Below are 57,671 nucleotides of genomic sequence, written 5' to 3'. Positions count from 1 at the left end.
CTGTCATATTGAATGACAGCGCTACCTGATTTCTGAATGGGTTGCCCCTGCGGCGCGGTTAAAAGCCATAATGATGGGCTGTGGGTCCAGCACCATCATGAGCTACAATATCGGCCTTCACCTGTGCTGACAGAAGGAAGAAGGGTGATTTTCGTTATCAGCTCAGGGTGAATGGTTCAACATCAGACATGGCTTATCTCAGACGATTTTCACCGGCACCTTTTCCCCTTCCGGCAGGGTGACAAGCAGTGCACTCGTTGTTTCACCATTACCTGCAACCGCCGAGTAATCACTGTAAACCTTGCCGCCTCTGTCGAGGAAGTCTCCCAGCTTCATCTTAGTGGTCACGTGATCCGGGCCGGCATAACGTTTCACGGAGCCAAGTGCACCAGAGCCAACCATGACATTTAAAGAAGGAACACCTAAATTGCGTGCACTTTCTCTTCGTGGCAGATATGCGGATGCCTGACCCGGTCGGGCACCAATATCTTCGGCGTATGGATTGGGGGTCAGTTCCTCGTGCATATGAATTAATGCGCCGGAATCAGGGTTACCCGCCATCATTCCGTCCTCATCCACATAGCAACTGTGCGTCGTTCTGTAAACCGACGTATTTGCATTCAGGCCAAATCGCTGCATTGGATCATGGTTTTTAAGGAATTTTTTTCTTTCTTTACTGGAAAGCTGATAAACGGAGGTCAGCCTTTCCCCGCCACCGCTGCCGGAAGCCCTCGACGGCGAGGGGCTATGTCGGACAGGCGTTGACTGAGCGGAACGGCTATAGGCAGGGGTTAAGTGACCTGAACCCGAGCGCGGACTGTAAACATGATGGGAGCCGGAAGAACCACATACATTACCCATTATTTATTCCTTATGGTAAAAGTTAAACTGTTTTTTTATACCGCTGGCGGTAGAGATGGTGTTTTCGAAAATCCTCCTCATTTCAATATTATCAACTTCAACTAATGGCACTCTGGTATGAAGTACCCCAATATTTTCATCATCAATGCCCAGCGTCAGAAACGGTTTTCTGAAGCTGAACTGATTAAGGGAGAGTAATTCAAGCAATGTTTCTTTTTTTAAATCAGGGCAGCTGCCAAGTTCAGCCTGGAAATAGACCCATCGGGTATTGTCCTGATAAACTTTAATCGCAATGTTGTTTTCGAAGGTGAAACAATACACCTCATCATCGTGATTTTTCTCATTAAACGGCGCGACACCATAATCATTAATCAGTCCTTCGATCAGGCGATCAAATGCATTCTTCATCTCATTTCTCCATTCTCATCTTTAATGTAAGTAACGTTATTCGCGTATGGGTTCCAGGAAAATAGGATTTGAACCTCATAATGACCAACACAGAAATCAGCGCTGCTCAGTGCCAGGCGGATCGATTCTTATTTACATTTATCCTGGCCGGATGAAAAAAATAACCGCATTGTTGAGGCAAATTCAGATAACAGGAAGATTCACAACGGTGACATTTGCATAAACTGTGCAAACCGCAGAAGGAGAACAGATGATGAAATGGTTACTTGTTTTTGTCGCACTGATGCCTTTAAGCAGCATCGCCAATATGTTGAATAACGGTAACGATGCCAGCCAGCCGGGCTACAATCCCAGCACCCAACGGGTGCAACAGCATATGCTTATCCAGCAGTCACAGCAGCAGCTGAAATTGCAGCAGGATCAGCAACGCCAGAGCCAGGATCTACAGCGAAAAGTTCAGGAGCAGCGCGACAGTGCCGCTCAGAACGTGCTCAAATCGCAGCCGGGCAGCACTTACCAGCCGCCCGTGAAACCAGGCAATAATCAGCAACCGACGGAGTGACGGGATAACGTAGCGGGTTACCCCGTTTGCCCGCCACGGTAACACGTAAAGACGATGGCCCAGGAAGGGCCATCAGCCCGTACAGCGTGCTGTCACAGCGTCTGCGTCGGGAAGTCCGGTCCCAGCAGGTCAATGCGGTCGGTACAGATTGCGTCAACCCCCCAGTCCAGCAGCTCACGCGCCCGTTGCGGAGTGTTAACCGTATAGACCAGCATCCGCAGCCCGGCGGCCTTCACTTCTGCCACCCGCGCCTGCGTCAGGATTTTATGGTTAAAGTGAATTGACACGCATCCCAGCCTTGCGGTGATTTCCCGCCAGTCGTCGTACCATTCGTGTAGTAACATGCCACGCGGCAGCTCAGGAGCCACCTGCATCGCCGCTTCCAGCGCGCTGAAGGAAAATGAGGAGAGCAGCGGTGCCGTTTCACCCTGCCACAGATGACGTGCCGCCACCGCCACCGCACGGCCGGTTTCCGCCTCCAGTCCGGTGGTAGGCTTGATCTCAATGTTAGACATTATCCGGTAGACAGCACAGCGTTCAGCGACCTGAGAGAGCAGCGGCAGACGCTCACTGGCAAACGCCTTGCTATACCAACCACCCGCGTCCAGCTGCACCAGTTTTTCCCACGGCAGCTGACCGGCGATCCCCCAGCCATTGCTGGTTCTTTCCAGCGTGTCATCATGCAGCAGGAAAATCTCACCATCCAGAGACAGCTTGACGTCAAACTCAATCATTTTATGTCCCAGTTTCGCCGCCGTATCAATGCCGGAGAGCGTATTTTCCGGGGCCAGCTTTCCGCCGCCACGATGGGCGACAATCGTCGGATAGGGCCAGGTTTGCTCAGTCATTCAAGACGTTGTCCATTTTGGGTATCAAAAAAGTGAAGCGCGTCGGCTGGCAGATGCAGCCAGAGCGTACTGCCGGCCGCCGGACGCTCAGCGTGCGGCAGGCGCACCGCCACGCGGTTGCGGCCCCATGTACCATGTGCCAGATTATCTGCACCAAGCAGCTCCAACGTTTCCACCACCAGCGGCAACCCGCCCGCCTGTTGGCTGGACAGCTTAATATGCTCCGGGCGTATCCCCAAGGTCAACGTCCGTCCGGCCCAGTCGGTTTTGGCCACCGGCAGCGGAAGCTGAAAATCACCGGGCAGCACCAGCCGCGTCCCCTGATGATTGAGTACCCCGTCCAGCAGGTTCATCGACGGCGCACCGATAAAGCTGGCGACAAAGCGGGTGGCCGGACGCTCATAGATTTCAACCGGCGTACCCAATTGCTCCAGTACTCCCTTATGCATTACCATGACCCGCTGTGCCAGGGTCATCGCTTCTACCTGATCGTGAGTGACATAGAGGCTGGTGGTGTTCAGACGGCGATGCAGCTGCTGTAGCTCTAAGCGCATCTGGACGCGCAGGCGGGCATCCAGATTGGAGAGCGGCTCATCAAACAGAAACACCCTCGGTTCCCGCACAATAGCGCGGCCCATCGCCACACGCTGACGCTGCCCACCAGAAAGCTCACGCGGACGGCGATGCAATAACGCCTCCAGCTCCAGGCTTTTCGCCGTTTCCAGTACGCGCTGGCGAATATGCGCCTTACCCATACCGCGTATTTTCAGTCCCCAGCCCATATTCTGTTCCACGCTCATATGCGGATAGAGCGCGTAATTCTGAAATACCATAGCGATACCGCGGTCTTTGGGTTCCAGGGTAGTCACCCGCTGGCTGTCAATCCAGATATCGCCGCCGCTGACCTGCTCCAGCCCGGCCACCATACGCAGTAAGGTCGATTTACCACAGCCGGAAGGCCCGACGATGACCATAAATTCACCATCGCGCACGTCAACGTGAAGCGGATGAATAATTTTGTTTTTTCCGTCATATGATTTGGTAACGGCCTGAAATTTCACACCAGCCATAGCTTATTTCTCGCTCTCTACAAGCCCGCGAACAAAGGCGCGCTGCATGATTAAAACAATGGCTACCGGTGGCAACATGGTCAACAACATTGCCGCCATCACCAGATTCCATTGGGTGGAGCCATCGCCGCTGCCTATCATGCTGCGTATCCCGGCAACCGCCGTGCCCAGACTGGCATCACTGACAATCAGTAGCGGCCAGATGTACTGGTTCCAGCCATAGATAAAGGTGATGACAAACAGTGCCGCCAGATTGGTTTTTGACAGTGGCAGAACAATGCCGAAAAAAAAGCGCATCGGGCTGGCACCATCAATGCGTGCGGCCTCGGTCAGTTCATCAGGCAGCGTCATAAAAAACTGGCGAAACAGGAAGGTTGCCGTCGCAGAGGCCATCAGTGGCAGGGTTAAACCGCTGTAGCTGTCCAGCATATTGAGATGAGAAATCACCTCCACCGTAGGGAAAATGCGCACCTCAACCGGCAGCATCAGCGTGATAAAGATCATCCAGAAAAACAGCCCACGCAGCGGGAAACGAAACCACACCAGCGCAAAGGCGGAAAAAATGGACAGCACAATTTTCCCCACGGCAATGCAGAGCGCCATCACCGCACTGTTAAACAGCATCATGCCAAAGGGGGCGCTGTTCTGTGCCACGCCGTGCTGCCAGATGGTGGTGAGGTTGTGCCATAAAAAGCGGCCGGGGATCAGGGTCATCGGCACCTGAAACACGGCGGCGTCGCTCAGTGTCGCAGCGACAAAAGCGATCCACAGCGGGAACAGTACCGCCAGCATCCCCAGCCCCAGCATGATATGGCTGAAAATATCCAGCCCGCGTCGGTTTTCAATCATTGGTAACGTACCCTTTTTTCAACATAGCGGAACTGGATAACGGTCAGGATGACAACCAGCACCATCAGTACCACCGACTGGGCAGAGGATGAGGAGAGATCCAGGCCAGCGAAGCCCTCCCGATAGATCTTATAAATCAGGGTGGTGGTGGATTGCACCGGCCCGCCGCCCGTCGCCGCATCAATCACCGGAAAGGTGTCGAAGAAGGCATAGACCACGTTGACCACCATCAGGAAGAAGCCCACTGGCGTAATCAGCGGTAGTGAAAGCCGGAAAAAGCGACGTACAGGGCCAGCGCCATCAATAGCAGCAGCTTCGATCAGCGATGTTGGGATCGACTGAAGCGCCGCGAAGAAAAACAGAAAGTTGTAACTCATCTGTTGCCAGACCGAGGCCAGCACCACCAGTAACATCGCCTGGCCGCTGTTCTGTGCGTGGTTCCAGCTATAACCAACCTGTGCCAGTAACCAGGTGACCAGTCCCTGTCCGGGGCTGAACAGAAACATCCACAGCACGGCGGCAACGGCAGGTGCCACCGCATAAGGCAACAAAAACAGCGTCTGCCAGAACCGCTTCAAACACAGGACATAATCGACCAGCGCCGCAAAAAACAGCGAAATGACCAGGCCAGTCACTGTCACCAGGCCACTGAACACCAGCGTGGTTTGGAAGGCGTCGGCATAATATTTATCGTCGGTGAGCCGCCGGAAGTTTTCCAGACCAACAAAGGTGTTGGAAAGACCGAAAGGATCAACATTTTGCACCGAATACCACAGCGCCTCGCCCGCAGGCCAGAGGAAAAAAATAATGGTCACCAGCAACTGCGGCAACATCAGCAGGTATGGCAACCAGCGTGAACGAAAAACGGGACGGGAAGAAGACATAAAAAACTCATCAGGTTCAAAACAGTGACAATTAAAGCGTTAACGGCCCCCGTACTCCGGGCGCGGGGGCCACAGCATCCCGGCAGCTTACTGTTTTACCGTTTGTTCAAAACGACGTAACAGCAGGTTGCCCCGCGCCACCGCATTATCCAGCGCGGTCTGAGGTGCGGTTTTGCCGGTCCAGACGCCTTCCAGCTCCTCATCAATCACCGAACGGATCTGCGGCATATTGCCCAGCCGCATTCCTTTGGTGAACGGTAACGGCGGCTTATTCAACATCTGGCGGGTTGCAGTATCAGCACCTGGATTCTTCTCATAGAAGCCCTGCTTCCGGGTCAGCTCATAAGCCGCGGTAGTGATGGGCAGATAGCCGGTCTTCTGGTGCCATTCTGCGGCGATCTCCGGTTGGGCAAGGAACTGCATAAATTCAGCCACCCCTTTGTAGGTCGTGGCATCTTTGCCTTGCAAAACCCACAGGCTTGCGCCGCCAATCAGGGCATTCTGCGGGGCATTCGGCACGGTTGCGTCATAAGGCATCATTCCCACGCCAAAATTGAATCTGGCGTAGTGACGAATATCCGCCAGCGAGCCAGACGAAGCCGTGGTGATACCGCAATCGCCGTTGTAGAATTTGGCGGTGGATTCGTCTTTACGGCCAAAATAGGTGAAATCACCTTTTTTGCGCATTGCGTCCAGCATCTGGATATGGCGAACCTGTGCCGGTCTGTTAAATTCCAGCACCGCATCAGCACCGTCAAAACCATTGTTTTTCGTCGCCACCGGCAACCCATGCCAGGCACTGAAGTTTTCGATTTGTATCCAGCCCTGCCAGCCACTGGCGTAACCGCATTTCATGCCCGCCTTGCGCAACGCCGCAGCATCACTCTCAAGTGCCTGCCAGGTTTTGGGCGGCTGGTCGGGGTTCAGTCCGGCTTTTCTGAAGGCATCTTTGTTGTAATACAGCACCGGCGTAGAGCTGTTAAACGGCTGCGAGATCAGATGACCGCGGGCGTCGCTGTAATAGCCTGCCACGGTGGGGACAAACTGGGATTCATCCATGTTGATACCCGCGTTTTTGAATACCTCGTGTACAGGCACAATGGCTTTCGAGGCCATCATGGTCGCCGTGCCAACTTCATAAACCTGAAGGATCGCAGGGGCTTTTCCGGCGCGCACGGCGGCAATCCCACCGGCAAGGCTCTGCTCGTAGTTGCCTTTATAGGTGGGGATAATTTTGTAGTCCGGGTGAGCGTCGTTAAAGCGTTTTGCCAGAGCGTCCACTTCCACACCCAGTTCACCTTCCATGGAGTGCCAGAAAGGGATCTCAGTGACCGCCAGCGCGTGGTTGCTGAATGTCAGACCCAGCAGGGCTGCAAGCGTGGTTTTGCGAAGAGAGAACGATGTCATGTCTGTTTCCTGTCCCGGAGTGATTCACGCAAAGAGTGCGATATTGTTCGGCAAGCAACATGACATGTGTAAATGACGGAAAAATAGCAGGTCTGTGACAGTAAGGTGACACGCAGATCGCCGAACGGCTCCCCGTCAGCCCACAACCATTTTAACCCAGGATGACCAATTTCCCGGTCAGTGATTCTTAGCCGGCATCCCGGCATATTATTTCCCGGCGCTCATAAGGGTAACCACGCTTTTCTGGGCTTTTTCTGTCGGTTCCCTGTTATCGTATGCCCGCCATTGGCAACGCGGTGGAAATGACCTACTGCGGAATATGGCGTATTTGCCGCCAGTCACTGTGGCGGTTCAGATTAACGCTGATGGATGCTACCCGCGTAATGTCGACACGACGCTGGATAGCAGACAGGCAGTGAGTATTTTGTTGCTTCTCACCACGACGATGCCAGCCTTGATATCAGAGGCTTTTTGGGTGAAAAACGGTGCCGTAAGGTATGGCGATCCTGGGCACGTTTATTCAGGCGAGATTCTGCTTTTCACATTTGTCCAGGCTTATCCCACCACAGGAACGGTGACGTCACCTTTTCAGGTCAACATTCTTCGGACTTCTGTTTAAAAGGCGTTAATATCGTTTTTATAAACCAGACCTGTCTCACCGGTAACCATCCATTATTTATAAAGGTATAAAAATACACAGCTACTCTTTCTGGAGTAATACCGGGCGATTACTCTGTTGCGATATACTTTTCCCGGTAGCGGCAACCCGCTGCAACGGCATCATTATATTTTTTAATTTTTTGTTTATGCCTGGCCGTGTTTGATAAAATACACAATATAAATCTCCGCGCCCGATCGCCTTACGCAAATACCATCCGGCACATTATTTTATTACTACCGCTTGCATCGGTGAACTGATATGCAGAGGCAACAGACTGATTAGAATAATAAAATATGCCTGATTATTTTATCTTATCCACAGCAGGTATATTCCCGCCTGCGCGTCTCATCACTTTTAAATAAAAATACCCGATTTTGGTAGCCTTTCAGGTACCGTGTTACCCGACCTTCAGCTGATCCACCTGGCATACTTTTGGCGTAAATTTTCCCCAGAAAATCAAACGAACCTCTTTATTTTGATTTATCCCGCTGAGTGCATCGGTCCGGGGCCGGTAAATCCGGCCCCGGACGAGAAAGGTTATCCGCCCAGATAAGCACTGCGCACCGCTTCATTAGCCAGCAGCGCCGCACCGCTATCCTCCAGCACCACATGCCCGTTTTCCAGCACATAACCCCGGTCAGCCAGCTTCAGCGCCTGATTGGCATTTTGCTCAACGAGGAAAATGGTCATACCCTCCTGTCGCAGCTGCTCTATGGTGTCAAAAATCTGTTGGATAATAATCGGCGCAAGCCCCAGCGATGGCTCATCCAACAGCAACAGACGCGGCTGACTCATCAGCGCCCGGCCAATGGCCAGCATCTGCTGCTCGCCGCCGGACATGGTGCCGGCACGCTGCACCCGACGCTCATAAAGGCGCGGGAACAGCTCGTACACCCGTTTGATGCGGTGCTGATATTGCTGGCGATCGGCAAAGAAACCGCCCATCGCCAGATTTTCATCCACCGTCATGCGGGAAAATACCCGCCGCCCTTCCGGCACGATAGCAATCGCCTCGCGCATAATGCGCGCCGTTTGCCAGTCGGTAATGTCCTTGCCGTCAAAGCTGATACTGCCTTCGGTGGCGCGGGGTTCACCGCACAGCGTACCAAGGATAGTGGTTTTTCCGGCGCCGTTGGCACCAATTAATGTAACGATTTCACCCTGATTAATATGCAGGCTGACGTTATGTAACGCCTGAATTTTGCCGTAGTGGGCGCTGACGTTTTGCAAAGAGAGCATGGCATTCATCTTATGCTTCTCCTAAGTATGCACGGATCACATCCGGGTTGTTGCGGACAGCCTCCGGCGTACCATGCGCCAGCGGCGTACCCTGATTAACCACATAGATGCGGTCTGAAATGCCCATCACCAGTTTCATATCGTGCTCAATCAGCAATACCGAGACGTTGTGCTCGCCCCGCAGTTCAGCAATCAACTCATCCAACTCATGAGTCTCTTTCGGGTTGAGTCCCGCAGCCGGTTCATCCAGCATCAGGATTTCCGGGCGGGTCACCATGCAACGGGCGATTTCCAGCCGCCGTTGCTGGCCATAGGCCAGATTGCCCGCCTGCCGGTTGGCAAGCTCCAGCAGGCCAACCCGCTGCAACCAGCCGGAGGCACGGTCCAGCGCTTCACTTTCAGCTTTACGGAAGCCCGGCGTTTTCAACAATCCGGCAAACACACCGCTTTTCAGGTGCTGATGCTGTGCCACCAGCAGGTTTTCAATGACCGTCATTTCACGAAACAGTCGAACATGCTGGAAAGTGCGCACAATACCCATCCGGGCAATTTTCTGACCAGATAGTCCAGCCAGCTGCCGATCGCGCAGGGTGATACTGCCGCCGGTCGGACGGTAGAAGCCGGTCAGGCAGTTGAATACCGTGGTTTTACCCGCACCGTTCGGACCAATCAGCGAAACAATTTCCCGCTCCCTTAATTCCAGCGCAACGTTGTTCACGGCAAGCAGGCCGCCAAAGCGCATCATCAGGCCACTTACGGCCAGTAAAGGCTGGGTCATGGCTGCTCTCCTTTTTCCACATTTTTCAGCTTCAGATGCGGACGTTTCATCGGCAACAGCCCCTGTGGCCGCCAGATCATCATCAGCACCATCAGCGCACCCAGCACCAGCATGCTGTACTCGTTCAGGTCACGCATCAGCTCGCGGGACACCACTAACAGGATCGCGGCAAGGATCACCGCAAACTGCGATCCCATGCCCCCCAGCACCACAATCGCCAGAACAAAGGCTGACTCGGCAAAGGTAAAGGATTCCGGGCTGACAAAGCCCTGGCGCGCTGCAAACAGACAGCCGGCAAAACCCGCAAAGGACGCGCTGATAGTAAATGCCGTCAGCTTGATACGGGTTGGGCTGAGACCGAGAGAACGGCAGGCAATCTCATCCTCACGCAGTGCTTCCCAGGCGCGGCCCAGCGGCATCCGCAGCAAACGGTTGATGACAAACAGCGTGAGCACCACCAGCAGTAACGCCACCATGTAGAGGAAAATAATGCGATCGCTGGGGTTATAGGCCAGGCCAAAGAAATTACTGAAGGTATCCCAGCCACCGTCGCGCACGCTGCGGTTGAACTCCAGACCAAACAACGAGGGTTTTGGGATCTGGCTGATACCATTTGGCCCACCGGTGATATCGGTGTTGTTGAGCAGCAGGATACGGACGATTTCACCAAAGCCCAGCGTCACAATCGCCAGATAGTCACCCCGCAGACGCAACACAGGGAAGCCCAGTAGCAGACCAAACATCGCCGTCACCAGACCGGCCAGCGGCAGACATTCCCAGAAGCCAAGGCCGTAATAGTGGTTCAGTAGCGCAAAGGTATAGGCACCAATAGCGTAGAATCCGCCATAGCCCAGCACCAGCAGGCCAGAAAGCCCCACCACCACGTTCAGCCCCAGGCCCAACATCACGTAGATAAGCGTCAGCGTGGCAATATCCACCGTGCCGCGTGAAACCAAAAAAGGCCAGGCGGCGGCGGCAATAATCAGCGCCAGAAGCAGCAGCTTTTGTTTCGCCGTGGAACCATCAATGCCCGGTAAAATCATTGCCGGGCCAGAGACATTCTTCAGACCGCGCTGTAACACAGGGCGTAGCAACTGGAAGACAAATACCACCGCACAGCCGCCAGCAATCCAGTTCCAACGCACGCTGTCAGCGCTGTGAACCACCAGCTGCGTTCCATCGAGACTAAGGCGCATTCCCATAAAGAACGCCGCCAGCACCAGCAGCATCAGCGCGGAAGCAACAGCATTAAGCAGGTTGAGGGGTTTCATACTTTTTCAACCTCCGGGCGACCAAGAATGCCGGTTGGCATCACCAACAGCACTACAATCAACAGTGCAAAAGAAACCACATCTTTATATTCAGTGCTTAAATATGCCGAGGTCAGCGCTTCAGCAATACCGAGGATCAAACCGCCAAGCATCGCGCCAGGGATGCTACCGATGCCGCCCAGTACCGCGGCGGTAAAGGCTTTCATCCCGGCCATAAAGCCAATATAGGGGTTAATCACACCGTAGAACTGGCCCAGCAACACCCCCGCAACCGCTGCCATTGCAGCACCAATCACAAAGGTTAACGAGATAACGCGGTCAGTGTTAATCCCCAGCAGGCTGGCCATTTTCAGATCTTCAGCACAGGCGCGGCAGGCGCGGCCCATGCGGGAATAGCGGATAAATAACGTCAGCGCCAGCATGGCAATGAAGGTCACCACCCAGATAACAATCTGCATGGTGGAAATAGTGGCGGCAAAACCATTAGCGACAGCAAGAGTCCACCGACCGGTGATCAAACTGGGCAGCGCCAGATCGCGTGAGCCCTGAGTGAGGCTGACGTAATTTTGCAGAAAAATTGACATCCCGATGGCGGAAATTAACGCTATCAGGCGTTTGGACGAACGGACAGGCTTATAAGCCACGCGTTCAATACTCCAGCCATATGCGCTGGCAATGACGATCGCGGCGATAAAACCAGCGCCTATCAGCATCCAACTGACGTCAATACCCATCATCATTAAGGCGGCGATGACAATAAAGGAGACATAGCTGCCGATCATATATACCTCGCCGTGGGCGAAGTTGATCATGCCAATAATGCCGTACACCATGGTGTAACCAATGGCGATCAGCGCGTAAGTGCTGCCCAACGTAACGCCGTTGAACATTTGTTGCAGAAAGTAGAGAAACTGCTCGGACATACCTGATACCTTACTTCTTGCCACCCTGGCGGCCAGTAACATGTTGATTATCATTGGTATTACATCACCCAATGCATCATCACATGAGAAACGATTAAGACATTATAAATGCGGACGGCGTTAACGCCGTCCGCTCTGATTTTATTATTTCACTACGGATGAAGAACCATCGGCATGCCATTTGAAGATACCAAATTCGAAACCTTTCAGGTCACCTTTGGCATCCCAGCTCAGGTCACCCATCACCGTCGGCACTGGCGCACCCTCTTTCAGATTTTTAGCAATATCTTCTGGCTCGGCGCTTTTGCTACGCTCCATACCGGTAGTCAGCGCCTGCAATGCAGCATAGGTCGTCCAGACAAACGGGCCGGTAGAATCCAGCTTCTTCGCCTTTAATGCCTCAACCACCGGCTTGTTCGCCGGGACCTGATCGTAACGTTTCGGCAACGTTACCAACATACCTTCAGAAGCGGCACCTGCGATGTTAGACAATGACGAGTTGCCCACGCCCTCCGGTCCCATAAACTGGGTTTTTAAACCGGCAGCACGGGACTGACGCAGGATCTGGCCCATCTCCGGGTAGTAACCGCCGTAGTAAACGAAGTCGATATTTTCTTTCTTCAGACGCGCCACAAGGGTGGAAAAATCTTTATCGCCCGCGGTGATACCTTCAAACATCACCACATTGCCACCGGATTTTTTCAGGCTATCCTGCACGGAACGCGCCAGGCCTTCGCCATATTGCTGTTTGTCGTGAATCACCGCGATACGCTGCGGTTTGATCTCACTGAGGATATATTTCGCTGCAGTTGGCCCCTGATCGGAATCCAGACCGGTGGTGCGCATAATAAGCTTGTAACCCCGCGTCGTCAGATTGGCGTTAGTCGCCGCTGGTGTGATCATCAGCACGCCTTCATCTTCATAAATATCAGAAGCAGGCTGGGTTGAAGAGGAGCAAAGATGACCAATAACGTAGCGAATACCATCGTTGATCACTTTATTGGCGACGGCGACCGCCTGCTTTGGATCGCAGGCGTCGTCGTATTCCACACCGACCAATTTGTCACCATTAATTCCGCCTTTCGCGTTGATATCCGCGATAGCTTGCTTCGCACCGGTAAATTCCATATCACCATATTGCGCAACCGGGCCGGACATCGCGCCCACGATAGCAACTTTAATGTCTTTAGCGATGGCAGCATGGCCGAGAGCCATTGCCACGCAGCCTGCCAGGAACGCGCTACCTTTACTGATTTTCATCCTGAGTACCCCATCTGTTATGTTTGTACTTATGTTCAACTGTATTCCGCAGAAAATGCTTTCGCCAGAAAGAGTTAGCGGAATTTATACGGCATTTAAGCAATAAGGCTTTAAAATTCAGGTTATTAAACAGGAGTTTTCTTCTGTAAATCAACTGACATATTGAGAAATAACCGTTTATCGCAGGATAATCCTCTGACATTAACGCTGGTTTTTTCCGCGCATTTGCAGTTAATTGTGCTGGAAAAAAGACACTGGATTAGTTTTTACATTTAATTTTAAGCACGCATCACACAGATTGCTTTGTTTTCGTACAAAAAAGTTACGCGTCTGCCTTGAGGAAAATCCGCTACAATATGCCTCCCGAATTCGTCCGGTACCACAGATGAAACTCACTATCATCAGATTGCAACATTTTTCCGCTCAGGATTGTCTCGATCTGGCAAAAATCTGGCCAGATGTCGTTCCTGCCATGCTTGAAGAAACACTCGATCGGCAGCATCAGCTTTACGCCGCAAAATTTAATGACCGGCTGCTGGCGGCGGTGAGAATAATCCTGCAAGGCGAAACGGGTGAGTTGCATCATTTTATGGTACGTGAAGTAACCCGGCGTCGGGGAGTGGGAAAGTATTTGCTGGAAGAGGTGCTGGCACAGAACGAAACCATCAGCAGATGGTGGATTGCTGATACCGGCCTGCATGACGCAAACGTTACTGCGGCTTTTGCAAAGGCGGCGGGATTTAGAGCCCTGCCGGGCGGTTGGGAATGGCAAAGAAATTAAACCGTATTGCCAGACAGACGCCATCATTCATCGTCAAATGGCGAGTTCCCGCCTTCACGCAATAGCATAAAGGGCAGCCTCTGCCCCCTTTTTTACTGCCCCAATAACCACTTCCCGACCGCCTGATTAAAAGAATGTTCACGGACTTGCTCTACGGCATCGCTCTTAACCATCTTATTAAGGAAATCAACTCAGCGTGACTTGCCACTGGTTCCTGAGCTTAAGTCTGTGGAGAAAGCCCCCGGATGCGTCGACGCTCAGCCAGAACCACATCCGCCGCATTAACGACAGCCATCGCTTCCGGCAAGATTGATGATCTATATCGCTCTTACCGCAACCTGAGCAACACATGCAGAACCGGAACCTGCATCAGACAGTGATGCGTGGGAAAAAGCCGGAGAGCAGGCAAACGCATTACGGCTGACAAAACGAACGTGTACGCACGGCGTAAGGCAACAGGAAGCCTTTCTTCGCGAATGCAACAACATCACTATCACCAGCATGTGCATTTGCTGGCGAGAATGGCGTGCCCGCTGGCGTCGACGGCGCTGAAACAAGGTAGTGACAGGCGTGGGGCAACGAGGATATGTCGTCAGGCGCGGCTGTCCCGTGAAAAATATCGCATGGTTTCGCTACAAAAGAAGAACCCCACATAAAAATGTGGGGTTCGGCAGTGGCGCGGAGGACGGCCTCTGGCCGCCCTTTTCTTCACAACGGTTGGTTATGCTTCAATAGCCACGCGCAGTTTCTTCATTGCGTTCTTTTCAAGCTGGCGAACACGTTCAGCGGAGACGCCATATTTATCGGCCAGCTCCTGCAAGGTGGTTTTATTGTCGTCGTCCAGCCAGCGGGCGCGGATAATATCCTGACTGCGTTCATCCAGACCCTGCATGGCGTCGCTGAGCTTGTCTGCCGCATGGCTTTCCCAGTTATCTTCCTCAATGCCACCGGCAAAATCAGAGGATTTATCCTGCAAATAGAGCATGGGAGCCATTGAACGGCCTTCGCCTTCATCATCCGGCGTCGGATCAAACGTCATGTCCTGAGCCGCCATACGCGACTCCATCTCCAGCACATCCTTGCTGGTCACGCCCAGCTCACGGGCCACCATTTCCACTTCATCCTGATTAAACCAGCCCAGACGCTGCTTGGCCTTACGCAGGTTAAAGAACAGCTTGCGCTGGGCTTTCGTGGTCGCCACTTTAACAATACGCCAGTTGCGAAGCACGTATTCGTGGATTTCGGCTTTGATCCAGTGAACGGCGAAGGAAACCAGACGCACACCCACTTCAGGGTTAAACCGACGCACGGCCTTCATCAGGCCAATGTTGCCTTCCTGGATCAGGTCTGCCTGTGGCAGACCGTAGCCGGAATAATTACGGGCGACATGAACAACAAAGCGCAGGTGAGAAAGGATCAGCGTCTTGGCTGCTTCCAGATCGCCCTGGTAATGCAGCCGTTCAGCCAGCGCTTTTTCCTCTTCTGCCGTCAGCATAGGCCAGGCATTGGCCGCCCGGATGTAAGAATCCAGGTTGCCTAAAGGAGCAATAGCTAAAGTTTGCATTTCTTTGGTGGTCATTCAAACCCTCTCTGTATTAAGCAATATTGCCACAACTTCCCTTATACAACCCGTAAGAATACGCGAACGATACGGAGAAGTGAAAGCAATCTGTGCTGATTTCGACGACAAAATTATTCACAAGTTCATTATCGACGGTGAATATTTTATGCACAGCATGAGACGACAAAACATGTCGGGGGAAGTAACCACAAGAGGCATTCCTCTGCGGCACAGCAGCTGTGCAACAGAGGATGAGTATAACAAAAACTATTAAAAAAGGATTACTGGGGCGTAAATCGACGTAAATGTTGTATCGTTGCCAGCCAGGCGGCAACCCAGCCAATCATTGCAGAGATTAACAGTAACAACAGGCTTTCATCCCACGCCAGCCCCTGCAGACTGAAGGTGGTGCCAAACACGGCAGCCACCTGGGTCACCACGGATTCCAGTCGCAATACCAATATTTCAGACAGGATGAGCGACAGCAGTGCTCCGGCAACGCCGAGCAATGCTCCCCCGTACAGAAAAGGTCTCAGAATAAAACCATCCGTCGCACCAATCAGCTTTTGCACATTAATGGTGTCACGGCGGGCAAAAATGCTCAGACGCACACTGTTACCAATCACCAAAAACACCGCGATAATCATCAGCACGCCAATCATTGCGGCGACCTGTCCCACCAGTCCGGTTAGTGCCGCCAGACGGGCGAACCAGCTGTCATCCATCTTCACTTCATCCACCCCCTGCGTTTTGGCCACGCGTTCACGCAGATTGCTCATGGTGTCAGAATTCTGAAAATTTAGCTTCGGGGTAATAATCGCCACAGCTGGCAGAGGATTCTGCTCAAGCATATCCATGGCGCCTCCGAAGCCAGACCAGTTGCGAAACTCGCCCATTGCTTCCTCGCGGGAGAGGTAGTTCACTTTATCCACGCCGTCTTCTTTCTTAATCTGCGCCACGACATTTTCTGCCGCATCATCGTCCAGCGTTTTGCTCAGATAAACGGTTAACTGCGGTGCCGGATACCATTGCTCCGCCGCCTGGCTGACGTTTTTCCAGACCATAAAACAGACGCTGGGCAGGGTAAGTGAAATGGCAATCACCATTACCGTTAACAGCGTGGCCAGCGGCTGACGCCACATGTCGGACAGTGCTCCGCGAAGGGCATAACGCCACTGCTCCTGCAAGCCCCCCTTCAGTGCTTTGCGTTTGGAAGGCTGTTTTTGTCTGACCGCTTTCGGGGCCGACGGTCGTTTGTTACGTTTATTTGCCACCCTGGCCTCCGTGCAGATGTCCCTGATTGAGTGTCATCAGGCGATAATTGCGCCGGGCGATCAGGGCCCGATCGTGTGTCGCCATCAACACCGTCACGCCGACGCGGTTAAACTCTTCGAACAGACGCAAAATTTCTTCTGACAGCGCATCATCCAGGTTGCCGGTAGGTTCGTCAGCCAGCAATACCGCCGGTTTATTCACCACCGCACGGGCGATACCCACACGCTGCTGTTCCCCGCCGGAAAGCTGAATGGGGAAGCTTTTCGCTTTATCCAACAGCCCGACCTTATCCAGCGCGGCCGATACGCGACGGCGGATATCTTCACCGCTGGCCCCAGCGATAATCAGTGGGATCGCGACATTATCGTAAACGGATCGATCCATCAGCAGGTGATGGTCCTGGAAAATCATCCCTATCTGGCGACGCAGGAAGGGAACTTCGCTGTTTTTCAGGCGGCTTATGTCATGCCCACCAAACCAGATACGCCCGGCGCTGGGGCGTTCAATACCGCAAATAAGCTTCAGCAGCGTACTTTTACCGGCCCCGGAATGTCCGGTCAGAAACGCCATTTCTCCGGGTTGCAGATGAAACTCCACCCCCTGAAGCGCTTGCCGACCGCCGAGATAAGCCTTACTGACTTGTTCAAAGCGAATCATCCGCATTATCCTCTCGGGCAAAAAGTGCCTCTATAAAATCGTCAGCTTTAAATGGACGCAGATCTTCAATGCCTTCACCTACGCCAATGTAACGAATGGGAATACCAAACCGATCGGCGATTGAAAAGATAACGCCTCCTTTGGCAGTGCCATCCAGCTTGGTCAGGGTGATCCCGGTCAGTCCCACAGCTTCATGGAACAGGCCAGTCTGGCTGATGGCATTTTGTCCGGTACTGGCATCAATCGTCAGCATCACCTCATGAGGCGCCTGCTCATCCAGCTTTTTCATCACGCGGGTGATTTTTTTCAACTCTTCCATCAGATGCGATTTGTTTTGCAGGCGGCCAGCCGTATCGGCGATCAGCACATCAACATGACGCGCTTTTGCGGCCTGAATGGCATCGAAAATCACCGAGGCGGAATCCGCACCGGTATGCTGAGCCACCACCGGAATGTTGTTGCGCTGCCCCCACACCTGCAACTGTTCCACGGCGGCGGCACGGAAGGTATCACCCGCCGCCAGCATGACGGATTTACCTTCCGCCTGGTACTGGCGGGCCAGCTTGCCAATCGTGGTGGTTTTTCCCACGCCATTGACCCCCACCATCAGGATCACAAACGGCGTTTTAGCTGCCATCTCCAGCGGAGACTCAACCTTCGCCAGAATATCTGACATTTCCTGCTTCAGCAGGCCGTACAGCGCTTCTGCATCACGTAACTGTTTACGGTCCGCTTGCTGGGTAAGGCTTGAGATGATGCGCCGGGTGGTTTCAACCCCAACGTCGGCTATCAGCAGTTGTTCTTCCAGTTCGTCAAACAGATCGTCGTCGATTTTCTTACCACGAAACAGGCTAATAAAGCCGGACCCCAGATTCTGCCGGGTTTTAAACAGACTCCGCTTAAGACGTGCGAAAAAGCCCTCTTTAGTCGGACGTTGCTGCTCTGCCGTTTCATTAACCTGTGCAGTAACAGACTGTTCAATATCAATCTGTTCACCGCTGGTCCGGGCGATGGTTTCAGGCGCATTCGTCAGCGTGTCGTCAGCCTGCTCAGCTTCACTTACCGTGCACGATTGCGGCGAAAATTGTTCCGCCTCAGGCTGGCATTCAGCTGCGGGGCAAGGCGGTGGTGCTGTGGGTTGTTTTTCCTTTTCTGCCGTGGGAACAGGCAGTACGGCTTTGGCGGTGTCGGCGGCCAAAAGCCGATGTTCTGCTACGGTTTCCGTCTCGCCGGGCGCGGAGTCACTTTTCTCACAGGTTGCAGAGTCATCAGCAACCGTTGCTGGTGTATCCTCGCGCGAACTGGCTTCAGGACTGGGAGGCGTGGTGGCATCCGTCACTTCATCAACGGCAGGCTGTTTGTCTTCTGGCGTCTCTTTTGTTACTTCCTGGGAAGGTGCTTCATCACGCCCTAATCCCAGCCAGGAAAAAAAGCCACGTTTTTTATTTTTTGCCATGGTGCAACCACACTCCTCGCGGGGAAAAAACGGTCAGGTCTCTGAAAATCATCTTAATCCCCTAGTCTAACACTTTACTACTGACGCATCACAGCACCCTTTTTACGTTTCCTGCATCCTGAACGCGCGTTAAACTATGCAACAAATTATGAAGAGTTCAGCACCATGACAAAGAAAAACCCTAATGGCGGTAGCGGCCAAATCCGTATTATTGGCGGTCTGTGGCGCGGCAGAAAACTCCCGGTGCCTGACAGTGCAGGACTAAGACCCACCACCGATCGCGTCCGTGAAACGCTGTTTAACTGGCTGGCCCCGGATATTCAGGGCGCGCGCTGCCTCGACTGTTTCGCCGGCAGCGGTGCGCTGGGGCTGGAAGCGCTGTCGCGCCATGCCGCCTCCGCCACCTTGCTGGAGCTGGAACGGCCGGTGGCTCAACAACTGGAGAGAAACCTGGCAACCCTGGGGGCCACGACAGGGCGAGTGATTAACGCCAACACCCTGCAATATCTGGCACAGACGGGTGTACCCCATGACCTGGTATTTATCGATCCGCCATTCCGTAAAGGCCTGCTGGAGCAGACTATCAATCAGCTTGAAGACGGTGGATGGCTGGAGGATGGCGCCCTGATTTACGTTGAAAGTGAAGTGGAAAACGGCATACCGTCGGTCCCACGCAGCTGGCAGCTGCATCGGGAAAAGGTCGCAGGTCAGGTCGCTTATCGTCTCTATATTCGTCATGTTTCAGAAAAGGGGGAAAACCATGCTGATTAATCTGGGCAGGTTATTGATGTTGTTCGTGTGGGGGTTTTTGTTGCTCAATCTGGTTCATCCGTTTCCTAAACCACTGAAATATTTTGTCGATATTGCATTATTTTTTATGGTGGTTATGCACGGTCTGCAGCTGGTTTTGCTGCGTGCCACACAGCCCAAAACGGAGCCAAAGCTGAGCGGCCTGACCCAGGCAAAAATTTTCTTTTTTGGCGTATTCGAACTGCTGGTCTGGCAGAAAAAAAACACGCCAAAACAGTGATAATGTTGAAAAAGCTGCTGAAAAAAACGTGAAATATAGCGCACTTTTTCGGCAGCCTTTGTTATTGATTTATCGGGCTGAATGAGATAAATCGTGTCCCCTGCACTTCCAGTTTCCCCCTGGCACCCTCATTGATTTGTTCATAGTCACGTTGCGTTAAAACCAGTTTGAAGTCTCCCGCACCATTCAGTGGATGAAACCAGGCTTCATAACGCACCTCTTCCACCGGGATCACCTCACGTTGCCGGGAGCGGCGACCCGACGCGGGTGTTTCCCGTCTGGCTTTGACTTCCACCGGCAATGAACGCACTGGCGAAGCGTCATTGACCGCGACTTCCTGACGCTGCCTGATGAACTGACGCGTGGCCAGTACGGCGATAACCGCCAGAATGGTAAGAAACAGAAATGATGGTTTCATACAGCCCCTCTTTCGTCTGCTCAGATAAAGCCCGTTGATTGTACTCACGCAAAAGCGACCAGCTTACCGGGAAAAACGCGGTTTTTCAGCCCGGGATAACCAAAGCCACTCTGTCACGACGGGAAGATTATCTGCTTTCAGAGGCGCCCCGATTGTCACTTCGTCGCCGCGTGACCTAAACTAGTCAGGGAATTTTGCATCGAAAACAAAGGGACAGATTATGATTTGGTCGTTTCTGGCTGTACTTTTTTCCGGCTGGCTGTATGTGGATGCTACCTACCGTGGGCCACAGTGGCAACGCTGGGTTTTTAAACCCGTTACCTTACTCCTGTTGGTCGCCTGGGCCTGGCAGGCACCGGTGCTTAACACCACAGACTACCTGATCCTGTTCGGCCTGCTGGCAACACTGGTTGGCGATGCCCTGACGCTGTTGCCAAACCGCCGTATGCTGTACGCCGTGGGTGCTTTTTTCCTCTCACACCTGCTGTATACCCTCTATTTCGCCAGCCATATGACGCTGACGTTCTTCTGGCCGATTCCGCTGGCCCTGCTGGTCATTGGCATACTGCTCATTGTCACTATCTGGAGCAGACTCGACGAATTACGCTGGCCGGTGTGCACCTTTATTGGTATGACGCTGTTGATGACCTGGCTGGCTGCCGAGCAATATTTCTTCCGGCCAACGGCTTACAGCTTCTCGCTGATGATGGGTACATCACTGCTACTGCTGGCCAATGTTATCTGGTATATCACCCACTATCGCCGCCGCTTTACCTCAGACAGTGCCATTGTTGCCGCCTGCTACTTTGCCGGCCACTTTATGATTGTGCGTGCGCTTTATCTCTGATCGCCGATGGGGCCTTGACTTTGGAGTTGACTCCAGAGTGTAAGATAACGCCGTGGTGGGAATGTTTCCCGCCTGGTTTTATCAGGAGGTGCCATGAACCCACATTCTTCCTCATCTCACGGCGGTGACCACCCTAACGCCCGCCACCCGGATCACCGCCATACATTCCGCCCGGTTATCAGCAAAGTGAGCCCCATCACCGCGCCAGCCATCGGCAACCACGGTTGTAATGATGCGGGTTGCTGCTCCACAGAAAATCCCGCAGAGGAAAACGGCCAGTCGGATATGCTGCCCACCTGGCGCTGGCAGATTGCTGGCATGGACTGTCCGGCCTGCGCGCGAAAAATAGAAAATGCGTTAAGTAAACTGCCCTCGGTGACCCACGCAAAAGTGCTGTTTGCTACCGAAAAACTGGTGGTCAATGCCACCCACGATGTTCGCCAGCAGGTCGAATTTGCCGTGCAGGAAGCCGGGTTTACCCTGACACGCAGCGGCACAGCCCCACTCGCCCAGCCCCGGAACACTTTCTGGCAAGACAATGGTTTTCTGCTGATGCTCATGGTACTGCTCTCAGCCAGCTGGCTGCTCCGTCAGTTCAATCCGCAGGCAGGGCAGGCGGCCTTTACGCTGGCTACCTTTATTGGCGTCTGGCCTGTCGCCCGCCGCGCTGGCGGACTGATAAAAAGCGGGATGCCTTTTGCTATCGAAACGCTGATGAGCGTCGCGGCCATCGGTGCTCTGTTTATCGGTGCCACTACAGAGGCGGCCATGGTGCTGCTGCTGTTTATGCTGGGAGAACGGCTGGAGTCCTTTGCCGCGAGACGTGCACGCCACGGCGTTACTGCTCTGATGGCATTGCAACCGGAGGAAGCCGTTCGCATCGATGGGAAGACGCGCCAGGTCATCGCCCTGAGCGCACTTCGTCCCGGCGATATTATCGAGGTGGCAGCCGGTGCCCGCCTGCCTGCCGACGCCAGCCTGCTTAACGCGCCGGCCAGTTTTGATGAAAGCGCGCTGACCGGCGAATCGCTTCCGGTTGAGCGGCAGCCAGGAGAGGTGGTCGCCGCAGGCAGTCTGAGCATTGACCGGTTAGTCAGGCTTAAAGTGGTTTCCCAACCGGGAGAAAGCGCTATCGATCGTATTCTGCATCTGATTGAAGAAGCGGAAACACATCGCGCCCCGGTTGAGCGATTTATTGACCGTTTCAGCCGTATTTACACGCCGCTCGTCATGGCGGTAGCACTGCTGGTCGCCGTGCTGCCGCCGTTGCTGTTCGCAGGCGAGTGGCAACCGTGGATCTACAAGGGGTTGACCCTGCTGTTAATTGGCTGTCCATGCGCGCTGGTGATCTCCACACCCGCAGCAATTACTTCTGGCCTGGCGGCCGCCTCACGCCGGGGGGTGCTTATTAAAGGCGGAGCCGCGCTGGAGCGTCTGAATGCGGTCAGAACGCTGGCTTTTGATAAAACCGGCACGCTGACTGAAGGGAAACCACAGGTCACTGAGATTATCAGCCTGAATGGAGAAACAGAGGCTGAACTACTGACGAAGGCGGCTGCGGTAGAGCGCGGTGCTTCCCACCCTCTGGCAAACGCCATTGTGAGGCTGGCAGAGCGTCGCAACCTGCCTGTTTTACCCGCAAGCGCTCAGATGACGCTCGCAGGTAAAGGAATTGAAGCGGTAGTGAGTGGTCGCACACTTTTAATTAGCAGCCCGGCAAGGGTGCCGGAAAACTGCCTGAGCGAAACGCATCTGGCGCAGAAAGAACAGCTGGAAGCCACCGGGCACACCGTTGTTGTGATGCTGGAGGATATGCGCCCGGCCGCCCTGATTGCTCTGCGCGATACCCTGAGAAAAGAAGCGGTTACCACCCTGCAGGCGCTACGTAACCTTGGCGTAGGTGCGGTGATGTTGACCGGGGATAATCCCCTCGCGGCAGCGGCTGTCGCAGAAGAACTGAAGATTGCGTTTCGTGCGGGTTTGTTACCTGCGGATAAAGTGGCGGCAATTCGCACACTTAACCAACGCGCTCCGGTGGCGATGGTAGGTGATGGCATCAACGACGCGCCGGCTATGAAGGCTGCCAGTGTTGGCATTGCCATGGGCAGCGGTAGCGACGTGGCGCTGGAGACGGCAGATGCAGCCCTGACGAGGGATCGTCTGACCGGGCTGGCGACGATGATCGGTCTGGCTCGTGCGACCCATGCTATTATACGGCAGAATGTCGCGCTGGCGCTGACGCTGAAAGGCATGTTGCTGATCACTACGCTGCTTGGGATCACCGGTCTGTGGCTGGCGGTACTGGCCGACTCAGGTGCAACAGTGTTAGTGACCGCTAACGCATTGCGCTTATTAGGTAAGCATCAAGGATAAGAACAGGAGAAGCAGAGAAAATGGAAAAGCATGGTACGGATGAAAATAAAGCGTTGAAGCAAACACAACGCCTGCAACGCTGGCTGTATATTGGCGGTGCCGTCGTTGGCGCACAGGCAATAATGCACGCCTTATCACCGTCCCCCACCTGGGGATATCTGGCCTTTGAGGTTTTACTGGCTGTTGGCTGCACCAGCTATGCGCTGTGGCTGTCGTCAAAAACTAATGCATTACGGAAAGATAATGCCGGTAACCGCTAAATACTGACTGCCTGAGACCAGAGTGGCAGTTTCCGCTCTGGCTGATTGACTCCACCCGGAGAAATTGCTCAAAGCCCCTTCCTGAGCAGGTATTTATACGGTGTGGTTTCTGTCGCCTGCGCCACCAAGGTATGCTCCATAAAACGGCAAAAACCCGGAATATCACGCGTGGTGGCGGGATCATCAGCAATAATTAACAGCGTATCCCCATCCTGCATATGGCGAACTGCCTTACGCACCATCATTACCGGCTCCGGGCAACGCAGACCAAGTGCGTCAAGAGTGTGATCGGGATTAGCGAACAAATCAGACATAGCATTCTCTGGTTAGGGAAAATCCCGGATTATTTTACTGACCGCGCAAGCATCTGCAAGCAATGCAGGCACCGGGTTTAATGTGGTTGCTCGCCGGGCCTGAATTAGCTGTAAATCGTCATCCCCGACCGTCAGCATATTGTCGCGCACGCCAGCGAAGCGATCCGGTGTCGGCTGATTATTAAACGATACCCTGATGTCTTATCTTACCCGGCAATGGTAAACATTGATCTTAGTGAGTACATACTTACTTTAGATTACGCATCACTAATGCCAAAAATGCCCGATAGTGTTAATCATTTATCCCAATCTCTGTTCAAGAATGGCAAAGCAGCTTTTAGAAGTGAGAGAGCGCATTTGACTGTACTGCGGCGCTCTCACCGAGCGTGACAGCACATATCCCTTAAACCTTCCCTCTGGAGCTGGCGGTCAGGGATAACGTAAACCCACCATCCCGGACTGTAACGGCGCGCTGAATCTGTGCCACCGCGTTGTATACAGGTGACGTCTTTAGATAAAAAACGCCATGATGGTGAAAAAGACAGAGACGGTGCCTTACTGCATGGCGCGTTTTGGGTACAGATACTCAATGTGAGTGCGGGAATAAATTCATTATCACTCAGCGCGACAACAGGCGAGCCGTTACCACTGAGTTTCAGCCGCCAGCCTCTCAGCCAGCGAGGTTTCCGGCGATAACGTTTGCGCTAAAATTAACCATTGCATTGGCAGGTTGTTTCGGTAATATGCCGCGCAATCGCTGCGGCGAGATAATGATTGTTTGGGTTCCCTCACCCCATTATTCAAAAAGGTCACATGATGATTTCCTTCTCTTCACGACAGCGCACCCATGCGTTGATCTGGCTGTCGCTGTTCCACGTACTGGTGATCACCTCCAGTAACTATCTGGTACAACTGCCGGTTGCCATTTTTGGCCTGCATACCACCTGGGGCGCGTTCAGCTTTCCCTTTATTTTTCTCGCCACTGATTTAACCGTACGCATTTTCGGTGCGCCACTGGCCCGCCGCATCATACTGCTGGTAATGATCCCGGCGCTGATTATCTCTTATGTCATTTCCGCGCTGTTTTATCAGGGCGAATGGCAGGGTTTTGCCGCGCTGAAAGCGGCTAACCTGTTTGTCGCCCGTATTGCCTGCGCCAGTTTTATGGCTTATGCACTTGGGCAGATTCTGGATGTGCATGTGTTCAACCGGCTGCGCAAGCTGTCACAATGGTGGATCGCACCGGCGTCAGCGATGTTCCTTGGCAATATCAGTGATACCCTGGCCTTTTTCTTTATCGCTTTCTATAAAAGCACCGACCCTTTTATGGCACAGAACTGGGTGGAAATTGCGCTGGTGGATTACAGTTTTAAAGTGATTATCTGCCTGTTATTTTTCCTGCCCGCTTATGGCGTACTGTTAAATGCCACCCTGAGACGTCTGGCGGAAAAGGACACCCACGTCAGACTGAACTTCGGCTAAGCAACGGTGCGGGAAACTATCCCGCATTGGCTTTTAGCAGGCCTGATATGTCAGGCCGTCAGGTTATTTTCCCACCCACCGTTTTTCCCTCTTATTGTTTATTTTCAGGCAGGCCGTTGGGCACACCATCAAAAACCGGTGTCTGAAAAGATATTAAGCACCTACACTACATGCTGCCACTGAGTGTCAGTTGCTTTTATCAACGGATTACTATTTTATGAGTGGCAGTAACAGGCACACGACTAACGTAAAGAGATTATGATGCGTAACTTACTCAAATATGCCGGCATTGGTTTACTGGTGGTTGGACTGACCGCCTGCGACGGCAAAAAAGATGACGCTGCCGCCGATAACAGTGGCAGCAGCCAAAGCAGTCAGAAAGTGACGCTGATGGATGGCAAGATGAGCTTTTCACTGCCTTCCGGTATGTCGGATCAAAGCGGCAAGCTGGGTACCCAGGCCAACAATATGCATGTGTATGCCGATGCATCCGGGCAAAAAGCGATTATCGTGATTGAGGGAGAGGCTTCTGACCAGGGGCTGGACGCCCTCTCCAAACGTCTGGAGCAGCAGCAACGCAGCCGCGATCCACAGTTGCAAGTGGTTACTAACAAATCTGTTGAACTGCAAGGCCAGCCAGCCCAACAGCTGGACTCGGTGATCTCGGCTAAAAACCAGTCAGTCTGGTCTTCGGTGGTGTTGGCGAAAGTTGACAATAAGCTGATGACCCTGCAAATCACCCTGCCTGCGGATAATCAGCAACAGTCGCAGACAGAAGCGGCCAACATCATTAAGAGCATCACGCTGAAATAACTGACCGCCCCTGTCCGCACGGCAGGGGTATCATCCTCATCCCTTAAATGCCCTTACCAGCGATGCCTCTGCGGGTATCCGCTAACCACCTCTGAGCCAGGCATCGCACGACAGTAAAAACCGCCTTGGTTTAACGCGCTCAGGACGGACCCGGTAACCGGGCCTGGTAAGAGCCATTACGCCTGCCTGCGTTGTGCCCTCAGCGTCAGTAGCATCGCAAGGCAGACCAGCAGGCCGCTCAGCAGATAGATAACCGGCACGCCAAAGTAGCTCATTATCATCCCGGCAAGCGGGCCAGTAATGCCCAGCGACAAATCCATAAACGCAGTGTAGGTCGCCAGCGCGCTTCCCTGGTTTTGTGACGGCACGGCTTTTACCGCCACTACGCCCACCGCCGGGAAGACCAGAGAGAAACCGGCTCCGGTAAGGAAAGCGCCCAGTTTAGCCACCCATGGTTCTGCCGATCCCCATACCAGAAACAGGCCAACGGCCTCGATCGCAAAGCAGACGACAGCCACAATCAACCCGCCATGGCGATTAATAGCACCTGGAAAAAGCAAACGGGTGCCCACAAATGCACTACTGAACAAGGTCAACGCCCAGGCCGCGCCTTCCCATCCCTTAGCCTGATAAAACAGCGTGATAAAAGTAGCTATTACCCCAAAACCAGCCGATCCCATCGCAAGGATCAGGCCAAAATGCCATATTTTGCCCAGCACCGCGCGAAACGGTAATGGCTGCCCTTTGCTGTTTTTTACCGATGGCCGGGGTAGTGCAAACAGAATCGCCACCAGCGCGATGGCAATAATAATGCAGGAAAGCAATGACAAGCCGCCCCAACGATAAATTGCCACCCCCAGAGGCGCACCAACAGCCATTGCACCGTAGGTGAAAATCCCGTTCCAGGAGATAACCCGGCCAATATGCAACGAACCGACGACGCCGACGCCCCAGAGTGTTGCTCCCGTACCGGCAAAACTCTGCCCGAAGCCCAGAATAACCCGACCCAGGCAGAGCAGCACCAGACAGAGTATCGGCCATCCTGCACAGAGGGCGGCCAGCGCATAGCACAGCCCGCTAAGCAGACAACCACAGAGGCCAAAGATCACCACCTTTTTTGGCCCCAGGCGATCGGTAAAACGTCCGGCGTGCGGCCGACTGATAAGGGTCGCGAAGTATTGCAGGCTGACCACCAGCCCGGCCCAGAACGCGCTGTATCCCATTACCTCATGGACATAGCCAGGCAGCACCGCCAGCGGCAGTCCGATGGTGAGATAGCTGGCGAAATTGAAGATAACCACAGAAATAATGCGCAGATTTAAACGTAAACCGCTCGGCGCGGGTACAGGTTGATCGGGCATGAAAATCAACACCTTCAGGGGAGGACATGAGTTTTTACTATAACCTTATTTTTTCAAAATGGTTGTTCCACCACGGGCCAACGACTTAATTACGCGGGTCTTCAGCCAGCAATGGCTGGCTTATGGCGTGCTGAGACGGCGGGCCACGCATGGCAGGTGCTTAATCAACAATAAACAGTTGCGCACCACTGTTCGTCCAGGAGCGATGCGCCTCAGCATCATCCGCTACCTGATAACTCATCCCTGCGGTAAGCGTGAAAACGCGCCCATCATCCAGTTCAGTGTGCAGTTCACCGGAAAGGCATAGCAGAATATGGCCTTTACTACACCAATGATCTGCCAGGTATCCTGCGGTATATTCAACCATTCTGACGCGAACTCCGCCAAAATGTTGCGTCTTCCACAGTGCAAGGCCTGTTTCACCTGGATGTTCTGTCGCGGGAAGCATTGACCATGCGGTGGTACCAAAAGGAATATCACTCATTTTCATAACATTACCGCCTTGATTTGAGATGCACTTGCAGAATGACCGCCGAAAACCAGCCTGCCCTGTTTTCACCGCCCGTGCAGGTTAGCAGGGCTGCCTGACTCAATGGGTTTATCCTCTAACGTATTATTTATATAGTTATTTTGTAATGCAAATAGCCAGAAAGTGAACAGAATTTAAGCGCCGCTTAAATAAGCTATCCAATATGATTTAGGGTATGAATTATGTTACATCCCGAAGAGACGATATACTTAGCATGGTTGGACATAGTTTCAGGCAGCGCAAGCGCCCGATCTATGCCACTGTCAGTAGGGTCAAATCACCCTACGCAATTCGTACCATTTCGTCAGACACACTATTTTTTTTCTGACAAATGGCAGAATTATGCTAGGAAAAACAGTTAATTACAGGGTGTTTTATATGAAGCTACGTAGGAAGCGTGTTAAGCCAATGGGCTTGAAAGACGTAACAATCATTGATGATGCCAGATTACGTAAAGCGATTACCGCCGCATCACTTGGCAACGCGATGGAATGGTTTGACTTTGGGGTTTACGGGTTTGTTGCCTATGCGCTGGGCCAGGTATTCTTTCCGGGGGCCGATCCTGGCGTGCAAATGATTGCCGCACTGGCGACTTTCTCTGTTCCGTTTCTGATCCGCCCGCTGGGGGGTTTATTCTTTGGTACGCTGGGTGATAAGTATGGTCGCCAGAAAATTCTCGCCATCACCATTATTATTATGTCGGTGAGTACCTTCTGTATTGGCCTGATCCCGTCACATGCCTCAATAGGTATCTGGGCTCCGATTCTGCTATTGATCTGTAAAATGGCGCAAGGCTTTTCGGTTGGTGGCGAATACACCGGCGCATCGATTTTTGTTGCAGAATATTCGCCAGACCGTAAACGTGGTTTTATGGGCAGCTGGCTGGATTTTGGTTCAATCGCCGGATTTGTGCTGGGTGCCGGTCTGGTGGTACTGATTTCAACCCTGGTTGGCGAGGCAAAATTCCTCGAATGGGGCTGGCGTATCCCGTTTTTCGTCGCGTTACCGCTGGGTATTATTGGTCTCTATCTGCGACACGCCCTGGAAGAAACACCGGCTTTCCAGCAGCACGTGGATAAGCTGGAACAGGGCGACCGCGAAGGCCTGAGCGACGGCCCGAAAGTTTCCTTCAAAGCGATTGCGAGCAAACACTGGAAAAGCCTGCTGGCCTGTATTGGCCTGGTGATTTCCACTAACGTCACCTACTACATGTTGCTGACGTACATGCCAAGCTACCTTTCACATAACCTCCACTATTCCGAAGACCACGGCGTACTGATTATTATCGCGATTATGATTGGGATGCTGTTTGTGCAACCCATTATGGGATTGATGAGCGATAAATATGGCCGCCGCCCGTTTGTGATCGTCGGCAGTATCGCCCTGCTGGTGCTGCCAATACCCTGCTTTATGCTGATAAACAGCAATGTGATGGGGCTGATCTTTGCCGGATTGCTGGCTCTGGCGGTGGTGCTGAACTGTTTTACCGGCGTGATGGCCTCTTCACTCCCGGCCATGTTCCCCACCCATATTCGCTACAGTGCACTGGCAAGCGCCTTTAACATCTCCATCCTGGTGGCTGGTTTAACGCCTACCCTGGCGGCATGGCTGGTGGAAACCACCGCCAACCTGTATATGCCAGCGTACTATCTGATGGTGGTGGCGGTCATTGGACTGGCTACCGGAATTATGATGAAAGAAACGGCCAATAAGCCGCTGCGTGGTGCCACTCCTGCCGCATCCGATATCGCGGAAGCGAAAGAGCTATTACAGGAACATCACGATAATATTGAGAACAGGATTGAAGAGATAGGCACACAGATTGCTGAGCTGGAAGAGAAGCGTAATCACCTGATTAGTCAGCATCCTCATATCGACAACTAATCTTCGCCATGTAAAAAAAGCCCGCGAGCAACACGCGGGCTTTTATTTCTGTACGACGCTAATCGAAACCGACTGAACAGAAGTTTATCTGGCGCTGTTCAGGCCCGTCCAGTACGTTCCCGTTTCCGGGATTGTCAGAAATTCCCGGTTCATCTGCTCCAGCGTTTTTCGCGGATCGACATCGTTGAACAGCTCCGGGTGGAAAGCTTTGGCAAAAATCTCCACGTCCAGCAGATGCCACGGGCTCATGTAGAAATTATGCCAGACCCCCAGCACCTTGCCATTGCGAATAGCCGGCAAGGTTGCAAGGAGCGTTTCACGTTGCAGTGCCTGAGCAAAGCTGTGCTGTGCCTGCGCGGCACTGACCTGCGGACCTAATTGTAATTGCTCTGTCTGCTGCGGTCCGGCCATACCGGTGACGATATAAACCTGAGGGTCTGCCGCAATCACCGCTTCCGGTGAGATCTGCCCGAACACGCTGGCAAAGCGGCCTGCTGCGATATTGTCTCCACCAGCGAAGGCCAGCAAATCAGCCATATTACCGTGTCCAACGGTAGTACAGCACACTTCACGCCTGCCGATGTGTAACTGCAACATCACGCTGGGACGCGCCGGTTTCGCCTGCTGCAAACGATCGCGGATCAGATTCATATGCTGTTGATAAAACGCAATAAATCGCTGTGCTTTTGCCTGGTCGTTCAGCGCCGCGCCGAGGATTTGCAGGCTGGGCACCGTATTCTTTAACTGCTCAACGCGCGTGTCGATGTAGATGACCGGAATGCCCGCGTCGGTCAGCTGCTGCTGAAAGCTGTCATGGTTGCTCGCCTGTTTGGCATAGACTGGCAGGATCACCAGATCCGGGCGAAGCGCGATCACCTTTTCCACGCTAATCTGCGCATAGTTGCCCGTCCCGATAACCGGGATCGTTTTGATCTGCGGGAATGCCGCACTGTAACGATCCCAGCTCTGACGATCGAGTCGTTGCAGATCTCCCGGCCAGCCCACGACACGTTTGACCGGATTGCCCTCTTCCACCAGCGCCAGGGTGTAAATCATTCTTCCCTCCCCCACCACAATCCTTTGCGGGTTATCGGGGATCTCTACCGTGCGTTGCAGAATATCGGTAACAGTTTTGCCCTGTACCACGCTGCTTGCCAACAGCAGCGCAAAGATCAGTATTTTTTTCATTGGTTCTCGGGTCAGAAATCGACAGCGGCCTGTAGGTAGAGTACACGGGGTTCACCTTCGCTGACGCGTAGATTGCCGGCACTGGATGAGTAATACTCTTTATTAAACAGGTTGTTGATATTCAGCTTAATCTGGGTGTGTTTGCCCACCAACTGGCTGTCCCAGGCGACAAAAGCGTCCGCCACCGTGTAATCCGGCATGGTGAAGCTGTTTTCAGGATCGCCCGCCCGGTTACCAACATAGCGACCACCGCCGCCGATCCGCCATTCACCCGGTAGCCAGGAGAAACGCATGGTATGGGTCAGATAGAGACTGCCCATGTTGGTTGGCGCATTCACCAGACGATTGCCGACGTTTTCAGGATTGGTATCGTCTTCTACGATGCTGGTTTTGTCATAGCTATAAGTGGCGATCAGATTCCAGTCTTTGGTTATTTCACCATTAACCTCAACTTCTGCTCCGCTGGAACGCGCTTTTGGAATATTACGTGTTACACCGTTTATATAGACAGACATGTCTTTTTCATCAATGCGATAAAGCGCCAGCGTTGCAGAAAGTGCCGGTACAATCTGCCATTTAGCGCCCACTTCATAGGTCGTGCCTTTTTCCGTAGAAGCCACGTTACCGTCGTCATCTGTTTCTGTGGACGGCGTAAACGAGCGGCTGTAACTGCCGTATAGCGAGACATCAGGCAACACTTTATACACCAGGCCCATTTGCGGCAGGAAAGCATCCCCGCGATCGTTTAACGTGCTGGTGGGGTTGACAAAACCGTAGCTGCCGGTCTGGGTGTAGCGCTGATAGCGGCCACCGAGCACCGCGATCCACTTATCGGTTAAATGGATACTGTCTTTGGCAAAAAGGGAACGGCTGTAAAGGTTGGTACGCACATTGCTGAGGCTGTCAGTGTAAGTGCTGCTACTGATAACCGGCTCTTCGCCATACACCGGATCGTACATGTTGAAGGTTTTGGAAACCTTGCCACGATATGAGTACGCCTTGTACGTTTCGTTCTGTTCGTAATCCACGCCAAGTACCACATCATGCTTCATACCCCACAGCTCCGGGCTGCCGCCGATATCCCAGGAAAGCCAGGTTGTCTGATGATTAAAGCCGCGGTTCGCGTCGGCACGGCGGGAAACTATGCCGGTGGTGGTATCAATCGCCGTCGCGCGAACTTCATTACTGTCGTAGCGCCGCTGCATCCAGGCGTAATTAAAATGCGTATCCCAGGTATCATCCAGCGTATAGGCGAAGTTAAAATTCAGGCGCTTGTTTTTTCCCCACGCATGATTGGCGGTGTCATCAAGACGCTGATTATAGGGAACATTAACCGGTTTATTATTAATAAAAGCGGTACCCCGGTCATAAGGAATGTCGTATTTATATTCCACATAGCTGAGATTAAACGACGCTTTCTCGCCAAACCAGCTCAGTGAAGGGGCCAGTAAGGTGTGCTCATTAACGCCGAAATTGCGCCAGTAATCCTCGCGCTGGCGTTCAGCAATCATACGAAAAGCGAAGCCGTTCCCCAACGGACCGGTGACATCAACGGTACCCGTGCCACCGCCAAAGCTGCTGGTTCCGCCGCTGATGTGCGTGTTCCACTGGTACTGTGGCTTTTTACTCACGAGGTTAATCACCCCGCCAGGATTGAGAATACCGTAAAGCAGCGAGGCCGAACCTTTCAGCACTTCCACATGATCAATGGTTGAGTCCATTGACAATCCCTGGTTGCTGCGCACGCCATCAAGGAAGATCGAACCATCTGAGTTAGCACCAAAACCACGCTTCACAAAGCCGTCCTCGATCCCGCCCAGCGTATTGCCTTGCGTAACACCACTCACAAATTTGACGGCATCATTTACGGTTTTGACATGGTAGTCCTCAATAGCCTGCGGCGTGACAACGCTGACTGACTGCGGGGTTTCGTTGCGCGGCGTGGCTGCTCGCGTCGCGGTGGTGGCGGTATCCTGGCTGTAGCTGCCGCCAGTACCGGTTTGATCTGCGGTGACGGTCAGCGTTTGATCTTTTACCGTATCTGCCGCTAATGCACCGCTGCTACTGAGCAAAGACGCGAAAATAACAGACTGGGTTTTTCCACTGAGGTGATAAAAGGTGACAAAGCGTGTAAATGGCGATTTCATAAGTGGCCGAGCTAGTAATTTTTTGTTCGAGAATGATAATTAGTTTCATTGGCATTATCAATTTCGCTACCAACGTAATTTCATCACTACTACATTGCTTGCATTTTATTCACAAAAAACGATTATCAACCGCTGCAATTATCGCCTTCAGCAGGGATTAAAGCTTACAGCACCCTGTGCTGTAAGCCATTTTACCCTCAGAAATGATACTTAACGCCAAGATTGCCGCTGTAGCCTTCCAGACCCGTTTTCATACCGCGAAGGTAGCTGGCTTCTGCAAAAATGCTCAACTGGCTGGCGACTTTGCCAGTGACCCCCGCGCCAGTTTGCCAGTAGCCTTTGCTGACCTCAGGCCTGAACGTGAGATCATCAACGATCATCGCAGGCGTACTGCCTAGCTGGCGGACAACATCCAGCTTCAGATAGGGCTGCACTGTCGGCGCATCATAGAACAGCCGACCGCCCCAACGTAGCTGGCCTGTCATGATGTTCTGACCTTTCAGTTTCACACCGCTGGCATAGCCCTCGCTGATATTCATGTACTGCGCCATCAGCTGAAACTGCGGCTCAATTCTGATCCGCTCATAAACGGTGAATGGTTTGCCCACCTCAGCGGACAGCAGAACGCTGTAGCTGTCCATTTTCGCCTGGGTCAGACTGTTAAAACGGTTACTGTAGCGTGTGAGCTGCCCGATACTGTCAAAATAGCTGCCATCATCATTCCATAAGGTAAAATAGCCACCGACGCCATAGGTGGTCGTTTCTGTCTTACCAACATGGGCAGAAAGCCCTTCTCTCTGCGTACGGGCATTATCACCGTTACTGCTGCGAATACGCCCAAGCGTCAACATCGGTCCGGCTTTTACCTGCCACCCGTTCGTCAGTTCATTGTGCAGTATGTCTCCACCCAACTGCACAAAAGCACTGTTAATATCATAAGAAAAACGGCCTGAACGATAGCGATCGTGGCGTCCATAGGTTCTTCCCCAAACGGCACTGCCTTTCTGATAAGCACCCTGGCGGGCATGATAATTTCCGGCCGATTGAAAACCATAAGCGGCGTTCATATACGGTGCCATCAGGTAGCCGGCAATTTCAGGACGCCAGGTGTCGGCGATATCGTCTGTGTCGACGGTTTGGTCGGTATCAAAATCCGTATCATCAGCAGTTTCATCTGACTCAATCGCATTATAGGACGATTGCAGATACCAGCTATTTTCACCCACCCGATTAACAAAATATTCATACAGGCCGGCCACCACACTGCCTTTCTGGGTAAAGGTTGCCTGGCTGGCATCGCCGACAACCTTTACCAGTAAAATGCCCATATCTGTCAACGCCCCCAGGCCGTTTTGATTGAGCACTGTCAAGGCAAAATCACCGGTCGCATTTCCTTCCACCAGCAGACTGTCCGTCGGGGATTGGTCGTCTCCCATTTCAGTCCGCAGGATAAATTCACCGGAACCGGAAAGATCGCCAGTCACCGTCAGGGTGTAAAAACTGGTGTCTGAGGCTGAATTGGTGCTTAAAAGGGAATAAGAGCTTAAACCGGTATCGCTGCTAAAAGTAATTATCCCATCCTGTTGTAAATCACCCACCGTCGAGTCGCCATTTATCACCCAGCGGCTGGTGCTGTCGAGGGAGAGCTGGCTGATATTTTGCGTGGCACCGACAAGCTGTGAGTTATCACTTAAAACCAGTGTAATCACGTCCTCATCGTTTTCCGCGATAATATCACCCAGCAGGGAGACATTATCTGAGGCATGGACCGTCACCGTTGAGTAAGTCTTCACACCATCATCATCTTCCGCAGCGCTAGCATTGATGGCCACACCATCTCCGCCGGTCATCACCGTGCCGTTTTGCAAATTCAGCTCAAGATCGGTTCCCACTGCCAGCACTGCCGAGGACTGCTCACTGGTCAGGATAACGTTGTCCAGTGTAACGGTACTCTGCTGTCCATCCGCCTGGGTGTTGGCATAGAGGACCACCGAATCCCCCGTGGATCTCAGTTGACTGTTGCTGATATTCAGCGTGGAGAGAGACGTTTGCAGCACCGGAGAGAAGGTGCCTGTCGTGGTGACGGTTATGCCGTCGGCGGTGATAACGGATGCCTCCTTTACTGAAACGCCGACACTTTGCTCACCCGTGGTGGTTAATGTGGAATTAAGCAGGGTGGCACTGGCACCATTCATGGCTCGTGCCGCTGGCGATGACGTGTTACTGGTGGTAATAGTGCTGTTTTCCAGGGTGATGGTAGTATTTGTATCAGAGCTGTAAAGACCTGCCGCATTTGTGCCTGACGTGGTGATAACAACATCTGTGGCGGTCAGTGTTCCCGCTGCCATGCTCACAAGACCATAGCCGCCATTACCTGAGGTGGTAATAGTGGTATCGCTGAGTTCCATATTGCCCGCACTCACCATTGCACCATAGCTGAAGGCACCGGAGGTAGTAATAATCAGCCCACTCCCTTCGGCCTGATCTTCAGAGTAATAACCATAACCATAATTGCCTGAAGTGCTGAGCACGCTATTGGTCACCACCGACACGCCAGCCTGACCGTTTACCGCATGGGAGCTGGTTCCACTGGTGGTGAAGGTGGCATCGGTTATCGCAAGCGTTGAAGAAGCATGGGACAACCAGGTACCGTGGGCGCTGTTTCCGGTTGTCAGATAGCTGCCGCCCTGAACCGTTGCGGAAGCATTAACGTTAACATCAATACCAGGGGCATAACTTCCACTGGTCACGACATCAATATCAGTCAATGTCGCTATGCTGCCGTCTATCAGACGGATGCCGGAATAGGTGGAGGTGATACTACTGTCGGTCAATGTTAATGTACCTGCCGTACCAACCAGAACAGCGGGCATGGTCGTTGAAACTGACTCAACGGTGAGCTGATTACCCGTGAGAGAACTGCGATAAAGCGCCAATGCATAACTGCCGCTGGTGCTGTTCTGAGAAATTTCTACATTATTTAATGTGCCACTGGCAGATCCGGTTATATAAAGCGATGACGAGCTGGTGCCACTGGTGGAAATCTTTATATTATCGGCCTCCAGCGTACCCCCGGACATATAAATCCCACTGGATAACGAGCCTGTAGTGGACAAGGCCGCGTCAGTTAAGGACAAACTGGAACTAATCGACTGAACGGCATTACTCGAATTTCCCGTAGTAGTGACCGATCCTCCCTCCATCAACAGCGAACTGTTTTGATAAAGATAAATACCATAGGCGTTGGTCCCCCCGGATGATAGCTGGGCATTGTTAAGCGTCAGGCCAGCCTGTTGCCTGATGTGGGCAGTATAAGTGCTGTTCGCCGTCGTGGAAAAAGAGAGGTTATCGTCAGTAACAAGCTGGCTGTTTGCTCCAGCTGCATACAATGGAATTGTGGTGTCCGTGGAATCATATCCCTCGGTGACTTCCACCGTTGTTCCATCCGTTACGCTCCAGTTCTGATCGGCCATAACGCTGAGAGGAAAAAGCGTTAACGTCAGAAAATTAAGAGCAAAAGGCCGTGCACAAATAGCCATGGTGATTCCTTCATTTGCTTTCCATAAAAATTAAATGTGATGCTACTGTGGTTACAGAATGTGATTTGAGAAAAACCAAAAATGTTAAGATAATTACTGACAAAACGGTCTTATAAAGAAGTTGTAAAAGATAAACTGACAATTAGTCCATTCATGATTCAACTCGTTAACTCATCCTTAAGGATATTAGGACAAAGTTAATAATGAGTGAAGAATTTTTTACTGACTTTAATTTGAATTAATTGGAATTAAACTACTTAAAATTTACTATAAAAACAACAAATATGACGCAGCGACAAAAAACAAAAAAATAAAGTAACAGGAAAAAGTAAAAGCACACCTTCCCAGAAGACAGCATTGATTACTGCGGCCATGGGTCACGTAGAAAACCTCTCTGCCTGGTGATATTTGAATACAGAGAAACTATAATATATTGATAATCACATACACAGATCCGTTATTTAAATCGATTAATAACCCATAAAAAATCATTAAGCTCCAGTAATAAACAAAAAATATTCTTACTGAGCTGACATAATCATCGTTAAATATTAAAAATCCATTCCCATGCGGTTATTCTTCCGGTGGATCGGCTTTCGGCTATGTCATTAAATCCACCAAATTCATCGCTCAGGGTGCATTCATAACACCACGTTTTCACCTCTTTTATTGGAGTAAATTTTCGTTATTCTATTCTGCTGTGCACCCGAAAAAAGGGAAAACCGCCTGATATGGCGATAAATGTCAAATCCAAAACAGCGGGGAAAACAGCAAATTTTTGACAGGTACGACGACCAGGCATCGCAAAAAAACTGATGCGGAGAATGTCATGCGACATTCTCCGATTATCCTGAAAGGAGTCGCTCCCTGACGTACCATCAATTCCCGGAGAGAAAATGGGGTATGGCGACATACGCGGGTGTCAATATGCCTGTCACTGGCGTTGGTATTCAGGCATGGGTGATAAGTCGTTATTGATTTCCTTAACATCTATGGTAAACGGGATTGAGCTGGTAATATTTTCAGCCCCTCTCCTTAAATAAGCCACGTTGGCTTATTTAAGGAGAGGGAAGTCAGATGTGGTGTTACCTCAATCGGTAATTTTACTGCTGAAGATCCAGATGTAACAGGAACGTCTATTTCCACGCCAACGTCTGGCAAAAGATCTTTACCATCCATCCTTAGCGTTAACCCCGGGTTTTCTTTTTTGGTCGAGAAATAGTTATCACCAGCTGATAACCGGCTACCTTTGGGCGTTATTTTTGTTGTCGCGGTATGAATATAATTTAGCACCTCAGCATTAGCACTGGTACACATCACATTTATCCCCAGCCCGGTTTGCGTGGTTTGCCCTTTGAAAATGCTGTCAGTTCGGATTACTTCGATTGCCACCTTGCTGCAACGCGAATTATTTCAGGTATACCTGTGCCATAACCCGCAGGAGAAAGTTTGCCCGAACCGCCTTAATGCTGATCAGAGTTCTCACAGCCAGACTATCGGTTTGAAAATTATTCAGGGTATTTATGCCACGGGCAAGCGAAGCTTATCTCAGGCTATCGGTGCATGTAATAAATAATCATAACGTTACTTTATGCGCCATGATCGCTAACGCACAGTTTTATGTGACGCAGAACAGTGTACCTTTGATTATTTCGATTTGGCTAATGCGCGAACGTTATTATTCCACCACACATTTCAAATAGCCTGCCCACAGGCCCATGCTGAGCTCCACGCCCACTGAAAGTTATACCCGCCCAACCAGCCGGAGACGTCCACCACTTCACCAATAAAATACAAACCAGGCACATCGCGGGATTCCATAGTTTTTGAAGAGAGTGCGTGCGTATCCACCCCGCCCAGCGTCACCTCTGCGGTACGGTAGCCCTCGGTACCATTGGGCTGAACCCGCCAGGTATGCAGTGACATCGCCAGCTCGCCCTGCTGATTGCTGTTAAGCTGTTTTAGGGTGCATTCGGGGATATACCCCAACAATTGCAGGCACTCAACCAGACGGCGCGGCAGCACTTTTGCCAGGGTATTTTTCAGACTCTGATTCGGATGCTCACCACGCTCCTGAGTAATAAGCGCATCCAGATCGCATTCCGGGCAGAGATTAACAGTGACGATTTCTCCTGCCTGCCAGTAGCTGGAAATCTGCAGTACTGCCGGGCCAGACAGGCCACGATGAGTGAACAGCAGGGCTTCTTTAAACACCGTGCCATCGTCCGCCGTTATCACTGCGGGTACCGCCACGCCGGAAAGCGTCTGTAATTGCTCCAGCAAAGGTTTATGCAGCGTAAAAGGCACCAGACCGGCTCGTGTCGGAAAGACTTTCAAACCAAACTGCCCGGCGATTTTATAGCCAAATGGCGAAGCGCCCAACCCCGGCATGGAAAGGCCACCAGACGCTACCACCAGCTTTTCAGCCTGTACCGTGCTGCCATTCACTTCAACTGTGTAGCCTGCGTCATCACGCGTTACGCTTTGGATCTGGCTGCGTAATCGCAGCGTCACCTTTCCGGCCTCACACTCTTTTAGTAGCAGATCGACAATTTGCTGGGCAGACTCATCGCAAAACAGCTGTCCCTGCGTTTTTTCATGCCAGGCGATAGAATGACGGTTGACCAGATCGATAAAGTCCCACTGGGTATAGCGGGCCAGGGCTGATTTACAGAAATGTGGATTGTGGGAGAGGTAGGCGGCGGGTTCGGTGTAGAGATTGGTAAAGTTGCAGCGTCCTCCACCCGACATCAAAATTTTTCGCCCCGCTTTTTTGCCGTTATCGAGCAGTAATACACGTTTACCTCGTTGCCCCGCCTGAGCAGCGCAAAACAGACCCGCCGCACCCGCACCAATGATGATAACGTCAAATTTTTCCACTACCCGCTCCGACTCCGGCTTAAAAACGGTGATTGTAGTGATTAGGCGGCACCGATACCAGTATCACCAGCCTGCCAAAACAGAAACATCTGATGCCTTTGGACTAAAAAAACAGGAAATTTCTCCTCAATAGCACCTGAATGTCAAAAAAAGTCTATATTTCACTTTCCCCTGATGCGGTTTCTCGCGGATAATGCGCCGCGTTCATGTCCTCCAATATGGCGTAACGCTTATGCTACATCTGTTTGCTGGTCTTGATTATCATACCGGCCTGTTACTGGTCCTCGCTCTGCTGTTTGTTTTGTTCTACGAAGCCATCAATGGTTTCCACGACACGGCCAACGCAGTGGCTACTGTTATTTACACCCGCGCTATGCGATCGCAACTTGCGGTAGTCATGGCAGGCGTCTTTAATTTCTTTGGGGTTCTGCTCGGTGGGCTAAGCGTGGCTTACGCTATCGTTCATTTGCTCCCCACCGATCTGTTGCTGAATGTCGGCTCGGCCCACGGGCTGGCGATGGTCTTTTCCATGTTGCTGGCAGCCATCATCTGGAACCTTGGCACATGGTATTTCGGCCTGCCAGCATCCAGTTCTCACACCCTTATTGGGGCAATCATTGGTATTGGCCTGACCAACGCGCTGCTGACCGGCACGTCAGTGGTCGACGCCTTGAATGTCCCCAAAATGATCGGCATCCTTTTGTCGCTGGTGATTTCACCGATCGTTGGCCTGATAGTCGCTGGCGTACTGGTGTTCATTTTGCGTCGCTACTGGAGCGGGAATAAGAAACGCCGCCGTATTCATATGACGCCGGCGGAGCGCGAGAAGATCGACGGTAAGAAGAAACCCCCTTTCTGGACCCGCATTGCCCTGATCGTTTCAGCCATCGGCGTGAGCTACTCACACGGTGCTAACGATGGTCAGAAAGGTATTGGTCTGATTATGCTGGTGCTGATTGGCGTAGCGCCGGCAGGTTTCATGGTGAATATGAACGCCTCCGGGTATGATATTACCCGCACCCGCGACGCAGTGAATCATCTTGAGCAATATTACAGTCAGCATGCTGACTCACTGACGCATATTGTGCAGATGGCACCGCCAATTGTGCCAACCCCGGACCAAAGTACTGACGAGCCACGGGAGTTCCACTGTGACGCGTCGCGGGCGTTACCTGCTATACAACATGCTCAGACGTTGCTGAATAACCTGCAAAGCTACGATGCGCTCAGCGTTGAACAGCGCAGCCATCTGCGTCGTCTGATGATGTGTATCTCTGATACAGCAGACAAGGTGGCCAAACTTCCGCAGACTTCTGGCGAAGATCAGCGCTTCCTGAACAAGCTGAAAGGCGATTTACTGAACACCATTGAGTATGCGCCAGTCTGGATTATCGTCGCGGTGGCCTTAGCTCTGTCGCTGGGAACCATGGTGGGTTGGCGTCGTGTCGCCGTCACCATTGGTGAAAAAATCGGTAAAAAAGGCATGACTTACGCACAGGGCATGTCGGCACAGATGACTGCCGCAGTCTCTATCGGTATTGCCAGCTATACCGGAATGCCGGTATCCACTACCCACGTACTCTCCTCTTCCGTCGCCGGAACCATGCTGGTTGATGGTGGTGGTATACAGGGACGCACCGTTAAGAATATCCTGCTGGCGTGGATCTTTACTCTGCCCGTCTCGATAGTGTTATCCGGTGTGCTGTACTGGATTGCTCTGAAGCTGGTTTAACGACGCTGTTTTACAAAAAAAAGGTGGGACACATTCCCACCTTTTTTACTTTTTGCCTTTGCTCAGTACCGCATCAATAATCCCACCAGACTGACAATCACCAGACCGCACAGTGCGCTGCTAAGAATAAACTGCCCACGCACCCGCTCACAGCGGCGGATAAACTCATCATCATGATGGTCGTGGTAGCGCTGTAACCATATATAGCGCACCAGCCGTATTTGCTTGCCCGGCTGACCGCGCGAGGTAAAAAAACCTGCACCATCAACGTACTGATACAATAAGGGATCGCACCCGCGGAGCACCACCAGCAACGCGCGTAAAGAGGAAAAGTAACGTGCCATGTTCACGACACAAACGACACACAAAGCCCAAAAAAGCGCGGTAGTGCTAATCATCATCCTCTCCTGAAAGCAAAAGGCCGTTAAGTGCACAACTTATCATTGCTTTTTAGTGTAGGAGATGTGCTTTGGATTTTTCCAGCATTGTTGCCACAGGACTCAGGTAAAAGCGCACAATTACTTTTGATCCGCTTCGCAAAGGCCACCAACGACAGACTTCTCGTTGACAATACGGGCTATACTTGGACCGATAAAAAAAGCGCCGTTACGGTTTGCCTGTGCGCGTTGAGAATCCTGCTTAATTTCAATATTTATATTGATTTCAACCCATTATGATGAAACAAAGACAACAATGTTTTGCGGTGACCAGACCGCAACGAATGAAAGGAGTATCGTTATGTCTTATAAACACATTCTGATTGCAGTGGATCTTTCACCGGAAAGTAAATTGCTGGTCGCTAAAGCCGTCTCAATCGCCCGTCCTTACGACGCCAAAGTTTCTTTGATTCATGTGGACGTGAACTATTCCGATCTCTATACCGGATTAATCGACGTCAACCTGGGCGATATGCAGAAGCGTATTTCTGAAGAGACACACTCAGCACTGACTGAGCTGTCCGCCAGTGCAGGCTATCCGGTTTCAGAAACCCTCAGCGGCAGTGGCGATCTCGGCCAGGTACTGGTCGATGCCATTAAACAATATGATGTGGACCTCGTGGTATGCGGGCATCATCAGGACTTCTGGAGCAAGCTGATGTCGTCAGCACGCCAGCTTATTAATACCGTCCATGTTGATATGCTGATCGTGCCGTTACGCGATGATGAAGACAGGTAAGTCTGACAGAACCCTGTCCGGCAGACGCCAATAAATACATCCCCATCGGGCGGAATTTTCCGCCCTGCTTTATCCATCCAACAGCGGCGGGTAAATATCAAAACGGTGGCTTTTGGTGATCACCGCTGATTGTGTCACCACACCGGCCAGCGGTGGGGCATAGTCAGGACGCTTGACCACTACCCGCTTTTTAGCCAGCTTGCGGGCTGGGGTAAGCAGATCATCAGCATCTGCATCTGCCCCTACCAACGCCTGAAATACCCGCATTTCCTTCTTAACCAGTGCACGCTTCTGTTTATGTGGATACATGGGATCGAGATAAACCACGTCAGGCTTATTGCTGATTTCACTCAACGCCGCCAGGCTGGAGGTGTGAACCAACGTCAGGCGCTCACGTAGCCAGCCGCCGATCTCAACGTCCTGATAACCTCGCTGCAGACCATCGTCAAGCAAAGCAGCCACCACCGGGTGGCGCTCCAGCATGGTTACCCGACATCCCAGTGAAGCCAGCACAAATGCATCGCGTCCCAGCCCGGCCGTTGCATCAACCACCTCAGGCAGATAACTGCCTTTAATACCGACGGCTTTGGCCACTGCCTCGCCCCGTCCACCACCAAAGCGACGACGGTGAGCCATCGCGCCCTCAACGAAATCCACAAAAATCCCACCAAGCTTTGGTTCATCCCGTTTACGCAGCTCCAGATGAGTATGCGTCATTACCAGGGCTATTGGCGCCAGATCGTTGTGGTGTAGCTGCCAGCGGGTGGCTAAAACAGAAAGGGCGTCGTCACCGACGCCCGATTCATCAATGAAACAGATTTCCACTACGCCTGTTCCTGAATACCGTAATGATCCAGCATGGCATCCAGCTGCGGTTCACGACCCCGGAAGCGTTTGAACAGCGTCATGGGCTCTTCAGAACCGCCTCGCGTCAGGATGTTATCCAGAAAAGACTGGCCCGTTTGCCGATTAAAAATCCCTTCCTCTTCGAAGCGGGAATATGCATCGGCTGCCAGCACGTCGGCCCACAGATAGCTGTAGTAACCCGCCGCGTAGCCTCCGGCAAAAATATGACTGAAAGCGTGTGGGAAGCGGCCCCATGAAGGGGCTGGCACCACGGCCACCAGCGTTTTGATCTCCTGCAACATCTCAAGGATCTTCGCCCCTTTTGAGGGGTCAAACTCGGCATGCAGACGGAAGTCGAACAGGCCAAACTCCAGCTGACGCAGAATAAACAGCGCCGCCTGATAATTCTTGGCTGCCAGCATTTTATCCAGCAGTTCCTGTGGCAGTGGTTCACCGGTTTCATAATGCCCGGAGATAAATGCCAGCGCTTGCGGCTCCCAACACCAGTTTTCCATAAACTGGCTTGGCAGTTCGACCGCATCCCACGGAACCCCATTTATGCCAGACACGCCAGGAGTTTCAACACGCGTTAACATATGATGCAGACCATGACCAAATTCATGGAACAGGGTGGTCACTTCATCATGAGTAAACAGTGCTGGTTTGCCGCCCAGCGGACGGTTGAAGTTGCAGGTCAGATAAGCAACGGGCTTTTGCAGCGAACCGTCCGCTTTACGCATCTGACCAACACAATCATCCATCCAGGCCCCGCCGCGTTTGTGTTCGCGGGCGTACAGATCCAGATAGAAACTGCCACGCAGATCGCCGCTCTCGTCAAACAGGTCGAAGAAGCGCACATCAGGATGGTAAACATCCACATCCTTACGCTCTTTAGCCGTTATGCCGTAAATGCGTTTTACCACTTCAAACAGGCCATTGAGCGCGCGTTCCTCAGGGAAATAAGGACGCAGTTGCTCATCACTGATGGTATAAAGATGCTGCTTCTGTTTTTCGCCGTAATAAGTCAAATCCCAGGGATGCAACTCGTCCACACCGTGTTCTTGCTTCGCAAAAGCACGTAGCTGTTGCAACTCTTTTTCAGCCTGAGGCCGCGCACGCTGAGCCAGATCCGTCAGGAAACCAGTCACCTGCTCAACGTTTTCAGCCATCTTGGTCGCCAGCGATTTATCTGCGTAAGAAGCAAAGCCCAGCAGCTGGGCCAGTTCATGACGCAACGCCAGCGTTTCAGCCATAACCTCGCTGTTATCCCACTTACCCGCGTTCGGGCCCTGATCGGAAGCACGGGTGGAATAGGCGCGGTACATCTCTTCACGCAGCGCCTGATTGTCGCAGTAGGTCATCACCGGCAGATAGCTGGGAATATCCAGCGTCAACAGCCAGCCCTGCTGCTCTTTCGCCTCTGCCTGGGCTTTTGCCGCCGCCAGCGCGCTCTCCGGCAGGCCGGACAGTTCACTTTCATCCGTTATCAGCTTGCTCCAACCCATCGTGGCATCCAGCACATTATTACTGTACTTCGAACCAAGCTCGGACAGGCGCGCCGCAATCTCTCCGTAGCGTTTTTGCTTCTCTTGCGACAGACCTATGCCGGACAGTTCAAAATCACGTAGCGCATTATCAACCGCTTTCTGCTGTGCAAGGCTAAGGCCTTGATAGCTGTTCTCTTTCAGATTACGGTACGCCTGGTACAATCCCTCATGCTGTCCGACCCAGGTACTGTATTCCGACAGCAGCGGCAGCGTCTGCTCATAGGCTTCGCGCAGTTCCGGGCTGTTTTTAACCGAGTTAAGATGGCTGACCGGTGAAAAAAGACGCCCTAAACGATCGTCCACTTCTGCCAGCGGCTGCACAAGATTTTCCCAGCTATAGGGCGCTCCCTGAGCCACTGCGGCTTCTACCGCTGCACGACAGTTTTCCAGTGCGCTGGTCACAGCAGGCACAACGTGTTCTGGTTTAATGGCAGAAAAAGGCGGAAGCGTGAAAGAAGTCAATAGAGGGTTAGTCATAGCGCAGTCCTTGTTCATTGAAGGTTGAAGCGCGGTAAACGCGCAATTACGTTAACATGAGGCTAAGCGTGGAGAAAATCAAGGCAGGACAATATGCTTGCCTCTAAACCCAGGCAGTTGCATAATTTTGCCGTCATTGTGTTGACATTATTAGTATTTCTACAGGGAGCGTTTCACCATGTGGTATCTGTTAGCCGCATCATTATTCTTTTTACCCTTTCATCTGCGAACGTCGCTGGTTCTGCTTATCAGCACTCTGCTGTTTGCTCTGATGAATTACACGCTGCATCTGCAAGGGCTGATTGCGCTGGCGTTTATCACTTTGGTTGCCGTTTATCGGACCAGATGTGCACAGCAATCCCCAGGTGGCTGGACGGCAGAGTTTATTCTGGTTGCCAGCGCGCTGGCATTGATGCTGCACCTGATCCCAGGCTTCAATAATTATCAGGTTGTACAGGCGGTGAAGGTCGGACCGGGAAGTGCCCCTTTCAGCTTCTGGTTCAACCTTGATAAAGCGCTCATCCCTTTTGTTCTGCTGGGCTGCCTGCCAACGCTGAGAAAGCGCCCTGCCGTTCCCCCTTCCAACCGGTTGTGGTGGCTGGTGTTGATGTTAGCGATGCCAATGTTGCTATTGACCGCCGTAGTCGCGGGGAGATTGCGCGTGGAGCTGCACTCCCCGGAGTGGCTTGGTTCATTTATGCTGGCAAATCTGTTTTTTGTCTCGCTGGCAGAGGAAGCGCTATTTCGTGGCTATATTCAGCAACGGCTCAGTCAGCTAACCGGCAATACCTGGGGGCTGTTAATTGCAGCAGCGCTGTTCGGACTGGCCCATTATGCTGGCGGCCCGCTGCTGATGTCTTTTGCCACGCTCACGGGGATCATTTACGGGCTGGCCTGGCTGTGGAGTGGCAGGATTTGGGTAGCCGCCCTGGTACATTTTGCCTTTAACCTGCTGCACCTGTTGTTTTTTACCTACCCTGCCTGGCAGCATACGCCAGCATAACAGTACATTTTGCCGGGTGGGCAGTTCGCCGCCTGTTCGGCAACTGAACCCTTTGTGCACCCAGAATCCGTTCACTCGCCATCGCACGGGATACGTTGCTGATGCTTTTTCCTGCATGACCGTATAAAGAGGGCGCTGCCAATATTACCGTCAATTTTGCGCCAGCCCGTCGTTAACCGGTTTACGGCCTATCGCTGATCAAGCGGCCTGATGATGCAGGATATCGGCACAACGCTGAACCGCCATTTGATATGGGCGCCAGCTACAACGAAGGCTGGCGATATATGGCTACATCGGCATCTGACTGATTTAACAAATGCTGTCGCACAACCTGTTTTTCCACTAACGGGAAAGGCCCGGCACCATTACTTAACCGTCGTTTCTTTCCAGCTGTCCAGATCTGCCTTTGACCATGAACCGTAGGATGCATTGGGCAGAACAATCCAGTCATCACCAAAGTGCTGTTCGCTGGATCCAACCAGCTGGCGTTGTTCCCCGGTCGGTTTCTTATTTTTAAATTGCACGGCAAAGTCAGGAAGGCTGTCGCCAAACAGCATCATTATCTGTTGATGTTTCAGGATGCTCTGGCGGCGTTCTTCTTTGCTTGCGGTATCAAGCAGAACACTGTCTTCTGAGACCTGAGGTAATCCCAGTGATTTCAGCGTATTAAGCGTATCCGGTTTATTTTTCTGGCTGCGATCAGAAACATAATAAATACGAACGTGATGGCGGTTCACCTCGTCAAGAAACGCTTTGGCACCAGGGATAAGGCCCGGTTTACCCTGTTTTTCCCATTCATCCCAGGTGTCCCATTTCGTATAGTCATGACATTGTTCAACGTCGCGCACCAGCAAAGCGCTGTTATCGAGCACGGTTTCATCAAGATCCATCACCACTGCATATTTTTCCGGTGATTTCAGAGCGTTGATCTTCTTCTCAAAGCGTTCGGTAGCAAACCGGTATGTCTGTAACTGAAGCGCCATAATTTCAGCCGATTTTTGTTGATACCGAAGGGCCATTTCATAAGCTTTTGGCTGGCACAATTGTTCATCTGCCGCTGCGGCTGATGCGCTTATTACCGGTAATGCCAGTAGCAGCACTTTGTATATTGAATTCACTGTTTTTTTACCCCTTAGTTCAACGTGGCAAAAGAGTAATCATCCAACATGACAAAAAAATGAAGGTGAGAGGTTCACAGGCCTGGGCGATACACCGGTAGCATTCAGGAAGGAATGCACTCTGTCGTATAAGCGCACTGAAACCGCATGGCATTTTTCAACTCCGGTCATCAATGCGGTATACTCGTGCTCCATTTTCCTTCGTATGCTTTTTCCTGCATTTGCTGCTGTGCGCGATTCTGTGAGGTAGTAATTGTAACATAATGATTAATAACCAATTAAAACCTCGTAAACTCAAAAGGATAAAATAATATGCTCAGCTACCGTCACAGTTTTCACGCAGGCAACCACGCCGATGTCCTTAAGCACACCGTTCAGAGTCTGATCATTGATGCGCTTAACGAGAAAGACAAACCGTTCCTCTACCTTGACACTCACGCCGGTGCCGGACGCTATCAGTTGAGCGGCGAACACGCTGAACGCACGGGAGAATATCTCGAAGGGATTGCCCGAATCTGGCAGCAGGACCATTTACCGACCGAGCTGACCAGCTATATCTCCTGCATTAAGGCGCTGAACCCCGGCGGCAGGCTGCGCTACTATCCAGGCTCACCGCTGATTGCCCGCCACCTTTTACGCGCCGACGATAAACTGAACCTGACAGAACTGCACTCCAGTGACTATCCGCTGCTACGTAATGAGTTCCAGAAAGATGACCGCGCCCGCACGGAACGCGCAGATGGCTACCAGCAATTAAAATCAAAACTGCCGCCGCCATCCCGCCGGGGGTTGATCCTGATCGATCCGCCCTATGAAATGAAAAGCGATTACCAGGCGGTAGTGAAAGGCATTCAGGAAGGCTATAAACGTTTCGGCACGGGTATCTACGCGCTCTGGTATCCGGTGGTCCTGCGCCAGCAAATCAAGCGTCTGTTTGCCGATCTGGAAGCCACCGGAATTCGCCGTATTTTGCAGATCGAACTGGCGGTACTCCCCGACAGCGATCGTCGCGGCATGACCGCTTCCGGTATGGTGGTGATCAACCCACCGTGGAAGCTGGAACAGCAGATGAAAAACGTGTTGCCATGGCTACACCAGCATCTGGTGCCTGCGGGAACCGGTCACGTTAAAGTCAGCTGGATTGTGCCGGAGTAACACCTACTTTTCGCTTTGCCGACAGCACTATCCTGTCGGCCAGGGTCAGAGAGGAAAATGCGAAAAGTCGTGAGCCATTTCTGTTTCAGGGAAAATCTGTCGACATTCTTCCAGTAAACGCTCAGCATCATTACGCAGGTAACGCGAACTAAGATGCGTGATAATCAGCTTTTTCGCCCCGGCCTGTTTCGCCACCGTCGCAGCCTGCACCGTGGAAGAGTGACCCCGCCCGTTAGCTTTTTCCTCCAACGCCACTTCAAGGGTCGCTTCATGGACAACCACGTCCGCGTTGGCGGCCAGATCTGCCGCGGCGGGCGTCGGGCTGGTATCACCAAATATCGCCAACGTTAAGCCCTTAACCGACGGCCCAAGATAGTGGCGACCATCAACCACCCGACCGTCTTCCATCGTCACCGTCTTTCCTTGTTTTAGCAGCTGGAAGAGCTGCCCCGGCCTGATACCATCGGCCAGCAGCCTTTCTGCATCAAGCTTTCCTGGCTTGTCATGTTGCTCAATGCGGAAGCCATAGCACTCCACAGGATGCGTCAGCGGATATGCCGTTACGCGGAAATGTTCATCACTGAGCACCTCTCCCGCGGTAATTTCCACAATCTCCAGAGGAAAGGAGAGCCACGAGCCGCTGAGACTGAGCGTGGTTTCAACAAAACGTTTAATACCCTGCGGTCCGTATAGCATGAGCGGGTCTTTGTTTCCGCTCATTGAGCGACTGGTCAGCAATCCCGGCAGGCCAAAAACATGATCGCCATGCAGATGGGTGATAAAGATTTTTTCAAGTCTGGCCATTTTCACCGGGCTGCGCATGATTTGGTGCTGGGTGCCTTCGCCACAGTCAAACAGCCAGCTGCCACCACACCCCGTGGGCAGGTTTAAAGCAATACTGGTCACATTACGCAGGCGACATGGTGTACCTGCGCCGGTTCCTAAAAACAGCAGTTCCATCCGGCTCCCTCTTTACGTTGACTGGCAAACTCCGATTATTACCGATTTTTTTGCACTCTGCCCTATCACAACCATAGGTGCAAACTTTGCGGCCTGCCCCTGAGTGACGCTACACTAACGCCAATTTACTTCACTGACTTATTGGAACATTACTGATGACCAGACATTATGACTACCTTGCTATTGGTGGTGGCAGCGGCGGTATCGCTTCTGTAAATCGCGCTGCCATGTACGGACAAAAATGCGCCCTGATCGAAGCCAAAGATCTTGGTGGCACCTGCGTAAACGTCGGATGTGTGCCGAAAAAAGTGATGTGGCATGCGGCGCAAATCGCCGAAGCGATTCATCATTACGGACCGGACTACGGCTTTGATACCACCCTTAATCACTTTAACTGGGACACGCTGGTTAAAAACCGCAGTGCTTACATTGACCGTATTCATACCTCCTATGACAACGTGCTGGGCAAAAATAATGTTGAGGTGATTAAAGGTCACGCCCGCTTTGTTGACGCGCACACAGTGGAAGTCAACGGTGAGAAAATTACCGCGGATCATATTCTTATCGCCACCGGGGGACGTCCCAGCCATCCGTCAATACCGGGGGCTGAATATGGTATCGACTCTGACGGCTTCTTTGAGCTGAATGCATTACCACAACGCACCGCGGTGGTTGGCGCGGGATACATTGCGGTTGAGATCGCAGGCGTGGTTAACGCACTGGGTTCTGAAACACATCTGTTCGTGCGCAAACATGCCCCGCTGCGTTCTTTCGATCCACTGATTGTTGAGACACTGGTGGAGGTGATGAACGCCGAAGGTCCGACGTTACATACGGAATCCATCCCGAAAGCCGTCATCAAAAACGCGGACGGCAGCCTGACCCTGCAACTGGAAAACGGCAAAGAGCAGACCGTGGATTGCCTGGTGTGGGCGATTGGTCGCGAACCAATGACCGACAATCTTAACCTTGATGTTACCGGCGTGGCGCTGAATGAAAAAGGCTATATCACTGTCGATAAATATCAGAACACGACGGTTGCAGGCATTTATGCGGTAGGTGATAACACCGGTGCAGTGGAGCTGACGCCCGTTGCCGTCGCCGCCGGCCGTCGCCTTTCCGAACGTCTGTTTAACAACAAGCCGGAAGAACATCTTGATTATCACAATGTGCCAACCGTGGTGTTCAGCCATCCTCCCATCGGGACGGTTGGCCTGAGCGAACCGGAAGCCCGCGAGCAGTATGGGGATGATCAGGTAAAAGTGTACAAATCCGCTTTCACTGCCATGTACACCGCCGTGACTCAGCATCGCCAGCCATGCCGTATGAAGCTGGTTTGCGTCGGCAAAGAAGAAAAAATCGTTGGCATTCACGGCATCGGTTACGGTATGGACGAAATGTTGCAGGGCTTTGCGGTGGCGCTGAAAATGGGTGCGACCAAAAAAGACTTCGATAATACCGTCGCCATTCACCCGACCGGCGCGGAAGAATTCGTCACCATGCGATAAGGTGCCCGTCCGCCATCAAACCGGGGTTTACTCTCCGTCATCAGCGGTTCGCCGGTAAGCAAACCGCTAACGTTAAGACAGCGTAACCCATCTCAGAGAAGCTCATTATTGGGCTTCTTTTCTTTATTTCCGCCTGTCAAAGCAATCAGTTACATCTTGTCCTAATCTTAATGTCGTGAGCAATGCGATGCCTGTCAGGTAAACCTCCTGTAATCCTCGACAAAATGAAAGGATTTAGCTATCACACCCGTAGTTTTATTCAGGTAGGACTTAACCAGCAAGGCATTTATCGTAATAAGAAATCGAAACATCATAATAACGGAGCTTATTCATGAGTACGCCAACCGATTCACACGACACTTCCTCTGCTGGCAAATGCCCTTTCCATCAGGGCAAACAGGAGCAACATGCCGGTGGCGGCACCACTAACCGCGACTGGTGGCCAAATCAATTACGCGTTGACCTGCTCAACCAGCACTCTGAGCGTTCCAATCCGCTGGGCAAAAATTTCAACTATCGCCAGGAATTCAGCAAGCTGGACTATTTCGCGCTGAAAGCCGATCTCAAAGCGCTCCTGACTGACTCTCAACCGTGGTGGCCTGCCGACTGGGGCAGCTATATCGGCCTTTTCATCCGTATGGCCTGGCACAGCGCGGGGACTTATCGTTCTGAAGATGGTCGCGGTGGATCAGGACGCGGTCAGCAGCGCTTTGCACCATTAAACTCCTGGCCTGATAACGTCAGTCTGGACAAAGCCCGTCGTCTGCTATGGCCAATTAAACAAAAATATGGACAAAAAATATCCTGGGCTGACCTGTATATACTGGCCGGCAATGTTTCGCTGGAAAACGCCGGATTCCGTACCTTCGGTTTTGGTGCCGGACGCGAAGATGTTTGGGAACCGGATCTCGATGTCGACTGGGGAAGCGAAAAGACCTGGCTGGCCCATCGTCACCCTGAGTCTCTGGCACAAGCACCGTTAGGTGCCACTGAAATGGGTTTGATCTATGTTAACCCGGAAGGCCCGGACAACAGTGGCGATCCCGCTTCCGCAGCACCCGCCATTCGGGCCACCTTCGGCAATATGGGTATGGACGATGAAGAGATCGTCGCATTGATTGCCGGTGGTCACACCTTAGGTAAAACCCACGGCGCGGCACCCGCAAGCCATGTCGGTGCCGATCCAGAAGCTGCGTCGATTGAATCACAGGGTTTTGGCTGGGCCAGCACGCACGGTAGCGGTGTCGGTGCAGATGCCATTACCTCCGGTCTGGAGGTGATATGGTCACAGACGCCGACACAGTGGAGTAACTACTTTTTCGAGAATCTGTTCAAATATGAGTGGGTGCAAACCCGCAGCCCGGCAGGCGCGATTCAGTTTGAAGCGATCGATGCTGATGAGATCATTCCCGATCCCTTCGACAAGGCTAAAAAACGTAAGCCAACCATGCTGGTTACTGACCTGACGCTACGTTTCGATCCTGATTTCGAAAAAATTTCCCGTCGTTTTCTTAACAACCCACAGGCATTTAATGAAGCATTCGCCCGTGCGTGGTACAAGCTGACGCACAGGGATATGGGGCCTTTGGCCCGTTATATTGGCCCGGAAGTGCCAAAAGAAGCATTAATCTGGCAGGACCCGTTGCCGGAACCCGTTCACCGCCCGGATAATGCTGACATTGAGAATCTGAAAACGGCCATCGCGCAATCCGACCTGTCGGTCAGTGAGCTGGTTTCTGTGGCCTGGGCGGCAGCGTCTGGCTTCCGTGGTGGTGATAAGCGCGGCGGAGCAAATGGCGCAAGGCTGGCGCTGGCACCACAACGCGACTGGCCGGTTAACGCCAATGTGGCTCGTGCAGTCACAGTGTTGCAGAGTATCCAGCAGGCATCCGGTAAAGCGTCGCTGGCGGACATTATTGTTCTGGCGGGTGTGGTTGGCGTTGAGAAAGCGGCACGGGCAGCGGGTGTGAACATTTCAGTTCCTTTTAACGCCGGACGCGTTGATGCGCATCAGGATCAGACCGATATCGATCTTTTCGAACTGCTTAATCCGGCGGCGGATGGCTTCCGCAATTATCGTCGTGTGCACAATAGTGCCTCTACCGAAGAGCTGCTGATCGACAAAGCTCAGCAGCTCACGCTGACCGTGCCGGAATTGACGGCGCTGATTGGTGGCATGCGCGTACTGGGCACTAACTTCGACGGTAGCCAGCACGGCGTATTCACTCGGTCCGTTGGCCTGCTCAGCAACGACTTTTTTGTCAATCTGCTGGATATGGGCAACGAGTGGAAGGCTACTGACGCCAGTAACGAATTTTTTGAAGGACGCGACCGCCTGACCGGAGAAGTGAAATTCACTGCAACCCGTGCAGACCTGGTATTTGGCTCTAACGCGGTCCTACGCTCCGTGGCAGAAGTGTATGCCAGCAGCGATGCAAAAGAGAAATTCGTCACTGACTTCGTGGCAGCATGGCATAAAGTCATGAACCTCGATCGCTTTGATTTGCTGTAGGCGTTTGGCAGGAGGGGCTTCGGCCCTTCCTGATTTTACAGCAACAGTGAACATCCCGCCCACGACCGCCAGCATCATATCGTCATGTTGACCGCCTCACATTGCTGTCTGAATCGGTAATTTAGCCCCCCTCTTACCACAGTGAAAATCATCAGCGCAGGCAAATCTCTCTGTTTTCTCCAACCAGGCTATGGTTAAAAGACACAGTATGAGCCTGAGAAAAGGAAAAGATGATGAGTACATTCACCACACAGGACGGTACACAGATTTATTTTAAAGACTGGGGCAAAGGTAAGCCTGTGGTCTTTAGCCACGGCTGGCCCCTGGATGCCGATATGTGGGACAGTCAGATGAATTTTCTGGCAGAACGCGACTACCGCGCTATTGCCTTCGATCGCCGTGGATTTGGCCGATCTGATCAGCCCTGGCAAGGTTATGATTACGATACCTTTGCATCAGATATCAATGATCTGATGGAACATCTCGATCTGCGGGAAGCCACTCTGGTCGGCTTTTCAATGGGAGGTGGCGATGTCAGTCGCTATATCGGTAAGTTTGGCACGGAGCGGGTCGCCAGCCTGGTGCTACTGGGTTCCGTCACGCCGCTGTTTATAAAAACGCACGATCATCCTGAAGGCGTTGATAAATCAGTGTTTGACGAAATTAAAGCCGGACTGTTAAAAGATCGCGCACAATATATCAGTGATTTCGCCGCACCATTCTACGGCACAAATAAGGGGATGTCGGTTTCTGATGGTGTCATGACGCAAACCTTGAACATGGCTTTGCTGGCTTCTCTCAAAGGGACGCTGGACTGCGTTACTGCATTTTCAGAAACAGATTTCCGGCCTGATATGGCAAAAATCACGGTACCAACCCTGGTGATCCACGGCAGTAACGATCAGGTAGTCCCTTTCGAGGCCACGGGCAAGCTGGCCGCCGCAATGTTCAAAAACGCACGGCTGAAAGTGTACGACGGGGCACCGCACGGCTTTGCCGTTACACATCAGCAACAGCTGAACGATGACCTGCTGGCTTTTCTCCAGTCGCTGTAATGGGCAAAAAGTTAGGGGACTTCCGGTCCTTTAACGTCAAGGCATGTCTGAGAATTTCAGCCCCGGTTAAAAAGTATCCTCATACAAAATACCTCGCACTTGTTACTTTTCCAGTGGGCGCAGAGAGATCTCTCCTCCCACCCAGGATTTGACAATGCCATCCTGCTCCAGCAGTAACCCCCCCTGCCGATCGATACCTCTGGCAATTCCGGGTATTTCACGGTCACCAATCAGTAACTTCACCGGGCGATTAATAAAGTTATCCAGCTTTTTCCAGCGCGCAATAAAAGGAGCCAGCCCATCGCGCTCAAATAACGCCAGCGACTGGCGCATGTTGTTTACCAGGCTGGCCGCCAGCGTGTTTCGATCGATTCTGACACCGGCTTCCTGCAGATTAATCCAGCCCTGGTTGACGATGGCGGGATCGGGCGATCGCATCGCCAGATTAATGCCAGTCCCGATAACAATGTGTGCCGCATCACCTGTTTTTCCCGTCAGCTCTACCAGAATACCGGCAAGCTTGCGATCCTGCAGATAAAGATCGTTGGGCCATTTAACCCGCACATCGCTGGCACCTAAATTTTGCAGCACTTCGGCGGTCACAATACCAATCACCAGGCTCAGTCCCATCGCGGCAACCGGGCCATCTTCCAGGCGCCAGTACATTGAAAGATAGAGGTTTGAGCCGAAGGGCGAAAACCACTGCCTGCCGCGCCGTCCTCTTCCGGCCTGTTGATACTCTGCCACACAGGCATCGCCGGGCTGCAACTGGTCCATTCTTTCCAGCAAATACTGGTTGGTGGAGTCAATCACTGGGATTACGGCCAGACGACCATCAGTTAACTGGTCAGCAATCGTTTTTTCATTGAGCAATTGAATGGGGGCAGGCAGGCTGTAGCCTTTGCCAACCACGGTAAATATGTCAATGCCCCAGTCTTTCAGGGTCTGGATATGCTTATTGATCGCCGCACGGCTCATACCAAGCTTTTCACCCAGTTGCTCACCGGAATGAAATTCGCCATCAGCCAACAGTCCGATTAACGCTAAAGGGACAGTATTTGCTTTCATGCAATAACTCCAACCGCATCCTTTTCTCCTGAAGCACCAATAAAACGGACTTCAGGCTCAAGCCAGACATGAAATTTGCTGCCAACACGCAGACGCACTTCTCGCGCCAGCGCCACAATATCATTGCTGGTAGCCTGTCCCTGATTAATCAAAACCAATGCTTGCTGACGATGCACAGCGGCACCACCGACGCTGAAACCTTTTAGATCGCAGCGCTCAATCAGCCAGCCAGCGGCCAGCTTGACGCTGCCATCACTCTGAAGGTAAAACGGAGCATCCGGGTAATTTTGCCGTAGTGACTCAGCAAAGGCACCATCGACTACCGGATTTTTGAAGAAGCTACCGGCATTACCTGTCACCCGGGGATCGGGTAATTTACTGCTACGCATATGACAGACTGCGTCAAAAATTTGCTGAGCGGTCACGGTGCCCGGATCTAATTTGCTCAGCTCACCATAGGACATGACTGGCTGCCACTGCTTTTTCAGTCTCAGGCCAACAGCAACAATGGCATAGCCTGTCTGGTACTGATGTTTAAATATACTGTCCCGATAGCCGAACTGACACTTTTCCGCTGGCAAGCGCTGAATTTCACCGTTACTGAGTTCCAGTACATCGACATATTCACAAACGCTTTTCAGCTCCACGCCGTAAGCACCAATATTTTGTATTGGGGCCGAGCCAACGCAACCCGGAATCATCGCCAGGTTTTCCAGGCCGGAAAAACCATTTTTTAACGAATACTGCACCAGCCTGTGCCAGTTTTCACCTGACCCAACGTGCAGATGCCAGGCACTGTCGCTCTCTTCAACCCCGATCCCTTTCAGGCGGTTAACAATTACCAGACCATGGAAATTTTCCAGAAACAGGATATTGCTTCCCTCTCCAAGCAAAAGAACGGGCTGTCGCTGCTGCTGAGCGCTGTGCCAGGCAGCAACAAGATCAGCGGCGGTTTCAGCCACTACAATCTGCTCTGCCATGGCATCAAGACTGAAGGTATTAAAGAGTTTTAAAGAGTGGGGCTGGCTGGACATCGGATGGCCTTAACGAATTTAACTTTCGCCAGTTTACCCGAACGCCTGGCCCGGCAGTTTTTTTTTTACAGCGATAAGGAAAAAAATCAGGACAGTGCCGACATTCAGTGACACCGGTGTTGTGCTCCGTCCGCGCTTCACAGTGCCACGCACACAGCAGCGGTTCTGGTGTTTTCTGTCAGCACCCGGTGCAGCGAAAGCGTGGTATGACGCCTGCGCATCAGGAGCAGGAGCAGGAAGCAGGAAGCAGGAAAGGGATAGCGTGACCGCCGGGAAATGTCGGGGCATCATTGAACAGCTGAAAATGTTTCATCATGGATGGGTGGGCATCCCACCGGGAGGCTGAAGGCCTGTTTCCTGCTGATTTCTCTCACGGAGGAAGATGTATCAGGCCGGGAATGGCGGTTTACTGGCCGGGCGGCAGAACCTCTTTACGCCGTTTTATCATCCCGCTCTCTTCGCCGCCGGCACGCCTCTCCGGCAGGTTTACCCCCGCCATAACGCAAAAAACCCCGACCAGAAGGCCGGGGTTTCCGCTTTGTATGATGCCTGGCAGTTCCCTACTCTCGCATGGGGAGACCCCACACTACCATCGGCGCTACGGCGTTTCACTTCTGAGTTCGGCATGGGGTCAGGTGGGACCACCGCGCTAAAGCCGCCAGGC

At 52.4% G+C, this 57,671-nt stretch carries 49 protein-coding genes and 1 rRNA gene; 17 read left to right on the top strand and 33 right to left on the bottom strand.

The window, feature by feature from the left end:
- Window positions 1–198 precede the first annotated feature (198 nt).
- Both EB241_RS12555 and EB241_RS12550 read right to left on the bottom strand, forming a co-directional pair.
- The gene (locus EB241_RS12555) at window positions 199–861 is read right to left on the bottom strand and encodes an AvrPphF family type III effector (protein ID WP_124233513.1); all 663 of its coding nucleotides are present in this window, start codon (window positions 859–861) and stop codon (window positions 199–201) included.
- Window positions 862–864: 3 nt separating this feature from the next.
- Complete coding sequence (locus tag EB241_RS12550; protein ID WP_124233512.1) at window positions 865–1,269, bottom strand: CesT family type III secretion system chaperone; 405 nt, start codon at window positions 1,267–1,269, stop codon at window positions 865–867.
- A 250-nt stretch (window positions 1,270–1,519) separates the two neighbouring features.
- Here EB241_RS12550 and EB241_RS12545 point away from each other — a divergent pair, with 250 nt between their 5' ends.
- A complete protein-coding gene (locus EB241_RS12545) occupies window positions 1,520–1,831 on the top strand; it encodes a DUF2756 domain-containing protein (RefSeq protein ID WP_124233511.1) in 312 nt (103 codons plus the stop codon).
- A gap of 92 nt (window positions 1,832–1,923) precedes the next feature.
- Here EB241_RS12545 and ugpQ read toward each other — a convergent pair whose 3' ends face one another.
- The 10 genes from ugpQ to EB241_RS12495 form a co-directional block, all read right to left on the bottom strand.
- Complete coding sequence (ugpQ, locus tag EB241_RS12540; protein ID WP_124233510.1) at window positions 1,924–2,679, bottom strand: glycerophosphodiester phosphodiesterase; 756 nt, start codon at window positions 2,677–2,679, stop codon at window positions 1,924–1,926.
- Window positions 2,676–3,749, bottom strand: coding sequence for a sn-glycerol-3-phosphate import ATP-binding protein UgpC (locus EB241_RS12535; protein WP_124233509.1), 1,074 nt, complete (start codon window positions 3,747–3,749; stop codon window positions 2,676–2,678). The genes ugpQ and EB241_RS12535 overlap by 4 nt, the downstream gene beginning before the upstream one ends.
- A gap of 3 nt (window positions 3,750–3,752) precedes the next feature.
- Window positions 3,753–4,598 carry a sn-glycerol-3-phosphate ABC transporter permease UgpE gene (ugpE, locus tag EB241_RS12530; protein ID WP_124233508.1) on the bottom strand — a complete coding sequence of 282 codons (846 nt, stop codon included), beginning with the start codon at window positions 4,596–4,598 and terminating at the stop codon, window positions 3,753–3,755.
- Entirely contained in the window at window positions 4,595–5,482 is an 888-nt protein-coding gene (ugpA, locus tag EB241_RS12525; RefSeq protein ID WP_124233507.1) for a sn-glycerol-3-phosphate ABC transporter permease UgpA, read from the bottom strand. The genes ugpE and ugpA overlap by 4 nt, the downstream gene beginning before the upstream one ends.
- Before the next feature lie 87 nt (window positions 5,483–5,569).
- A complete protein-coding gene (gene ugpB, locus EB241_RS12520; RefSeq protein ID WP_124233506.1) occupies window positions 5,570–6,889 on the bottom strand; it encodes a sn-glycerol-3-phosphate ABC transporter substrate-binding protein UgpB in 1,320 nt (439 codons plus the stop codon).
- A gap of 1,198 nt (window positions 6,890–8,087) precedes the next feature.
- Entirely contained in the window at window positions 8,088–8,798 is a 711-nt protein-coding gene (gene livF / locus EB241_RS12515) for a high-affinity branched-chain amino acid ABC transporter ATP-binding protein LivF (RefSeq protein WP_124233505.1), read from the bottom strand.
- Between the two features lies 1 nt (window position 8,799).
- Window positions 8,800–9,567: a high-affinity branched-chain amino acid ABC transporter ATP-binding protein LivG gene (gene livG, locus EB241_RS12510; protein ID WP_124233504.1), complete on the bottom strand. Its 768-nt coding sequence runs from the start codon at window positions 9,565–9,567 to the stop codon at window positions 8,800–8,802.
- Complete coding sequence (locus EB241_RS12505) at window positions 9,564–10,838, bottom strand: high-affinity branched-chain amino acid ABC transporter permease LivM (RefSeq protein WP_124233503.1); 1,275 nt, start codon at window positions 10,836–10,838, stop codon at window positions 9,564–9,566. The genes livG and EB241_RS12505 overlap by 4 nt, the downstream gene beginning before the upstream one ends.
- The gene (gene livH, locus EB241_RS12500; RefSeq protein WP_124233502.1) at window positions 10,835–11,761 is read right to left on the bottom strand and encodes a high-affinity branched-chain amino acid ABC transporter permease LivH; all 927 of its coding nucleotides are present in this window, start codon (window positions 11,759–11,761) and stop codon (window positions 10,835–10,837) included. Before livH ends, EB241_RS12505 begins: the two co-directional genes overlap by 4 nt.
- Before the next feature lie 144 nt (window positions 11,762–11,905).
- Window positions 11,906–13,021, bottom strand: a complete 1,116-nt coding sequence (locus EB241_RS12495) for a branched-chain amino acid ABC transporter substrate-binding protein (protein WP_124233501.1) — start codon at window positions 13,019–13,021, stop codon at window positions 11,906–11,908.
- Between the two features lie 385 nt (window positions 13,022–13,406).
- On the opposite strand from EB241_RS12495, the gene panM reads away from it, so the two are divergent.
- Entirely contained in the window at window positions 13,407–13,802 is a 396-nt protein-coding gene (panM, locus tag EB241_RS12490; RefSeq protein WP_124233500.1) for an aspartate 1-decarboxylase autocleavage activator PanM, read from the top strand.
- Between the two features lie 721 nt (window positions 13,803–14,523).
- Here panM and rpoH read toward each other — a convergent pair.
- From rpoH to ftsY, 4 genes are all read right to left on the bottom strand, one after another.
- Window positions 14,524–15,381, bottom strand: a complete 858-nt coding sequence (gene rpoH / locus EB241_RS12480; RefSeq protein WP_124233498.1) for an RNA polymerase sigma factor RpoH — start codon at window positions 15,379–15,381, stop codon at window positions 14,524–14,526.
- A gap of 263 nt (window positions 15,382–15,644) precedes the next feature.
- Complete coding sequence (ftsX, locus tag EB241_RS12475; RefSeq protein WP_124233497.1) at window positions 15,645–16,637, bottom strand: permease-like cell division protein FtsX; 993 nt, start codon at window positions 16,635–16,637, stop codon at window positions 15,645–15,647.
- Window positions 16,627–17,295, bottom strand: coding sequence for a cell division ATP-binding protein FtsE (ftsE, locus tag EB241_RS12470; protein WP_124233496.1), 669 nt, complete (start codon window positions 17,293–17,295; stop codon window positions 16,627–16,629). The genes ftsX and ftsE overlap by 11 nt, the downstream gene beginning before the upstream one ends.
- A complete protein-coding gene (ftsY, locus tag EB241_RS12465) occupies window positions 17,282–18,751 on the bottom strand; it encodes a signal recognition particle-docking protein FtsY (protein WP_124233495.1) in 1,470 nt (489 codons plus the stop codon). Before ftsY ends, ftsE begins: the two co-directional genes overlap by 14 nt.
- A gap of 165 nt (window positions 18,752–18,916) precedes the next feature.
- On the opposite strand from ftsY, the gene rsmD reads away from it, so the two are divergent.
- Window positions 18,917–19,522 carry a 16S rRNA (guanine(966)-N(2))-methyltransferase gene (gene rsmD / locus EB241_RS12460; RefSeq protein WP_124233494.1) on the top strand — a complete coding sequence of 202 codons (606 nt, stop codon included), beginning with the start codon at window positions 18,917–18,919 and terminating at the stop codon, window positions 19,520–19,522.
- Complete coding sequence (locus EB241_RS12455; protein WP_124233493.1) at window positions 19,512–19,781, top strand: DUF1145 family protein; 270 nt, start codon at window positions 19,512–19,514, stop codon at window positions 19,779–19,781. Before rsmD ends, EB241_RS12455 begins: the two co-directional genes overlap by 11 nt.
- A gap of 61 nt (window positions 19,782–19,842) precedes the next feature.
- On the opposite strand, the gene EB241_RS12450 is transcribed toward EB241_RS12455, so the two are convergent.
- Entirely contained in the window at window positions 19,843–20,199 is a 357-nt protein-coding gene (locus tag EB241_RS12450) for a DUF2500 domain-containing protein (RefSeq protein ID WP_124233492.1), read from the bottom strand.
- 220 nt (window positions 20,200–20,419) lie between these two features.
- On the opposite strand from EB241_RS12450, the gene EB241_RS12445 reads away from it, so the two are divergent.
- The 3 genes from EB241_RS12445 to EB241_RS12435 all read left to right on the top strand — a co-directional run bounded on the left by EB241_RS12445 (window position 20,420) and on the right by EB241_RS12435 (window position 23,679).
- A complete protein-coding gene (locus EB241_RS12445; RefSeq protein WP_124233491.1) occupies window positions 20,420–21,046 on the top strand; it encodes a lysoplasmalogenase in 627 nt (208 codons plus the stop codon).
- Between the two features lie 93 nt (window positions 21,047–21,139).
- On the top strand, window positions 21,140–23,419 hold the full coding sequence (locus EB241_RS12440; protein WP_124233490.1) for a zinc/cadmium/mercury/lead-transporting ATPase: 2,280 nt from the start codon (window positions 21,140–21,142) through the stop codon (window positions 23,417–23,419).
- A 20-nt stretch (window positions 23,420–23,439) separates the two neighbouring features.
- Window positions 23,440–23,679, top strand: a complete 240-nt coding sequence (locus tag EB241_RS12435; RefSeq protein WP_124233489.1) for a hypothetical protein — start codon at window positions 23,440–23,442, stop codon at window positions 23,677–23,679.
- Window positions 23,680–23,747: 68 nt separating this feature from the next.
- Here EB241_RS12435 and tusA read toward each other — a convergent pair whose 3' ends face one another.
- Window positions 23,748–23,993, bottom strand: coding sequence for a sulfurtransferase TusA (tusA, locus tag EB241_RS12430; RefSeq protein WP_124233488.1), 246 nt, complete (start codon window positions 23,991–23,993; stop codon window positions 23,748–23,750).
- 816 nt (window positions 23,994–24,809) lie between these two features.
- On the opposite strand from tusA, the gene EB241_RS12425 reads away from it, so the two are divergent.
- Both EB241_RS12425 and EB241_RS12420 read left to right on the top strand, forming a co-directional pair.
- On the top strand, window positions 24,810–25,475 hold the full coding sequence (locus tag EB241_RS12425) for a 7-cyano-7-deazaguanine/7-aminomethyl-7-deazaguanine transporter (RefSeq protein ID WP_124233619.1): 666 nt from the start codon (window positions 24,810–24,812) through the stop codon (window positions 25,473–25,475).
- A gap of 261 nt (window positions 25,476–25,736) precedes the next feature.
- A complete protein-coding gene (locus tag EB241_RS12420) occupies window positions 25,737–26,288 on the top strand; it encodes a DcrB family lipoprotein (RefSeq protein ID WP_124233487.1) in 552 nt (183 codons plus the stop codon).
- A 176-nt stretch (window positions 26,289–26,464) separates the two neighbouring features.
- On the opposite strand, the gene EB241_RS12415 is transcribed toward EB241_RS12420, so the two are convergent.
- Both EB241_RS12415 and EB241_RS12410 read right to left on the bottom strand, forming a co-directional pair.
- Entirely contained in the window at window positions 26,465–27,649 is a 1,185-nt protein-coding gene (locus EB241_RS12415; RefSeq protein WP_124233486.1) for an MFS transporter, read from the bottom strand.
- A 160-nt stretch (window positions 27,650–27,809) separates the two neighbouring features.
- A complete protein-coding gene (locus EB241_RS12410; protein ID WP_124233485.1) occupies window positions 27,810–28,139 on the bottom strand; it encodes a DHCW motif cupin fold protein in 330 nt (109 codons plus the stop codon).
- Between the two features lie 417 nt (window positions 28,140–28,556).
- Between EB241_RS12410 and proP the strand changes: the two genes are divergently transcribed.
- The gene (proP, locus tag EB241_RS12405) at window positions 28,557–30,062 is read left to right on the top strand and encodes a glycine betaine/L-proline transporter ProP (RefSeq protein ID WP_124233484.1); all 1,506 of its coding nucleotides are present in this window, start codon (window positions 28,557–28,559) and stop codon (window positions 30,060–30,062) included.
- An 84-nt stretch (window positions 30,063–30,146) separates the two neighbouring features.
- On the opposite strand, the gene EB241_RS12400 is transcribed toward proP, so the two are convergent.
- The 5 genes from EB241_RS12400 to EB241_RS12380 form a co-directional block, all read right to left on the bottom strand.
- Entirely contained in the window at window positions 30,147–31,250 is a 1,104-nt protein-coding gene (locus EB241_RS12400; protein ID WP_124233483.1) for an ABC transporter substrate-binding protein, read from the bottom strand.
- A gap of 11 nt (window positions 31,251–31,261) precedes the next feature.
- Window positions 31,262–33,397: a TonB-dependent siderophore receptor gene (locus EB241_RS12395; protein ID WP_124233482.1), complete on the bottom strand. Its 2,136-nt coding sequence runs from the start codon at window positions 33,395–33,397 to the stop codon at window positions 31,262–31,264.
- 197 nt (window positions 33,398–33,594) lie between these two features.
- A complete protein-coding gene (locus EB241_RS12390; RefSeq protein ID WP_124233481.1) occupies window positions 33,595–36,936 on the bottom strand; it encodes an autotransporter outer membrane beta-barrel domain-containing protein in 3,342 nt (1,113 codons plus the stop codon).
- A gap of 1,035 nt (window positions 36,937–37,971) precedes the next feature.
- On the bottom strand, window positions 37,972–38,328 hold the full coding sequence (locus EB241_RS12385; protein ID WP_124233480.1) for a hypothetical protein: 357 nt from the start codon (window positions 38,326–38,328) through the stop codon (window positions 37,972–37,974).
- 303 nt (window positions 38,329–38,631) lie between these two features.
- Window positions 38,632–39,816, bottom strand: a complete 1,185-nt coding sequence (locus tag EB241_RS12380) for a BaiN/RdsA family NAD(P)/FAD-dependent oxidoreductase (protein ID WP_124233479.1) — start codon at window positions 39,814–39,816, stop codon at window positions 38,632–38,634.
- A 232-nt stretch (window positions 39,817–40,048) separates the two neighbouring features.
- Between EB241_RS12380 and pitA the strand changes: the two genes are divergently transcribed.
- On the top strand, window positions 40,049–41,548 hold the full coding sequence (gene pitA / locus EB241_RS12375; RefSeq protein WP_148089648.1) for an inorganic phosphate transporter PitA: 1,500 nt from the start codon (window positions 40,049–40,051) through the stop codon (window positions 41,546–41,548).
- A gap of 62 nt (window positions 41,549–41,610) precedes the next feature.
- On the opposite strand, the gene uspB is transcribed toward pitA, so the two are convergent.
- Window positions 41,611–41,946: a universal stress protein UspB gene (uspB, locus tag EB241_RS12370; protein ID WP_124233618.1), complete on the bottom strand. Its 336-nt coding sequence runs from the start codon at window positions 41,944–41,946 to the stop codon at window positions 41,611–41,613.
- A gap of 340 nt (window positions 41,947–42,286) precedes the next feature.
- On the opposite strand from uspB, the gene uspA reads away from it, so the two are divergent.
- Entirely contained in the window at window positions 42,287–42,724 is a 438-nt protein-coding gene (gene uspA / locus EB241_RS12365) for a universal stress protein UspA (RefSeq protein WP_124233477.1), read from the top strand.
- Window positions 42,725–42,793: 69 nt separating this feature from the next.
- Here uspA and rsmJ read toward each other — a convergent pair whose 3' ends face one another.
- Window positions 42,794–43,549, bottom strand: coding sequence for a 16S rRNA (guanine(1516)-N(2))-methyltransferase RsmJ (rsmJ, locus tag EB241_RS12360; RefSeq protein ID WP_124233476.1), 756 nt, complete (start codon window positions 43,547–43,549; stop codon window positions 42,794–42,796).
- The gene (gene prlC, locus EB241_RS12355) at window positions 43,549–45,594 is read right to left on the bottom strand and encodes an oligopeptidase A (protein WP_124233475.1); all 2,046 of its coding nucleotides are present in this window, start codon (window positions 45,592–45,594) and stop codon (window positions 43,549–43,551) included. Before prlC ends, rsmJ begins: the two co-directional genes overlap by 1 nt.
- 178 nt (window positions 45,595–45,772) lie before the next feature.
- Between prlC and EB241_RS12350 the strand changes: the two genes are divergently transcribed.
- Entirely contained in the window at window positions 45,773–46,597 is an 825-nt protein-coding gene (locus EB241_RS12350) for a CPBP family intramembrane glutamic endopeptidase (protein ID WP_124233474.1), read from the top strand.
- Between the two features lie 365 nt (window positions 46,598–46,962).
- Here EB241_RS12350 and EB241_RS12345 read toward each other — a convergent pair whose 3' ends face one another.
- Window positions 46,963–47,715 (bottom strand): 5'-nucleotidase, lipoprotein e(P4) family, encoded by a 753-nt coding sequence (locus EB241_RS12345; RefSeq protein ID WP_124233473.1) that lies wholly within the window; start codon window positions 47,713–47,715, stop codon window positions 46,963–46,965.
- A gap of 312 nt (window positions 47,716–48,027) precedes the next feature.
- On the opposite strand from EB241_RS12345, the gene EB241_RS12340 reads away from it, so the two are divergent.
- Window positions 48,028–48,870, top strand: coding sequence for a 23S rRNA (adenine(2030)-N(6))-methyltransferase RlmJ (locus tag EB241_RS12340; RefSeq protein ID WP_124233472.1), 843 nt, complete (start codon window positions 48,028–48,030; stop codon window positions 48,868–48,870).
- 45 nt (window positions 48,871–48,915) lie between these two features.
- Here EB241_RS12340 and rnz read toward each other — a convergent pair whose 3' ends face one another.
- Window positions 48,916–49,830 (bottom strand): ribonuclease Z, encoded by a 915-nt coding sequence (gene rnz, locus EB241_RS12335; RefSeq protein ID WP_124233471.1) that lies wholly within the window; start codon window positions 49,828–49,830, stop codon window positions 48,916–48,918.
- 155 nt (window positions 49,831–49,985) lie between these two features.
- Here rnz and gorA point away from each other — a divergent pair, with 155 nt between their 5' ends.
- The 3 genes from gorA to EB241_RS12320 all read left to right on the top strand — a co-directional run bounded on the left by gorA (window position 49,986) and on the right by EB241_RS12320 (window position 54,905).
- Entirely contained in the window at window positions 49,986–51,338 is a 1,353-nt protein-coding gene (gene gorA, locus EB241_RS12330; RefSeq protein WP_124233470.1) for a glutathione-disulfide reductase, read from the top strand.
- A gap of 331 nt (window positions 51,339–51,669) precedes the next feature.
- On the top strand, window positions 51,670–53,850 hold the full coding sequence (gene katG, locus EB241_RS12325; RefSeq protein WP_124233469.1) for a catalase/peroxidase HPI: 2,181 nt from the start codon (window positions 51,670–51,672) through the stop codon (window positions 53,848–53,850).
- A gap of 233 nt (window positions 53,851–54,083) precedes the next feature.
- Window positions 54,084–54,905, top strand: coding sequence for an alpha/beta fold hydrolase (locus EB241_RS12320; RefSeq protein WP_124233617.1), 822 nt, complete (start codon window positions 54,084–54,086; stop codon window positions 54,903–54,905).
- Window positions 54,906–55,007: 102 nt separating this feature from the next.
- Here the strand turns inward: EB241_RS12320 and birA are convergent, their stop codons facing one another.
- From birA to rrf, 3 genes are all read right to left on the bottom strand, one after another.
- Window positions 55,008–55,973 (bottom strand): bifunctional biotin--[acetyl-CoA-carboxylase] ligase/biotin operon repressor BirA, encoded by a 966-nt coding sequence (gene birA / locus EB241_RS12315; protein WP_124233468.1) that lies wholly within the window; start codon window positions 55,971–55,973, stop codon window positions 55,008–55,010.
- Complete coding sequence (murB, locus tag EB241_RS12310; protein ID WP_124233467.1) at window positions 55,970–57,007, bottom strand: UDP-N-acetylmuramate dehydrogenase; 1,038 nt, start codon at window positions 57,005–57,007, stop codon at window positions 55,970–55,972. Before murB ends, birA begins: the two co-directional genes overlap by 4 nt.
- Before the next feature lie 547 nt (window positions 57,008–57,554).
- Window positions 57,555–57,670, bottom strand: a 5S ribosomal RNA gene (gene rrf / locus EB241_RS12305).
- Window position 57,671 lies beyond the last annotated feature (1 nt).

This window comes from Erwinia psidii, assembly GCF_003846135.1.
GTDB lineage: Bacteria > Pseudomonadota > Gammaproteobacteria > Enterobacterales > Enterobacteriaceae > Erwinia > Erwinia psidii.
Note: the sequence above shows the minus strand (reverse complement) of the source record. Positions and strands in the feature narration are given on the sequence as shown.

Excerpts from the sequence above, each read along its gene's own strand:
- EB241_RS12535 (WP_124233509.1), bottom strand. The coding sequence starts at position 3,749 with ATGGCTGGTGTGAAATTTCAGGCCGTTACCAAATCATATGACGGAAAA.
- uspB (WP_124233618.1), bottom strand. The coding sequence starts at position 41,946 with ATGATTAGCACTACCGCGCTTTTTTGGGCTTTGTGTGTCGTTTGTGTC.
- panM (WP_124233500.1), top strand. The coding sequence starts at position 13,407 with ATGAAACTCACTATCATCAGATTGCAACATTTTTCCGCTCAGGATTGT.
- rsmD (WP_124233494.1), top strand. The coding sequence starts at position 18,917 with ATGACAAAGAAAAACCCTAATGGCGGTAGCGGCCAAATCCGTATTATT.
- tusA (WP_124233488.1), bottom strand. The coding sequence starts at position 23,993 with ATGTCTGATTTGTTCGCTAATCCCGATCACACTCTTGACGCACTTGGT.
- prlC (WP_124233475.1), bottom strand. The coding sequence starts at position 45,594 with ATGACTAACCCTCTATTGACTTCTTTCACGCTTCCGCCTTTTTCTGCC.
- EB241_RS12440 (WP_124233490.1), top strand. The coding sequence starts at position 21,140 with ATGAACCCACATTCTTCCTCATCTCACGGCGGTGACCACCCTAACGCC.
- EB241_RS12505 (WP_124233503.1), bottom strand. The coding sequence starts at position 10,838 with ATGAAACCCCTCAACCTGCTTAATGCTGTTGCTTCCGCGCTGATGCTG.
- rpoH (WP_124233498.1), bottom strand. The coding sequence starts at position 15,381 with ATGACCACCAAAGAAATGCAAACTTTAGCTATTGCTCCTTTAGGCAAC.
- EB241_RS12395 (WP_124233482.1), bottom strand. The coding sequence starts at position 33,397 with ATGAAATCGCCATTTACACGCTTTGTCACCTTTTATCACCTCAGTGGA.
- EB241_RS12555 (WP_124233513.1), bottom strand. The coding sequence starts at position 861 with ATGGGTAATGTATGTGGTTCTTCCGGCTCCCATCATGTTTACAGTCCG.
- EB241_RS12350 (WP_124233474.1), top strand. The coding sequence starts at position 45,773 with ATGTGGTATCTGTTAGCCGCATCATTATTCTTTTTACCCTTTCATCTG.
- rnz (WP_124233471.1), bottom strand. The coding sequence starts at position 49,830 with ATGGAACTGCTGTTTTTAGGAACCGGCGCAGGTACACCATGTCGCCTG.
- EB241_RS12340 (WP_124233472.1), top strand. The coding sequence starts at position 48,028 with ATGCTCAGCTACCGTCACAGTTTTCACGCAGGCAACCACGCCGATGTC.
- gorA (WP_124233470.1), top strand. The coding sequence starts at position 49,986 with ATGACCAGACATTATGACTACCTTGCTATTGGTGGTGGCAGCGGCGGT.
- EB241_RS12545 (WP_124233511.1), top strand. The coding sequence starts at position 1,520 with ATGATGAAATGGTTACTTGTTTTTGTCGCACTGATGCCTTTAAGCAGC.
- livG (WP_124233504.1), bottom strand. The coding sequence starts at position 9,567 with ATGACCCAGCCTTTACTGGCCGTAAGTGGCCTGATGATGCGCTTTGGC.
- EB241_RS12420 (WP_124233487.1), top strand. The coding sequence starts at position 25,737 with ATGCGTAACTTACTCAAATATGCCGGCATTGGTTTACTGGTGGTTGGA.
- EB241_RS12495 (WP_124233501.1), bottom strand. The coding sequence starts at position 13,021 with ATGAAAATCAGTAAAGGTAGCGCGTTCCTGGCAGGCTGCGTGGCAATG.
- livF (WP_124233505.1), bottom strand. The coding sequence starts at position 8,798 with ATGAATGCCATGCTCTCTTTGCAAAACGTCAGCGCCCACTACGGCAAA.
- livH (WP_124233502.1), bottom strand. The coding sequence starts at position 11,761 with ATGTCCGAGCAGTTTCTCTACTTTCTGCAACAAATGTTCAACGGCGTT.
- EB241_RS12445 (WP_124233491.1), top strand. The coding sequence starts at position 20,420 with ATGATTTGGTCGTTTCTGGCTGTACTTTTTTCCGGCTGGCTGTATGTG.
- EB241_RS12450 (WP_124233492.1), bottom strand. The coding sequence starts at position 20,199 with ATGAAACCATCATTTCTGTTTCTTACCATTCTGGCGGTTATCGCCGTA.
- EB241_RS12415 (WP_124233486.1), bottom strand. The coding sequence starts at position 27,649 with ATGCCCGATCAACCTGTACCCGCGCCGAGCGGTTTACGTTTAAATCTG.
- ugpQ (WP_124233510.1), bottom strand. The coding sequence starts at position 2,679 with ATGACTGAGCAAACCTGGCCCTATCCGACGATTGTCGCCCATCGTGGC.
- proP (WP_124233484.1), top strand. The coding sequence starts at position 28,557 with ATGAAGCTACGTAGGAAGCGTGTTAAGCCAATGGGCTTGAAAGACGTA.
- EB241_RS12455 (WP_124233493.1), top strand. The coding sequence starts at position 19,512 with ATGCTGATTAATCTGGGCAGGTTATTGATGTTGTTCGTGTGGGGGTTT.
- murB (WP_124233467.1), bottom strand. The coding sequence starts at position 57,007 with ATGTCCAGCCAGCCCCACTCTTTAAAACTCTTTAATACCTTCAGTCTT.
- EB241_RS12390 (WP_124233481.1), bottom strand. The coding sequence starts at position 36,936 with ATGGCTATTTGTGCACGGCCTTTTGCTCTTAATTTTCTGACGTTAACG.
- EB241_RS12320 (WP_124233617.1), top strand. The coding sequence starts at position 54,084 with ATGAGTACATTCACCACACAGGACGGTACACAGATTTATTTTAAAGAC.
- ftsY (WP_124233495.1), bottom strand. The coding sequence starts at position 18,751 with ATGGCAAAAAATAAAAAACGTGGCTTTTTTTCCTGGCTGGGATTAGGG.
- ftsE (WP_124233496.1), bottom strand. The coding sequence starts at position 17,295 with ATGATTCGCTTTGAACAAGTCAGTAAGGCTTATCTCGGCGGTCGGCAA.
- EB241_RS12435 (WP_124233489.1), top strand. The coding sequence starts at position 23,440 with ATGGAAAAGCATGGTACGGATGAAAATAAAGCGTTGAAGCAAACACAA.
- birA (WP_124233468.1), bottom strand. The coding sequence starts at position 55,973 with ATGAAAGCAAATACTGTCCCTTTAGCGTTAATCGGACTGTTGGCTGAT.
- ugpE (WP_124233508.1), bottom strand. The coding sequence starts at position 4,598 with ATGATTGAAAACCGACGCGGGCTGGATATTTTCAGCCATATCATGCTG.
- katG (WP_124233469.1), top strand. The coding sequence starts at position 51,670 with ATGAGTACGCCAACCGATTCACACGACACTTCCTCTGCTGGCAAATGC.
- EB241_RS12425 (WP_124233619.1), top strand. The coding sequence starts at position 24,810 with ATGATTTCCTTCTCTTCACGACAGCGCACCCATGCGTTGATCTGGCTG.
- EB241_RS12410 (WP_124233485.1), bottom strand. The coding sequence starts at position 28,139 with ATGAAAATGAGTGATATTCCTTTTGGTACCACCGCATGGTCAATGCTT.
- EB241_RS12550 (WP_124233512.1), bottom strand. The coding sequence starts at position 1,269 with ATGAAGAATGCATTTGATCGCCTGATCGAAGGACTGATTAATGATTAT.
- uspA (WP_124233477.1), top strand. The coding sequence starts at position 42,287 with ATGTCTTATAAACACATTCTGATTGCAGTGGATCTTTCACCGGAAAGT.
- ugpB (WP_124233506.1), bottom strand. The coding sequence starts at position 6,889 with ATGACATCGTTCTCTCTTCGCAAAACCACGCTTGCAGCCCTGCTGGGT.
- ugpA (WP_124233507.1), bottom strand. The coding sequence starts at position 5,482 with ATGTCTTCTTCCCGTCCCGTTTTTCGTTCACGCTGGTTGCCATACCTG.
- EB241_RS12400 (WP_124233483.1), bottom strand. The coding sequence starts at position 31,250 with ATGAAAAAAATACTGATCTTTGCGCTGCTGTTGGCAAGCAGCGTGGTA.
- pitA (WP_148089648.1), top strand. The coding sequence starts at position 40,049 with ATGCTACATCTGTTTGCTGGTCTTGATTATCATACCGGCCTGTTACTG.